Below are 57,671 nucleotides of genomic sequence, written 5' to 3' on the forward strand. Positions count from 1 at the left end.
CAATTTAATGGTGGGCTGCCACCGGCTCAGGCCGAGAAAAAACTTAACGTCGTGTCCGGGATTAGTTGACCACTACATGTTGACCCACGGGAAAGAGGTTAGGAGGGTAAGTTTTTTGCTAGGTGCTCTGGAAGGCTTGTTTGTTATGGCTTTTCAAAGGGTTGGCAAGGTTAGCTTTTTGGTTAGGTCTGGTTATTTACTAACCTTTATTAGTGTTAAATATTCAATAAATTAATCCCTTCAAAAATAGTAACTTATGAGTTACTAACCTTTAACCTAACCTAATCTAACCCCTCAAAGTTAGGTCTCAAGCCCAACAAACACGGGCCTACCAAGTCACATCACCCCCCCTTAAAAAAAACTAACCTTTTTCCCGAGGCACCTCTGAATTCAGCTATCTGTGCGTTCTTCTAAGCGTTGCGAAAAACATACACCTTCGCAGGGTTTCGCAGGTTTTTGCCCCCTCTAAAACGCCAAGCAAACGCCCGGCCTGCGCCGTCGTAAGCGGCCCGCAAGTCCGCGGAAAAAATGACCCATTTAGGCCGCAGGCGAGGTGGGGGGACGACGGCGCGCGCCAGGTGTGAAGCACGCCATTGCCAGCGCATTTCGCCCCATTTCGGTGCGCTTCCTTCGGGCGAAAAAAGCCGCCTCAATGGGCGGCTGGTGCAGGCATCAGTTCACCTACAGTGCACCTGCCAAAGCTGGTCCAGCTTGGTGGTGTAGCTCTGGCTCATCATGTCTCGTCGCATTCCCCAGTCCGGGTTGAGGGGCACACTGGCTGAGCGAAGCGTCCCCCTACCCCATCGACCGTTGACCTGGTCCAACACCGCCATCAGCTTCGTGGCGTCGGCAGGTTGGGAAGTGGCAAATAGATCGTCGGTGTACTCCCCCTGTTGACAGAGATTCATCAATAACACCTCGGCCTTGCTGTACTTGAAACCTGGCCGGAACACTCGGTCGAGCGCGTCCACCGCCGCCTTGGTCAGCAGCCGTACATCATCGGTGGGATACGGGAGGTCAATCAGTACACCATTGGCGTACTTCGCCTCCTCGGGGTTGAACATGCCGGTGCGGATGCTGACGCGGATCTTCTTGCACAGCGACTTCTGTGCCCTGAGCTTTTCCGAGGCGCGCATCATGTAGGTGGCCACCGCCTCCTTGATGGGTGCCAGCTCCGTGAGCCGCTTGCCAAACATCCGGCTACAGCAAATCTCCTGCTTCGGCGGGTCCGGCTCGTCCAGCTCCAGGCACGGCGTACCGCTCAGCTCCCGGGCGGTCTTCTCGATCACCACGCTGAACTTCTTGCGTAGCGTCCATGGGTCGGCCTTCGCCAGGTCCATCGCGGTCTTGATCCCCATGGCGTCCAGGTGAAGTTTCATCTTGCGACCGACGCCCCAGACCTCGGACACGTCGGTGTTGCGCAGAACCCAGTCACGCTTGAACGGGTCGCAGATATCGACCACACCGCCGGTTGCCACCTGAAGCCGTTTGGCGGTGTGATTTGCCAGCTTTGCCAGGGTTTTGGTGTGGGCGATCCCCACCCCAACAGGGATGCCTGTGCAGCGCAGTACCAGGCTGCGGATCTTCCGACCGAGGGCATCCCGGCCGTCGATGCCGGTCAGGTCTGCAAAGGCTTCGTCGATGTAAAGGAAAGATGTCAACCCATGGACATCGGTTTCAATGAATATTTGTAAGGGTTTAGATCAGGTGTCCGATGTCCATAGACCACACGCATTTTTCACAGAAATGGATCACGTGGTGTCCATGGCAAATACGCGAATTTTGTGGCGACGAAAGCTAGCGTGACCAAGATGAGCCCGCTCCAATAGTCCAAAGCTCATCCAACCTGGTTGTATAACTGGGGCTCTTAAGCTCTCTCCTCATACCCCATTCAGGTGATACAGGGACGCTGGCAGTCCGCAATGTACCTCGCCCCCACTTGGCATTTATCTCATCCAAAACATTCATCACTCGCCCGCTTGCCTCTGGCTGTGATGGCGCGAATAGGTCGCCGGTGAATTCGTTAGGCTGCCGCAGATCCATCAGCAGTATCTCCGCCTTGCGTAGTTAAACGGACGCCCAAGTCACCACACCGTCATTCACCTGGCCACCTATTTGCGTTCGACTTGACCAGCCATTTGCATCGGTCATGACCACTTTGCATTGAGCACATTCATGTGCGTTGTCTGTGCAGATCGGATGGTCACGGCCTTTCTACTGGTCATGGTTACGGGGGATGCTGCCGTTTGTGGTGACGTGGGAAGCTGGTGGGCATCGTCGAGTGTTCATCGGTGAGCAGTGCCTGTTCGCAACGGATTCTTTGCTAGGTGCCCGGCGCAAACAGAGGAATTGGGAGAAGCATCTCAGCCTTGACATATGTCAAGGTCGATTTGGGTAGTTCTGCTAATCATTGAGTGTTAGCAGGCGATTGTCATGCCAAAGTCTATAATTTGGGCGAATACGGTTGAACCCAAGCACCGCAATCGGTTGACACATTAGATTTTGATTCGGCCCCCCCACAAAGGCAGCTCGAAATGAAAAATACCAAATTGGCCGTCCTCTTCCTTGCCGCATCGTTAACCCCCATATGGACGTTAGCGGCAGATCAATCTCAAGTGACACAAACGCAGCAACAAACTCCGAATGTTGCCGAGTTCGATAAGCAGATGACTCAGGCGCAAGATACCTTTCAGAAGATGCAGGCACAGATGGAGAAAATTCAGCAGACCCAAGATCCCCAGCAACGGCAGAAGCTCCTTCAGGAGCATTGGAATACGATGCAAAATGGAATGAGCATGATGAACGGTATGTGGGGGCCGGGAATGATGGGATGCTGTGGAGGTGGTGGCATGATGGGAGGCCACATGATGGGAGGTGGCATGATGGGGGGCCGCATGATGGGGTGGCAGGACTACTCGAATTTGACCCCGGAGCAAAAGAGTCAACGCCAGTACATGATGGACAGGTACACGGGAATGCAACAGATGATGATGGATCACATGATGTGGCATCAAAACTATATGCAGGGGCAGCCACCGGCCAAGCCTGGACAGTAGGTATTTGCTCGCTTTTTTGATCGTGGAGTGCGTAGTCGGTTAATTCGGGACGTACTCCTAATCTTTGCCCTTTCACCTATGGCTTGTGGCTGACTCGGTAGGGCCTCTATGGTGCTAATGGCCGTCAGTTGGCACTGGAGGTTGCTCTATCCCAATGTGCCTGGGGCTTTGTTGCGGCTGGATGCCGAGAGGCTGTTGCCGCAGCAGGCCTGAACAAATAATCGCTTTGGCCTACTAGCTGATGGTGTTATCGATAGCACAACCAACCTTCATGACCTCAGACCGCATGGAGCGCTGCGCTTGAGCATCGATAAAACGACCTGATTGATTAATACTCGCAACGAGAAAAAACCAATCGATTACTTAGGGCAGGAGGGACGCTGTTGCTCGGTGAGCGCCCACTATCTGGGGAGCCCGCAGCATTTGGAAAAATCGTACGCTACGTTTCTGAGAGGCTAGCGACGGGCCTTGTCGAAGGCAGCCATGATGTCCTGGTCAGCGACTCCATGACAGACTTGTGCTCTTCAATGTGGCCATCTGGTAGGGGCTTCTCAGAAAGCGGAAAAAGCACGCTAGGTGTAACGGCTCGCGTTTGAAAACGGCCGGGCTCGCAATCGATGCAATTTACAGCTCAGATTAACTGCGGCTGACGAAGCCCTCGGGCTCACATTAGCTGCGAGCGAGCTTGCATTCAGCCGCGCCGGCTTGCATTTAATCTCAATGGGCTCACGCTTTCTGCAACTGAACGCCCCTCGCTCAGACCGTCCAATAAACCAGGGTTTGTTGGACGGCCGTCTCTCAGCAGGCAACCCTCGCGCAAACCCGCATTGCTGACATCCAGCTACAGTCTCCAGCTTTCAATATCCGACTACACTGGACTCTCACTGAATAGTTGGACAAAGCCATGTTGATTGGATACGCCCGTGTCTCGACCGACGACCAACTTCTCGATCTGCAACGCGACGCTCTGGCGAAGGCTGGCTGCGAGCGCGTGTTCGAGGATACAGCCAGCGGAGCCAAGGCCGAGCGGGTTGGTTTGACCGCCTTGCTGTCCACGCTACGCCGTGGCGACACCTTGGTGATCTGGCGCCTGGATCGCCTCGGCCGCTCGCTGAAGGATCTGATCCGACTGGTCGAGCAACTGGACGCCGCCAGCGTCGGCTTGCGCAGCTTGCAAGAAAACATCGATACCGCCTCGATTGGAGGCCGTCTGGTATTTCACCTATTCGGCGCCTTGGCCGAGTTCGAGCGCAACCTGATTCGCGAGCGCACCCAAGCCGGCCTATCCGCTGCGCGGGCCCGTGGCCGCAAGGGTGGGCGCAAGAAACGGCTCGATCCGGCCAAGCAAGAACTCGCCTTGCGTCTCTATCACGAGCGGAAACACACCGTGGCGGAAATCTGCCGTATGATGGGCATTGGCCGCTCGACGCTCTACAACTATCTGACCGAGGCCGAACGCAATGCCCAGCGGGCAGCGTAAGGCCATCCCAACCGATTCGCTGATGCAGTTGCGGCAGCGGCTCGACCGTCTGCCGAAGAAAAGCCCGGAACGGGCCGCCCAGGTGACTGCGATAGCTGAGTTGTATGGCGTGTCCCCGAGCACTGTGTACCGGGCGCTGAACTTCATCCATAAACCCCACGCGGCCCACCGGGCCGATCACGGTAAACCGCGCGTGTTGCAGCAGGCCGAGCTGGAACGCTACTGCGAGCTGATTGCAGCGCTGAAACTGCGCACCACCAACAAGCAAGGGCGGCACCTGTCTACCCGCCGCGCCATCGAGTTGCTGGAAGACTATGGGGTGGAGACCGTGCAAGGGTTGGTCAAGGCGCCTAAGGGTGTACTCAGCCGACCAACCGTCAACCGCTACCTATCCTTGTGGCGACTGGATCAACCGCGGTTGTTGCGGCAGCCGCCCGCGACGCGCTTTCAGGCGGCACACAGCAATGACTGCTGGCAGTTCGACCTGTCGCCCTCTGACCTCAAACACATCGATAAACCGGACTGGATCGACCCGGCCAGAGGTGAGCCAACGCTGATGCTGTTCAGCGTGGTGGATGATCGCAGTGGTGTGGCCTATCAGGAATACCACTGCGTATACGGCGAGGACGCAGAGTCGGCGCTGCGCTTTCTGTTTAACGCCATGGCGCCGAAGGCTGACCCCACCTTTCCGTTCCAAGGCCGCCCCAAGATGATCTACCTGGACAATGGCCCGGTGACCAAGCGCCGCGTCTTCCAGAACGTCATGCAGGCGCTGGGCATCGAGTGGCAGACACACATCCCGGCCGGCAAGGATGGCACCCGTACCACAGCCCGCTCCAAAGGCAAGGTGGAGCGCCCTTTCCGCACGGTGAAGGAAGCCCACGAGACGCTGTATCACTTCCACAAGCCTGAAACCGAAGCGCAGGCCAACGAGTGGTTGATGCGTTATCTGGTGCGCACCTACAACGCACAGGGCCATCGTTCCGAGCCGCATTCGCGGATCGAGGACTGGCTGGCTAACCTGCCCGCCGAGGGCCTGCGCGAAATGTGCACCTGGGAGCAGTTCTGCCGGTTCGCCCGCGAGCCCGAACGACGCAAGGTCGGCGTCGATGCGCGAGTCACCATCGACGGCACGGCCTACGAGGTGGAGCCCGACATGGCCGGTGAGTCCGTAGTGTTGCTTTGGGGCTTGTTCGATGGTGAGCTCTATGCCGAGTTCGAGGGGGAGCGCTTCGGGCCTTATTACCCAGTCTCCGGGCCAATTCCACTGCATCGCTACCGCGCATTCAAACGCGGCAAGGCCGATGAACGATCCGAGCGCATCCGCTCGCTGGCTGACCAGCTTGGTCTACCCATCGCCGCATTGGCCGGCGACGATGTGCGGCTGACACCTCCCGCAGCTCCCATGGCACTGCCGCGCCAACCCTTCGATGCCGAGGCGCATGAATACCGGTTTCCCAGCGTCATCGCAGCCAAGCTCGCCATTGCCGATGATCTGGCGCAGCCGTTGGCTAAGCTCTCACCCGAAGATCAGGCATTCATCCACCAGATGCTGAGCGAAACCCTGACGCGCCGCATCGTGTTGGAGCGCGTTCGGGGCTACTTCCGCCACAAGAAAGCAGGAGAAGAACATGCGGGTTGAAGTGATGCAGCACTACGGACTGACGTTGCCGCTGAACCAGGCCGGCTACTTTGAGACCGCCCACCATCAGCAGTTGATCAAGGACATCAAGGGGGCGATCTTCGAGGGGCGCCTGATCGCACTGTGCGGCGTCATAGGCAGTGGCAAGACCGTGATGCTGCGCCGGCTTCAGCAAGCGATGGAAGAGGAAAAGAAGATCACGGTCTCCAAGTCGCTAGCCATCGAGAAGCACAGCATCAAACTGGCCACCTTCATCGCCGCGCTCTTCTACGACCTCTCCTCCGAAAAGCAGGTACGCATCCCGACCCAGGGCGAAAAACGTGAGCGTGACCTGCGCGAGCTGGTGAGGAAGAATAAGCGCCCGGTGGCCCTGTTCGTCGATGAGGCACATGACCTCAACGGCCATACGCTGACCGGCCTTAAGCGCCTGATGGAACTGGTCGAGGACGGCGACGGCCGATTGTCGGTGGTGCTGGCCGGGCATCCCAAGCTGCGTAACGACCTGCGCCGCCCGACGATGGAGGAAATCGGCTACCGCACAGATATTTTCTCGCTCGACGGCATCGCCGGCAGTCAGCGCGAGTACATCCACTGGCTGCTGGAAACCTGCACTGCGGGGAAGGTCGAACCCGAGTCGATCCTGAGTGAAGACGCCATCGACCTGCTCGCCACCAAGCTGCGCACACCATTGCAAATCCAACTGCACCTCAGCATGGCATTGGAAGCCGGCTACCTGACTGGCGAGAAACCGGTCTCGGCGGAGCTGGTGGAATCAGTGCTGTCGCGTCAACTGGATGATCTGGAACCGACCCTGACGCGCCACGGTTACCGCATCAAGGATCTGGTAGATCAGTTCGACGCCAGACCCAATGAGATCAAGGCGCTGTTTAGCAACGCGCTCGATCCGGCGCGCGCCGCTGAGCTGCGGGACAAGATGCTGGCAGCGGGGTTGCCGATCTGAGTCTGGGGGCTGAGGAGCAACGGAACAGAAAGTGCACTTAAGCCCTGCCATCTCCTCTCAGCGCAATAGTCCAGGTACTCCAACTCTATCCTCTGCTTGATTCCGTACTTAACTACGGAGATAGAGTCGACTCGTGGGTAGAAAACCCGAGAGGAGGCTGTTATGAAATACCTAAGACTGCTGCTGATAGTTGGTTCGACTCTGCTGTCATCCACCATATGGGCCGAGGGCGGGAGCGATCGTTCGATTGAGCGGGCCGCTTCTATGCACGACAAGGCTGAGGCGGCCTTGGTGGTGAAGATTGAGCAACGAGGGGCCACGGCGGCTAGCCGTGTCGAAGAGCAGCCCGCCTGTTCACCTGCAAGGTAGTACATGAGCGACCGCTCCACGCTCCGCTCGACCAGACTCAGCGTGAGTTTGTCCTGATAAGGCGTGAGCGTAAATGTCAGATTACCCATCTGTGGCCTCTGCAAGTGCTCCTTTGGCCATTCAGCGGTGCTCATTGAGCGCCGCTTTTTTTTAAGCTCCAGCCGACAAACAGGGGTGCCTTACGAAACTGCTGATCGTAGGTCAGCGCGGCTCTTTGTTCCTATGCAGCGAAACGATCAGCGGACAGGAGACAGTCCCGTGGCTCGCACAACAGTCGTGAACCAGTTGCTCCAAAACTGACTCGATCCGTCGCAGATCTGCGAGCTTGCCGCGCACGTCCTCGAGCTTCTGCTCGGCGAGCACGCGCGCTTCATCACAGTGAGCGCCGTCATCCAGCCTCAATAGCCCGGCCACTTCTTCGAGGCTAAAGCCCAGCCGTTGCGCGGATTTTACGAATTTCACCCGGGCGACATCCGCCACGCCGTAGCGGCGAATGCTGCCGTAGGGCTTGTCCGGTTCGGGCAACAGCTCCTTGCGTTGATAGAACCGGATGGTTTCCACGTTGACCCCGGCCGCCTTGGCGAAGGCGCCGATGGTCAGGCTTTCCACATTGTTTTTCATACCGCTTGATTCCGTACATGACTACGGGATTAACCTTAAACCATCGATCAAATGCTCGAAAGGAGAAATGCATGTCTGAACCATCAAACGGGCGCGCCCCTCTTGTTGCCGGGGCGCTTGCTGCGATTCTCGCCTCGACTTGCTGTCTTGGGCCGTTGGTACTGATCGCACTGGGATTCAGCGGGGCCTGGATCGGCAACCTGACCGTGCTGGAACCTTACCGCCCGATCTTTATCGGTGGGGCGTTGATCGCGCTGTTTTTTGCCTACCGGCGCATTTTTCGACCGCAACAAGCTTGTAAACCGGGCGAAGCCTGCGCCATCCCTCAGGTACGCACCACCTACAAGCTGCTCTTCTGGGTGGTGACGGCATTGGCGCTGGTCGCGCTCGGCTTCCCCTACATCCTTCCCTTGTTCTACTGATCAGGAGTTCGCCATGAAAAAACTGCTCGCATCCTTCGCCCTTGCCACTCTCGTCGCCACACCTGTCTGGGCGGCCATCCAGACCGTTACCCTGTCGGTGCCCGGCATGACCTGCGCCGCCTGCCCGATTACGGTGAAGAAGGCGTTGACCAAGGTCGATGGCGTGACCAAGGCTGAGGTGAGCTTCGAGAACCGCGAGGCCACCGTCACCTTCGACGATACCAAGACCAATGCCCCGGCGCTGACCAAGGCGACTGAGGACGCCGGCTACCCGTCCAGCGTCAAGCAATAGGCGGGCATTCCAATGGCAAATTCTTTCAATCTGTTCACGCGGATCGGTGACAAAGCCGGTTCTGTTGGCGTGCTGGTTTCCGCCATAGGTTGCGCCTCGTGTTTTCCCGCCCTTGCCAGCCTGGGGGCCGCGATCGGTCTGGGCTTTTTGAGCCAGTGGGAAGGCCTGTTCATCACCACGCTGCTGCCTCTTTTTGCTGGACTGGCTCTGCTCGTTAATGCCCTTGGCTGGCTCAATCATCGGCAGTGGCGACGGACTGCGCTCAGTCTGATCGGCCCTGTTCTGGTGCTGGCAGCGGTGTTTTTGATGCTGGCTCACGGCTGGCGGAGTGGCTGGTTGCTCTACATCGGCCTGGCTCTCATGTTTGGGGTGTCCATCTGGGATCTGGTGTCGCCCGCTCACCGCCGTTGCGTACCGAATGCCTGTCCGACGCCGCCAAAACCGTGATACCGCCACTAACCCCTCCGAGGAAACAAAGAATATGACCACCTTACGAATCCGCGGTATGACCTGCGCCTCCTGTGCCGAGCATGTCAGAGAGGCCTTGGAGCAAATTCCCGGTGTGCACCGGGCGGATGTCTCCTATGCCAGCGGCAAAGCCGAATTGAAGGCCGACGAGGGCGTAAGCCGAGAGCAAATGCAGGCCGCCGTCGAGGCTCTGGGGTATCGAGCGGCGTTCGAAGATTCCACGATACAAGCCCGTCCTGGCCTGCTCGACAAGGCGCGGGGCTGGTTGAGCGGCAGCACTGGCGCCGGGAAAGAAGACGGTAGGCTCCACATTGCGGTCATCGGCAGCGGTGGCGCGGCGATGGCGGCCGCGCTCAAGGCGGTGGAAGGCGGTGCCCGCGTTACCCTCATCGAGCGCGGTCTCATCGGCGGCACCTGCGTCAACGTGGGCTGCGTGCCCTCCAAGATCATGATTCGTGCCGCGCATGTGGCCCATCTGCGCCGCGAGAGTCCGTTCGATACTGGATTGTCCGCCACGACGCCGACGGTCCTGCGCGAGCGACTGCTCGCGCAGCAGCAAGGCCGTGTCGACGAACTGCGCCACGCCAAATACGAAGGTATTCTGGAGAGCACCCCAGCCATCAGCGTGCTGCGTGGCACCGCCCGTTTCCAGGACGGCCACACGCTCAGCGTGGAACTGGCCGAGGGTGGCGAGCGCATCGTAGCCTTCGACCGCTGCCTGGTCGCCACCGGCGCAAGCGCTGCCGTTCCGCCGATTCCAGGGCTGAAAGACACGCCGTACTGGACCTCGGACGAGGCGCTGGCGAGCGATACAATCCCTAAGCGGCTCGCCGTGATCGGCGCCTCCGTAGTGGCGGTGGAACTGGCGCAGGCCTTCGCCCGGCTGGGTAGCGAGGTCACGATCCTGGCACGCAGTGCGATGTTCTTCCGTGAAGACCCGGCCATCGGCGCGGCGGTGACGGAGGTCTTCCGTATGGAGGGCATCGAAGTGCTGGAGCAAACGCAAGCCAGCCAGGTGTCCCACGCCAACGGCGAGTTCGTACTGACCACCAACCATGGTGAGTTACGTGCCGACCAACTGCTCATTGCCACCGGGCGCTTGCCGAACACCCAGGGCATGAATCTGGACGGCGCCGGCGTGAAGCTGGACGAGCGCGGTGGAATCCGGATTGATCAGGGCATGCGCACCAGCGCAGCGGATATCTATGCGGCCGGCGACTGCACCGACCAGCCGCAGTTCGTCTATGTGGCGGCGGCTGCTGGCACCCGCGCGGCAATCAACATGACCGGCGGCGAGGCAAAGCTCAATCTCGACGTCATGCCGGCCGTGGTGTTCACCGATCCGCAAGTGGCCACCGTCGGCTACAGCGAAGCCGAAGCGCACCACGCCGGGATCGAAACCGACAGCCGCACCTTGACCCTGGACAACGTGCCGCGCGCGCTGGCCAACTTCGACACGCGGGGTTTCATCAAGTTGGTCGCCGAAGCGGGCTCCGGCCGGCTGCTGGGTGTGCAGGCGGTGACTCCGGAAGCGGGCGAAATCATCCAGACCGCCGCCATTGCCATCCGCGCCCGGATGACGGTGCAGGAACTGGCCGATCAGTTGTTCCCCTACCTGACGATGGTCGAGGGGCTGAAGCTCGCCGCACAGACCTTTAACAAGGACGTCAAACAATTGTCCTGCTGCGCAGGGTAATGAGAGAGCGAGGTTGAAACATGAGCAACACGGCAGGCGATCTCGGTAGGTGCGACAGCCTACGCAAGACATGGCAGGTGGTCAGCTTCTGGGGGCTGCCTGCCGTCGTGGCGACGATAGCGATTGTTCTGTCAGATCGACGCCCCGCGTTGTTCCTGGTAGCGGGCGCCGCGCTGGCCGTGATGGGCGGCGCCTGCCTGGTCAACGCCACGCGTTGTCGCCGCCTTCACTGCTACATCACGGGGCCTTACTTCCTGTTGCTCGCGGTTGGTGCGCTACTGGCTTATGTGTTTGACCAAAACGGCGAGCATCTCTCCAGGCTGTGGCTGCTACTGGCTCTGGGTGCTGCACCGTTGCTCATCTGGCTACCTGAGCGCCTAGCCGGAAGGAAATATCTGAGCGCCCCAGTTTGCGGTGAAGATCGGGAGTGTCGGCGATGAATGCCTACTCCATATCCAGATTGGCCGAGGACGCGGGCGTTAGTGTCCATATAGTCCGAGATTATGTGCTGCGCGGCTTGCTGCACCCCGCGCGGCGCACGGAAAGCGGTTACGGCATTTTCGATGAGCGGTCCCTGGCGCGGCTGTGCTTCGTGCGTGCCGCCTTCGAGTCCGGTATCGGGCTCGACGAATTGGCGCGGCTCTGTCGAGCGCTCGATGCGCACGATAGTACCGATGTGATCGGGTGTATCGAGCGCTTGCTTCGGCAAATCACGACACGGCAGGCGGCTTTAGCCGCAGTGAAAACGGAGTTGGCCGGGCTGACCCATTGCGCCGTCGAAGGTCACGCCCATGCGTAACACCAACCAATCCGAATCAATCAAGATACCCCGCTGGCGCGCCTACACGTGGGGTGCGCTCGCCGCGCTCACTTGCCCCTGCCATTTGCCGGTGCTGGCATTGCTGCTTTCGGGGACTGCGGCCGGGGCCTTCGTCAGCGAACATTGGAGCCTCGCTGCGCTCGTGCTGGCGGTTCTCTTCATCCTCTTCCTGAGAGCGGCACTGCGGGCCTTTCGGGAGCGGCCGTGATCCGCTCAGACCACTGCGCGGTCTCCGCTGCCGAGTTGCGGCAGAGTTGGGAGCGCCGGGAATTCTTCTGCACTACCGGCCGCAGGTCGATCTGCGCACAGGTTCGATCACGGGTGCGGAAGCGTTACTAGGTTTTCTTGGACGACGGAGGAACCCCATCATGAACGCAAACAACACCCCTACCATCAGCTGCTGCGAATGTTGCAAGGACATTCCCCTTGACGCCGCGCTTACGCCGGAAGGTTCCGAGTACGTCGTGCACTTCTGTGGCCTGGAGTGCTATCAACGCTTTATGTCTCGCGCGGATAAGAGGGCGGCATTCGAGCCTGATAGCCCCTGCACACAAAAGGTCAGTACCCGTCACGACGACTAATTCGCTTTGCCTCTGGAAAGTGGCTCTGGTTAATTGCAGAAAGCGTGAGCCCACGATGATGGAATGCAAGCCGACGCATCTGAATGCAAGCTCACTCGCAGTGAATGTGAGCCCGGCTGCTCCGTCAGTTGCAGTTAATCTGAGCCGGGAATCGCATTGATTGCGAGCGCGGCCGATTTCAAACGCGAGCCGTTACAGCTAGGTCTTGGCTTGTTCAGATGTTTGACTGTTGGCGGCACTTTCCAAATTGCAACTGCAATTGACCAACCCGAGCAAAATGCCGCACGCCTGCACAGGTCGAGCACCCGAACACTGTCCGCGCAGAGCAAGCAAGTTTTGCCTCAGCTGCAACAATGCTTCCACACGCACTTCCACTTGCTGGATATGGTTGTCCAGTAGCACATTGACCTCGCCACAATCCTGCGTCGGATAGTCTCTCAGTCCTAACAATGCCCGAATTTCGCTCAACGTCATGTCGAGCGAACGGCAATGACGGATGAACTGCAAACGCTCGATGTGAGCATCACCGTACAGCCGGAAGTTGCCACCGCTTCGCGCGGGCTTCGGCAGTAGTCCTTCCTTCTCGTAGTAACGGATGGTCACGACCTCGCACCCAGAGCGCTTGGCGAGGTCGCCAATTCTGATTTCCATTTATCAATCCCATTTATCACTTGACTCTATAGTGACTATAGAGATTTTAATGGAGTCTGAATAGATGACTTGCAGGAGTTACCCATGAGCGAATGCGCTTCAAAGGGTTGTGGCTGCTCGGCTGAGCCGATCATCCAACCCACAACACAAGCCCCGCTTCCAACCGAATCGGCTCAAGCGGTGTATCGCATCGAGAACATGGATTGCCCCACGGAGGAGGCACTGATCCGAAGCAAGCTGGCCGGACTGACAGGTGTGGTTGGTCTTGAATTCAACCTGATGCAGCGTACTTTGGTCGTTCGGCACGAACTGCCTTCGCTGGCTCCCGTTGAGCAGGGGCTGACTGCAATCGGCATGCAAGCCGTGCGCATAGATCAGGCATCGACCGAACAAACGACCAAACTATCAATTACCAAGATGGATTGCCCGACCGAAGAAACGTTGATCCGCAACAAACTCGGCACAGTGGCCGGGGTTGCGGATCTCGATTTCAACCTGATGCAGCGCACGCTGTCGGTACGCCATGCGAACCAGGTTCTGCCAGACGTGCTCGCGGCACTGCAAGCGCTCGGATTCGAGGCGCAGGTAGTGGACACGGCAGAATCTGCATCGCCATCTGCTTCCCCTGTGACCACGCCAACCAACTGGTGGCCGCTGGGCATCTCCTTGGTAACGGCATCAGCGGCAGAGGCGGTCTACTGGCTCCACAACGGCAATCATTGGTCGGTCGTCGTTCTGGCGCTCATCGCGGTTTTCACAGGCGGCCTTTCTACCTACAAGAAGGGTTGGATCGCGCTCAAGAACCGTAACCTCAACATGAACGCCCTGATGTCGATTGCCGTTACAGGTGCCATGTTGATCGGTCACTGGCCCGAAGCGGCGATGGTGATGGTGCTCTTCGCTCTGGCCGAAGTGATCGAGGCCAAGTCGCTGGATCGTGCTCGCAATGCCATTCGTGGCCTGCTCGACCTGACCCCGGAACAGGCCACGGTACAACAAGCGGATGGCACATGGCGCGAGGTCGGCGCAAAACTAATCGCCATTGGCAACCGCGTCCGGGTCAAGCCAGGTGAGCGCATCGCCCTTGATGGTGAGGTGCTGGAAGGCCGCTCTACAGTCAACCAAGCACCGATCACGGGCGAAAGCCTCCCGGTCGAGAAGTCCCCTGGTGATCCGGTGTTCGCGGGCACGATCAACGAATCCGGTTCATTCGAGTACCGTGTCACCGCCGTGGCCAGCAACTCCACACTGGCGCGCATCATTCACGCGGTCGAGGCTGCTCAGGGGAGCCGTGCGCCGACCCAGCGTTTTGTCGATCAGTTCGCCCGCTGGTACACCCCCGTAGTGTTCGGTGTTGCCATCGCCATCGCATTGTTACCGCCGCTGTTCATGGGGGCGGCATGGCTCGACTGGATTTACCGAGCATTGGTTCTGCTGGTAGTCGCCTGCCCGTGCGCACTGGTGATTTCTACGCCAGTCAGCATTGTCAGCGGCTTGGCCGCTGCCGCCCGCCACGGCATTCTCATCAAGGGCGGGGTCTATCTGGAAGAGGGCCACAAGCTACGTTGGCTGGCTCTGGATAAGACCGGCACGATCACGCACGGCAAGCCGGCTCAGACCGATTTTGTCACATGGGGCAATGCACTCGCCGTAGACAGCCGCAGCATCGCTGCTAGTTTGGCCGCCCGCTCCGACCATCCTGTATCCAAAGCGGTGGCACAGGCCGCGCAGACTGATGCGATTGTCTTACTCGAAGTGGCCGAGTTCAGCGCGCTGCCTGGTCGGGGTGTGCAAGGCCAAATCAACGGTGAGACCTACCATCTTGGCAACCACCGAATGCTCAAAGAGCTGGGACAGTGCACGCCAGAGCTGGAACAGCACATCGCAGCGCTGGAAACCGTAGGCAAGACCGTCGTGATGTTGGTAGGCGCAAAAGAGGTACATGCCTTATTCGCCGTCGCGGACACCATCAAGGACAGCAGCAGGAACGCCATCGCCGAGTTGCATGCACTGGGCATCAACACCATGATGCTGACTGGCGACAACCCCCATACGGCACAGGCCATTGCGGCACAAGCTGGAATCGACCGTGCCCAAGGCAACCTGCTCCCAGAGGACAAACTGAGCGAAGTTGAGCAATTGGCCAAAATCGGCAAGGTCGGCATGGTCGGTGATGGCATCAACGATGCCCCGGCCTTGGCGCGTGCGGACATCGGCTTTGCCATGGGAGCGGCTGGCACAGATACCGCCATCGAGACCGCCGACGTGGCCCTGATGGATGACAACCTGTGCAAGATTCCGACTTTCGTGCGTCTGTCGCGTGCAACGGCGCAGGTGTTGATGCAAAACATTGTGCTGGCCCTTGGCATCAAGGCAGTATTTTTGACGCTCACCTTCACGGGTCACGCGACCATGTGGATGGCTGTGTTCGCGGACATGGGGGCCAGCTTGCTCGTCGTTGGCAATGGCTTGAGGCTGTTGCGCCAATGAGCTGGAAATTCTTACTTTATGGCTGGGGTGGTCTGAACATCGGTAAGCGTCCACCCAACACACCTTGCGTGGTTAGACGGGCGTCCACTTATGCAGAAGCAACTCCGCAACCTCACTCGCCCACTGTGTCGGCAGACCCGTCAGCACATCCTTCAAATATGCATGTGGATCATGCCCGTTGATCCGCGCCGACTGGATAAAGCTCATGATCGCCGCCGCACGTTTGCCGCTGCGTAGCGAGCCGGCGAACAGCCAGTACGAGCGTCCAAGGGCCCATGGTCGGATCTGGTTGTCGGGTAGTCAGACGCGGTTGCCCGCGTCCAACCCCCTAAGAACCGTGCATGCGAGTTTCCCAGCACACGGCTCAAGCCTCTGCTAAGGCGCCATTGGGCACCCGGTTATACATCGTCGACATTGGCAAATTGCACATCTCGTGGGCAACGCAGGTGGTAAATCTCAAGATTAGCCGCAGCGTCCGTCCCGCCATGACCTAGCTTCACAATATGGCGACTGTGCCACGGTGTGTCTTTGGTCACCGGCTTGAAGCAGGCGCAGCACCTGCCGCCCTGTTGCACCCATACCCGATACAGCTTGGCTCGACCTTTAACGGAAGTGAGCATCTTCTTGCCCCAGCGGGACTCGAAGTACTCATCCCATGCAGGGTCGTGAGGGTTGGCAGCAGCCTTAATCTTGATATGTCGCACAATCGGTGTGTCTGAGGCGTCTACTAGCGTGTACTGACGCTTCCGACCATCGGCGGATTTTTCAGTACACGAGAACACCCAACGGCGCGCCCCTTGTACTTTGAAATACCGATCCTTCACCCATCGGCGTGTCTTGCGAGGGTGGCGACGTACCGCCCATCGCCAGAGCATTTCCCACACTGCGCTGTCCACCTGGTTGAAGACCTTCTTGGCGACGACATGACTGTGATAGTTCGCCCAGCCCCGTAGAACCGGGTTGAGCAAACCTATCAAGTTAGCCTGTCGTATCGTTTTGTTGGTCTTGATCAACTCTCGCAGCTTGGCAAGTAGAGCCCCGATGTTCGCCTTGGACGGCTTGATCAGGAGCTTGCCGTTGTACTTGCGCAGGTTCCATCCGAGGAAGTCGAACCCGTCCCCTATGTGCGTTATCTTGGTTTTTTCCGGAGAGAGGACAAGTCCACGCTCTGCCAGAAATTCAACCACGGCGGGCCTGACTTCATTCTCCAGCCATTCTTTCGAACAACCAGTGATGATGAAATCATCTGCATAACGCACCACGCGCATTTTTCGGGCTGTCCACTTCGCGTTGGGAAATCTCTTCGCCAGCATCGCTTCCAACCCATCCAGCGTCATGTTCGCCAACCCCGGGGATATGATGCCTCCCTGCGGGGTTCCGGCGTGGCTGGGGAATAGCTGCTTTTGGTAGACATAACCAGCCCGGAGCCATTTCTGCAAAATCGCCTTGTCCATGGGAATGTTGGCGATCAACCAGTCATGGCTGATATTGTCGAAACAGCCTTGAATGTCGCCCTCTAACACCCATTCCGCGTTTGCTTTTCGTGACAGCACACCAAAGCACTGTGCGACGGCATCCGCAGTTGAGCGTTCCGGCCTGAACCCATAAGAGTTCGGGTCGCCGGTAGTTTCCGCTATCGGTTCCAGAGCCAGCAGATGAAGCGCCTGCATGGCCCGGCATTTCATCGCGGGAATTCCAAGAGGTCTCGTTTTGCCGTTTTTCTTCGGAATAAGCACTCTCCGAAGCGGGAGCGGCGAGTAACCTCGCCGCGTCAACGACTCTATCGCGCCGAGCTTGGCCCTAGGCGTATTCCAAGTAACCTTGTCCACGCCGGGGGTATTTTTGCCTTTGTTTTCAGACACCCGTTTCACAGCAAATGCCTTGCCACTGAACGAGTGAGTCAGCAGCCATTGCAGGGCTTTCACCTTGTTATGTCTGCCATCTTGTACAGCCTTCACAATACGCGCTTGCAGCCCTCTGACACGACGTTGTACGGCGATCCAATCGATGCTGTCCCACGACGTGCCGGAAGGTGCACACGCCAATGCTGCTGCGTTCATTTGCTCTCCTTCCGTTGAAAGGGTTCTACCTACTCTCGTGTGAAGAGAGACCATGAGGACGTCTGCCCGCTTTCGCGTGAAGTGATGTTTCAACCTCTATCCAACCCATTACAGGACGGCGTTCGCTTTTTCCTCGTTCCTTCGCCCGCACCGCCATGGGCAATTTTTACAAACGGCTTTCCCTGACGGGAGCGATACGGGATTTCCACGTTCCGCTTACTGAAGTGCGTCGGGTTAGGTGCCTGCTATCGACCGGGAGGCATGTGGGTCACGAATGCGTAGTAGAAAGACGCAGTTCCCACCTCCATTACCATTTTGGTTCGAGCGTGTAAGCCATTTCCGCTCGCTTAATTTAACGATCGTTGCGCAGATTCACGTGTGTTCACCATACCAACTATCTAGCACTTGTCCGGCCATGGCTGCCAGAAGGGTACGCCTCTCACGATTGGTACCCCGCACCTTGCGGCGCCTCGTAACATTGTCGAAGGCGCTCTTGATTCAGCCTTCTAGATTCACCCGGTGACACGGGTGGTTCCCACCAAGGGGGAACAACTTCATTAAGCGACTTCGTGTCGCACTTCGCACCAATTATTGTCGACGGGTACAGCACCATCATCAAGATAGCGCGTCAGCGCTATCCAGTGCTTTAAGCGGTAATCAAGCGCCTTGGCGATGGCCGATACCTCAGGCACAAGGTCTCAAACTAAACGACCACCTGATGCGGATGTAGTAGTCAGGGAAAGCTTTCAAAGGATCGACCTGCTAATGCTAGGTCTTTTGTTGCGAATACCAGCCTCATACCGCTGCCCTAAACCACTTCCAATGGATGGCCTTATGAAGCCTGGAAACTGTTGTTCCAGAGGGGTTCAGAAGGTGGCGCGGACTCTACAGGATTTACTAACGATTTCCCCCCCTCAGATCGTTATTGCTTAGAACTACGATGGGAACGCGGGCCAAGTCGGGCCGGAAGACACGCTCGCAGCTTGCATAAAAGCTGTTGTTCCGGGGCTTGCTAAAGGTTAGGAGTTAAGTAGCTTTATAAACAATGATTTAAAAAATAGCTTTAGCAGCAATAGGGATAGGTCAGCGGTTGGGGGTAGGTTGATGGAGCTTGTGTGGGCTACTGAGGATTTGGTGATTGCCGGTCGTCCTTATCCAGGCTTTCCGATCCTGCTTTGGGACACGCTCGACAGTTGCGTCCCCGCCAATGAATTCTTTCGCCACTACCTGTTGCGTGGAGCTATTGGGTCACGGAAGTCATGGCCAAGCACGGGGCGTGCGCTGTACGACTTTTTCAGTTTCCTCCAGGCGCATGACCTTGACTGGCGCGACGTGGACCGTGGCGAGGCCAAGAGTGTCGTAGCGGCCTACCGGGACTACTGCCTGGTGGAGTGCAAGTTGGCCCCATCAACAACCCGTCAACGGCTGCACTATGTGTGCAAGTTCTACGAGTATGCACAGCAGCAGGGATGGGTGAGCAGACTGCCGTTTGGCTATGAGGAACGGACGGTCAAACGCGCTCCCGGCTTCCTTGCCCACGTCGATGCCAGCGGCGGCAAGGCTATGGTGAGCGACATCATGCCGCGCAAGCATCGGGCGCTGCCGAAGTTTCTGAGCATGGATGAGATCAAGGCGCTGCTGGCGACGCAGGAAAATCCGCATCACCGAATGATGATTCGGCTCGGGCTTCAGACTGGACTGCGCCGGGAGGAAATCGCCTCTTTCCCGCTTGCCTACATCTTCGATCCGGATAAAGCCGGTAGGCACGAGCGCAACATCCGGATTCACCTCGATCCACACGATGGCCATGGTATGCGCACCAAGGGCAGCAAGCCGCGCGACATCTACATCAGTCGCCGCTTCCTTGCCGATTTGCATCGCTACGTAGTGCAGGTTCGCGGTGAGCGGGCCTCATTGAGCCGCACCCGTACCAATCACGAGCCGCTGTTCCTGAACCAGTTTGGTGAGCCCTTCGCCGATGATGGCAAGCGCATCGCGCGCATCGTCCGGGAAATCGGCAAGCGGGCCGGTATCAGGGTCCATACCCACATGCTGCGCCACACCTACGCCACCCATACCCTGGTCACGCTCCAGCGCAACCGCGGCAGCGTGGATCCGCTGGTGTTCGTGCAGCGGCAGCTCGGTCATAGCTCCATTCAGACAACGATGGTGTACCTGCACCTGGTCAACGAACTGGCCGACGACGCGGTTCTGGCCTACGACGATGAGTTGAACGAAGGGTTGGGATCGGTCTGATGGGCAAACGTAAGGTATTCAACAGGACCGACCTCAGCGTCCCGCAGGTCGAGCACAACCGCGACTCGGCGGGTCGTGTCGTCGTTCTCCCCGAGGCGATTCCGCCGGCCACGACTACGGTCGCCTTCGGGCGCAATGCCACGCGCTCCCGGGGCTTCGACTTCGCACCCTGGTACGGCACGGGCATCGATTCGATCACCTACGCTTGCCAGCGGCAGATTGAGCGCTTCCTGGCCCGGCAGGACGGCGGGCTCGAGGCCAGTTCCGTAGCGAGCATCTGTAAAGGTGGTTTACGTCACTTCCTCAACTACATAGTGCTGCGCGCAACCGCGCTCAGGCGCGGGCTGACCCTGGACGACATTGATCGCGCCGTAATTGACGGGTTTCTTGGCCACCTCGCCGGACTGGGCATCACCACCCCTAGTCAGAGGAGCCACTACACCAGCACGAAGTCCGTCCTTCACGCGTTGGGCCGGCGTGGGCTGATTTCGTTGGTCACCACGGGGGACGATGCGACTTTCCCACGAAACCCGTTCCCAAACAGAGGCAAGCATAAGGGCGAAACGCCGCTGCCGAAGCGTCAGCGGCAGGCGTTCACCACCGCGCTCAGGCAGGCGGTCATGCCGATCTGGCACGACGACGCCCCGGTAACCGGCGAGTTGTTGGCTTATGCCCTGCTGACCGTAGCGCTGCACACCGGGCGCAATTCCACGCCGCTGCTGGAGATGGAGCGCGATTGCCTGCGCGCCCACCCCAAGGATAACAGCGTATTCCTGGTCCTTTGGAAGCGCCGCGGGCACACCAGCCACAAGGTGGCGCTGCGCGCCGAGAGCGCTGCTGCACACCTGTTGGAGTCCACGCCAACCGTCAAGACCAATGTCGAGCGCCTGATCCGGCGCGTCCTTGCCCACAGCGAACCGCTGCGCGCGGAGGCCCCGGACGACCTCAAGGAGCGTGTGTGGCTGTATCGCGTGCACCGCGGCCCAGGCCTCGGCAGGGTCAATGCACTGACTGACGGGACGTTGAAGCTGGCGATCAAGAAACTCGTGGCCGACCACGGGCTCACCGATATCGACGGCCAGCCGCTGCGCATCAACGTCTCTCGCCTACGCAAAACGTTCGCCAACCGAATTTTCGAGTTGCTAGCGGGCGACCTGGCGACCACGGCATTCGCGCTTGGCAACACGCCGCAGGTGGCCGGGAGAAATTATCTGGCACCTAGCGGTGACGCGAGGCGCAACTGGCAGTTCATGGGCGAGATACTGGTTCAAGAGTTACTGACCCGCAGCATCGGCGCGACCTACCAGACGACCCCAATGGGGCGCTGTGGCGACCCGGTAAACGGCCAGTACGCACCGAAACGTGAAGGGGCAGCGTGTTTCTCGTTCCTCAACTGTCTGCGCTGCAAGCATTACGCGGTGACGGGGGAAGATCTGCACCGCCTATTCAGCTTCTACTTCCGTGTATTCGCGGAGCGCACGCGCATGGACAAGCGGCGTTGGGCGCAGGAATACGCGCACATTCCTCGATTGATTGACGACTACATCGTGGCCGAGGGGCTGCGGCGCGGGACTTTCAAGCCGGCGGCCGTCGAAGCCGCCCGCGAGCGTGCGCGCCGCGAGCCGCACCCGTTCTGGTCGTCCGATGTGGTGGAGAAGCTGGAGATCTTTGCATGAGCGACAACAACGTGGTCACGCTGCCTTGGGCGAACATCGAGTCACAGCCGGGGGAAGTACGCGAGCTACCCGAGAGCGACCGCGACGCACTCATCGTGAGCGCCATCCAGGTCGATGGGCACTGGGTCATCCTCAGCCGCTATGGCGACGACATTTGGCAACTGGACGGCTTTACCAGCAACGTGCCAGACAACTTGCGGCACCAGGACTTCAGCCGCGTGCCCTGTGCGTTTAAGGAGGTGATGAAGGCCCTGCTGTACCGCTACCTGCGGCGCGGCCGCGCGGGGCATAAGCGGCCCAGAGCGAGCACTTTGCGCAATTTTTTTGAGAATGCGCTGCCCTTCCTACGGCATCTAAACGCGCTCAAGCTCGGTCATTTCGGCGCGGTGACCCCCATGGTCTGCGCGAACTACGTTGCCGAGTGTCGGGCGTACCGGCAGACGCGCCGAAGCCAGGGTAAACCGCTGTCTCAGAGCGCCCTTGAGCGTCGCTTCATGGCGGTCGAGGCGCTTCATGAGTTGAGCCAGTACACCCACGACCCAGTCCCTCAGCATCCCTGGCCTGATACCTCGGCGAATGCGATGGCCGGCAGCGGCACAGCTCGCAAGCAGGGCGGCAAAACGCCGCTGATGCCGGATGAGGTGTTCTGCACCCTGTTCGAGAGAGCCTATGAGCAGGTTCAGCACGGCAAGGCCCTGCTCGATCTACGCGATGCCCTCGATGCCGTCGCAGCAGAACGGAGAAGGCAGGTTACCAGAACAGTCATAGAGGCTAAAAACCGCCACCTCGCCGCTTTTGGCTGGGAAGGCGGCCTGGGGGCATTTAATCAGGCGATCCTTGATCTACGAACCGCCTGCTACATCGTGCTGGCCAGCACCTCCGGTTGCCGCAACCACGAACTGGCCAACGTCCAGTCGGGCGCGCACCACCGCACCGAGGACGACGAGGGAACGATCTATCACTGGATGCGTTCCAGGTCGGATAAGACCGACACCGGGGTCCACGACTGGATGATCCCCGAGGTCGCCGTGCGCGTGTTGCGCCTGATGGAGCGCTGGGCCGAGCCGTATCAGGCTATGATCGCCGCCGAGATCGCCGAGCGGCGAAGGGTCAACCCGCGCGACCCAGAAATCGCCAAGGCGCATAAGCATCACCATGCGCTCTTTCTCGGGGTGAGCCCTGCAAAGGGCAATCAGGTTCGCACCCTGTCGGGCATCGCATGGAACAATGCCCTCAAGGCGTTCGCGCAGGGCGGTGGGCTGGACTGGAACCTCGCCAGCCATCAGTTCCGCCGCAAATTCGCCAACTACGCGGCGCACAGCCAGTTCGGCGACCTGCGCTACCTGCGCGAGCACTACGCGCACTGGTCCATGGACATGACGCTGGGCTACGCCATGGACCAGGACTGGGGCCAGCACCTCGACATCGAGTTGTACAACGACATCCAGGCAGAACTCGAAGACATCAAGTTCGGAGTCGTTGACACCTGGATGGGGGACGAACCGTTGGCCGGCGGCTACGGTCGCTCGATCAAACGCTGGCGGCGCGATCCGGCAAACCTCGCCATCTTCAAGAGCCATGCATCGATGGTGACCTCAATTGCCGAGAGCACCGCGATCCGCAGCAATGGCCACGCCTGGTGTACCGCCAGCAACGACGGTTGCGTCGGCAACACATTAGAGCGGACTCGCTGCGGCGACTGTCAAAATGCCGTGATTGGGCGCAGCCACATTGGCATATACCAGCGTCTTTACGACAACCTGAAGGGGTTGCTGGATTGCAACGACATTGGTGACGGTGGCCGCCAGCGAGTCTTGCGCGACCTGGAGCGCTGCCGTGACGTGCTCGGGCAGCTTGGATACACCCCGGAGACGAATGTAGTATGACGACCAAACGCAAGCCCTCGGACGCCCGCGAGCGGGATTTGCAACTCGCGCTCGCCCGCATCCAGCGTGGTCGGGCACATACTGGGGAAACCAAGGTCACTATCGCCGCTGTGGCGCGCGAGGCGGGCGTTTCGACGGCGCTGATCCACAACCACTACCCCATAATCGCCGAGGCGATCCGCGATGCTCAGGGGCGCTCCAGTCGCGCCCAACGCGATGTGAAGCACCAGGATCTCCGCGCGGAGCGTGAGAAGAATCGCGCGCTTCGCCAGGAGATCGAGGAGCTGCGCGCCAAGGTCGCCAGCCTAGCCTCCATCAACGAGGTTTTGATAGCCGAGAACCGAGTTCTAAAGGCAAAGCAGAGCGACTCCAAGGTGGTTGATCTGGCCGCGTGCATATTCTGACGTAATCCCGATAGCAGTCATTCTCTAAACCCGCTACTGATAATGCTCAAATGGCACCGTCAATTATGCGCTGTCCGCCGGCCGGGATCGGCCAGAGGATAGCGGCTCACGTCGCCGGCTCGAAGCTATTACAGACCGCACAGGTGCGCCCATGCTACTGCTCCCCATAGAAATGTTTAACGAACGAGGGACGGAAACTTTGGTGGCAGGCTAGGCAGCTTTGCTGTGTTTTGGCGAAGGCCACGATGACTGCTTGGCCGTCACTCCGCTTAGCAGCTTCACCCATGGCAGTCGCGGCATCATGCACCCTTCCATCAAAGCCTCGAAACTTTCCGGCTTCTGTTCCAAGCCAGGCGAGGATGCGCATCTTTTCCGAAATAGGTGGCTCGGCATGCTTGGCAATTCTTGGTGCCAACTCGGCAACCAATGACCAATCTTCTTTGGAGATCGCGCCCGTGACGGCTTGCATATCATGGTCAAGTCTTTTCATTATGGTCCGAAGCTCCATTGGCTTTGCCGTCTCTACGGACTGCGCACCAAGTGACGTGGCGGAGGTTGCCAAAATCACGGAAAGCGAGACGGCGAAGAACGATCCTAGTTTTAAGGGCTGACTCACGAGTTTCTCCGTTGATGTTGTTGATGAAGACTTTGGGTCTGACGAACGGTTGCTATGTTCGTGCAAGAAGCATTCAGGCTTGGGAAGCTCGATGTCTTCGTACGCAAGGCGCTACGTTGACAACTCGCGCATGGTGGAGAGGCGCGAAATCCTTGAGATGTTCATCGCCCATTCGCTAAACAATCCAGCCAACGCAGCGCTTAGCCATCCTCGAGCACCGTGGCGAGCCAGCTGACTTGCTGCTGCACAGCCATGGACTCGCCCCAGCCACCCCCAAGGGCCTTGTACAGCGCCACCAATTGCACGGCGGCGTTGGTATGCGCCCGCGCGGCTGCGGTTTCGGCCTCGTGCAGGCTGCGCTGGGCTGCCAGCAGTTCGACCAGGGCGATGTCGCCCGCGGCGTAGCGGGCCTTGGCGTGGCCGTAGCTCACGCGCGCGGCATCCAGTGCCATGCCGCGGCGCTCCAGTGTGTCCAGCCCGCCGTGATAGTCGCCCAGCGCGCGCTCGGCATCGCCCAGCGCCGCCAGCACCGCCTGCTCGTAGGCCAGCGCAGCCTGCCGCTCGGCCGCCTCGCGTGCCCGAATTTCGGCTCGCACGCGGCCACCGTCGAACAGGCGCCAGGAAATCAGCGGCAGGATGGAAAAACGCGAGCTGGATGCATCGAACCAATTGCCCGTACTGAGCGCCTGGAACCCGCCGCCGACACCGATGGAGAGTTTGGGGAACAACTCGGCTGTGGCCACGCCGATGTCGGCAGAACTCGCTGCCAGGCGACGTTCCGCAGCCAGCACGTCAGGGCGTCGGCGCAGCATATCTGCGCGCTCGCCCACCGGCAGCGCCCGCAGCGTGCTCGGCGTCAAGGGGCCATCAAGCAGTGCCAGCTCCCGCTCCGGCGGTGTGCCCAACAGCACGCCCAGGCTGAGCACCGCGGCGCGCTGGCGCGCCTGGATATCCGGGATAAGCGCGTTGACTGCTGTCCATTGGGCGTACGCCGCCTCCACGTCGGCGGCCGACGCGTCGCCCAGGGCATGCCGCAGGCGCACCAATTCCAAGGTCTGCTGCAGCGTATCCAGCGTGGCCTGTTGTGTGTGCAACTCGTAGCGGGCGCCGGCGGCGGTGAACCAGGTGCGCGCGACCTCGGCCACGATGCGCATGCGTACGCCCTGTGCCTCGGCTTCGGTCGCCTCCAGGCGGGCGCTGGCGCCTTCCATAGCGCGCCGCTTGGCCCCGAACAAATCGGCTTCCCAGGCCGCGTCGAAGCCCGCATCGTAGATGGTCTGCGTGGCGTCAAGACCGGGAATGGAGCCGATGGGCAAGGGGCCGTTCTCGCTTTGACGGCGCCGGTTGACGCTCGCGCCAGCGCCGACGGTGGGCAATGCCTCGCCGGCCACGCGATCGCGCAGGGCGCGTGCCTCATCGATGCGTGCCGCAGCCTGGCGCAGATCCAGGTTCTGTGCCAGCGCCGTGGCCATCAGGCGGTCGAGGATCGGATCGTCCAGTGCAGACCACCAGTGGCTCAAGTCTGCGGACTGGGATTCGCTTGCCAACGGCAAGGTCCAGCCGCTGCCGACGTCGACCGGCGGCGGCTCGCGATAGTCGGGGCCCACGGTCGCACAGGCAGTCAGCAGCACGCAGGACAGGGCCAGCGCGAGCGGGCGCACGCGCCCAGGGGTCAGGCCGGTGACGGTTGCGCGAAGAAAGGGAGTGCGGGTCTTGGATTTCATTGCAGGCGTCCTCGGACGAATACGGTGGCCATCGTCAGCGTGGCAAGGGCGATGACCGCCAGCGGCCACAGGCTGGCGAGAATGTCACCGGGCGGCATGGCCTTGAGAAAGCTGCCTTCGACGATGATGAGGAAGTGGGTTAGCGGAATGGCCTGGGCCAGCCATTGCAGGACGACAGGCATGTTTTCCACAGGCGTCGCAAAGCCGGACATCAGCACCGCCGGCACGCCGATGGCGAACGCACCCAGGATGGCCTGCTGCTGGGTCATGCTGACCGCGGAAATCATCAGGCCGATGCCGACCACCGACAGGATGAACAGCACCAGGCTGGCGAGCAGAAGTGCAAACGAGCCAGTAAACGGGATGCCGAACAGGAATACGCCTGCGCTGATCATGAACAGGCCCAGCACGGTGCCAATTGCGAGTGCCGGCAGTGATTTGGAAATGATGATTTCCGGCGTCGAAGTGGGCGACACCAGCAATTGGTCGAAGGTGCCGAGTTCACGTTCGCGTGCAATCGACAGCGAGGTGATCAAGAGCGCGCTGAACAGGGCCAGGATGCCGGCGAGCCCGGGCACGATGAACCAGCGGTAGACCAGGTTCGGGTTGAACCAGTGACGCACGACCACGGGCGTTGGTGCTTGGGCGTCGGGCACGACCTCGGCGCCGACCTCGGCGGCGATGGTGGAAAGATAGGCCACGGTGATCTGGCCCGAGTTGCTGCGCCGACCGTCGACCAGCACCTGCGCGCGGCCGCTATCGCCGGCAGCAATCGAGCGCGAGAAATCCACCGGGATGGCGAGCGCGGCGATCACCTCGCCCCGGTCGATCAGCTCGTGCAGGTGCCGTTGACTATCCACGTGCCGCACGCGGGCGATGAATTTTGCGCTGTCCAGACGCTGCACCAGTTCGTGCGACCAGCGCCCCGCATCCTGGTTGTAGACGGCGATATCGACGTTGCGCACTTCCAGCGTCGCGGCAAAGGCGAAGATCAGCAACTGCAGGATGGGCGGCACGAACACGACCATGCGGCTGCGCGGGTCGCGCAGGACGCTGAACACTTCCTTGATGAACTGGGCGCGCAGGCGGGTGAACGAGAATGCGGAAGTCAACATCGTTTCACTCCAGGTTCTTGCGCGTGGCGCGCTTGGCGATCATGAAGAACAGCGCCCCGATTGCCGCCATTGCCGCCAGGTTTGGCAGGAATACCGCCCAGATGTCACCGACCAGGAACACGGTCTTCAGCGAGTCGACGAAGTAGCGGGCCGGAACCAGCAGGGTGATGGCCCGGATCGGTGCGGGCATGGCGTCGATTTCGTACAGGAAGCCCGACAACATGAAGGCCGGCAGGAAGCCCGTGAACAGCGCGATCTGCGCCGCGAGGAACTGGTTGCGCGCCAGCGTCGAGATCAGCAGACCCTGACCCAGAGCCGGCACCATGAACACCGCCGACAGGAGCAGCAGGGCCGGCAAGGAGCCGCGCATCGGGACGCCGAATACGAACACGGCCAGAGCCGCCGCGCCCAGCGTAGATAGCATGCCGAGCACGAAGTACGGCAGCAGCTTGCCGATCAGGATTTCGGCCACCGAGGCGGGCGTGGACAGCACTGCCTCCATGGTGCCGCGCTCCCACTCGCGCGCCACCACCAGCGCGGTGAGCATGGTGCCGATGATGGTCATGACGATAGCGATGGCGCCGGGGATCAACGCGCGGCGGCTCTCAAGCTCGGGGTTGAACCAGTAGCGCGGCTCCAGCACGATGGACTGCGCCGGTGCTGCAACGTCCAGCCCGGCACGCCAGGACTGCACCACGCCGCGGGCGTAATTTTCGACATAATTGGCCGTATTGGGGTAAGAGCCATCGGTGATGATCTGTACCAGCGGCTCGCAGCCACGCTGGGCCAGACGCTGCTCGAAATCCTGCGGAATCACCACGTAGCCGCGCAGGTCGCCGGAGACCAGCTTATCGGCCACTTCGCGCCGGTCATGAACGAAGTGCGTGTTCAGGAAGCGGGTGCCCGAAAACGCTGCGGCCAGCGACTGTGCCGATGCGCCGGGCGACTCCAGGACCACGCCAACACGGACATCCTTCGCATCCAACGACACCGCATAGGCGAACAGCAGCAGCAATACCACCGGCAGCACGAACGCGATCAGCAGCGTCGAGGGGTCGCGCAGCGCCTGGTAGCTTTCCTTGGTGACCAGGGCCATCAGGCGCCGCAGATCAAAACGGCGCAAGTCGGTCTGCTGTGGTCCACTCCCGCCTTTGTGCTTTGTGGCGCCGTTCATGTGGCGGCCTCCATCTCGCGGTCTGCCGACTCCACCAAGTGAATGAAGGCGTCCTCCATGGTCGGGTCGGGCCGTTCGGGGCTGATCGCCAAACGTTTGAGCGCGTCGGGCGTATCCAGCGCTATCAACTGTGCCTGTGAGAGCAGCGCCACGCGGTCGCAGTATTCGGCCTCGTCCATGAAGTGGGTGGTGACCATGATGGTCACGCCCTTGCGGGCCAGGCCGTTGATGTGGGTCCAGAATTCGCGCCGGGTGATGGGATCTACCCCTGAAGTGGGTTCGTCCAGAAACAGCACCGGGGGCCTGTGCATGAGCGAGCAGGCCAATGCCAGGCGCTGCTTGTGCCCCAGCGGCAGGGAATCGGGCGTGGCGGACAGCCAGTCACCCAGATCGAAGGTTTCGATCATCTCGGCGATGCGCTCGCGCCGCGTGCTCCCGTCCAGCTGGTACACCCCGGCCGAGAACTCCAGGTTCTGCTGCACCGACAGCAGTCCATAAAGCGAAAATTTCTGTGCCATGTAGCCGAGCTGGCTCTTGGCTGCGCCGGTGGCGCGGCGCAGATCGTGACCCACCACATGCGCTTCGCCAGCAGTGGGTTTCAGCAGGCCGCACAGCATCTTGAAGGTGGTGGACTTGCCGGCGCCGTTGGGACCGAGCAGACCGAAGATTTCGCCCTTTTGCACCTCGAAGCTGACGTTGTCGGTAGCGGTGAATTCGCCGAAGCGCTTGGTGAGATTGCGGCACGACACGGCAATGTCGGAACCCAGCTCAACCGGCGGCAGACGCTCGGCCAGCGTCGAAGTGCCGCCGGGGCCGCCACCGAGCAGATCGATGAAGGCGTCTTCGAAGCGCGCAGGCACCTGTGCCAGCCGCACTTGTGCCTGATTCGCCAGCGACTGGATCTCCCGGGATTGTGCACCGTCGCGCAGCACCAAGCGCACGCCGGCGCCTTGAATGACGCCATCGCTGACACTGGGCAGATCGAGTGCCTGGGTCAGGACCGCTCGGCGCTCGGCACCAACGTCTTCTAGCCGGAAGCTGCGGCCTTCGAGCTGCGCGGTCAGTGCTTGCGGCGGACCATCGAACAGGAGCTGTCCCTGGTTCAGCAACAGCACGCTCTCGCAACGCTCGGCCTCGTCGAGATAGGCGGTGGACCAGACCACGGCCATACCTTCATCGGTCAGCGCCTGCACCATGCGCCACAAGTCCTGGCGGCTGACCGGGTCGACACCCACGCCGGGCTCGTCCAGCAGCAGCACCTTGGGCCGCGCCATGAGCGCACAGGCAAGGCCCAGCTTCTGCTTCATACCGCCGGAGAGCTTGCCGGCGAGGCGCTTGGTGAAGGGCCCGAGCCGCGTGAAATCGAGCAGTTCGGCAAACAGGTCGGCATTGCGGTCTGCATCCATGCCGCGCAACTGCGCATACAGGCGCATGTTCTCCATCACCGACAAGTCTTCATACAGACCAAAGCGCTGCGGCATGTAGCCGCTGGCGACGTGAATGGCATCGTTGTCCTTGACCACGTCAAAGCCGGCCAGGGTGACGCGGCCGGCGTTAGGCACCAGGAGGCCGGTCAGAATCCGCATCAGCGTCGTCTTGCCGGCCCCGTCGGGGCCGACCAGACCCGTCAGCCGCCCATAGTAGATGCGCGCGCTCAAGCCCCGCAGGGCCTTTACGTCGCCGAAATGCTTGTCCACGTTTTCGATGACGACGGCAGCGTCTTCGCCCGCACCAGCAGGCATGGCGGTGATGGCAGGGCTTGTCTGCATTTCAACGCTCCCCCGGGATATTGGTGCCGGCTTTCGCATCGACCTCGATCGTCACCGGCATACCCTGGCGCAAGGCCCCGTCGCTATCGGCTTCGTCGATGACGATGCGCAGGCGGTACACCAGATCCGTGCGCAAATCCGTCGTCTCGACCGTCTTGGGTGTGAATTCGGCGCGTGGCGAGATGAAGCCAATCTGGCCGCGATAGAGCTTCTCAGATGAATCGCTTTTGACGCGCACCACAGTTCCGGGGGCGATGCGCCCCAAGTCCGACTCGCCCACGTAGGCGCGCACGTAAACCGGCTTGTCCAGGCTCAGGCTGTAGACCGCGCTCTGGCTTCCAACCATGCTGCCGGGCTCACGCACTCGTGCGATGACGGTTCCGCTACTGGGCGCCATCAACTCGGTGTCCGCCAGGGCTGTCGTGGCTTGCGCTGCGGCAGCCTGCGCGGCCGCGAGGCGAGCCTCCGCCGCGGCGATGTCTTCCTTGCGGAAGCCTTCGGCTGCTTGCGACAGGGCCGCCTTGGCTGCTTCGACGCCAGCGGCTGCCTGGTCTCGTGCCGTGCGGGCGGCGTCGACCGTACGCTGGCTGCTGGCGCCCGATGCCAGTAGGCCATTCTGGCGCTGGAAATTACGCTCGGTCTCGGTGGCGAGCGCCTGTGCCTGCCTGAGAGCCCCGCGCGCCTGGGTGATTTCCTGCGGCCGCAGACCACGGCGCAGCTTGGCCAGTTCCGCCTGTGCAACCTGCACCTGGGCTTGCGCCGCCGCAAGGGCTTCCCGATAGGGTTGCGCATCAAGCGCCGCCATGCGTTCGCCGGCGCGTATGGCATCGCCCTCATCGAAAGCCATTTCAGTCACGCGCCCAGGCTGGCGGAAGGCCAGTTGCACCTCGCGGATGTCAACGTTGCCGTACAAGCGCAGCTGACTGTCATCAGTACCTGCGCGCTGCATCCAGAAGAAGCCGGAACCACTTGCAATCGCGACGATGGCGGCAACGACGAGGGTACGTTTGGCTTTGTTGGAAAGGCCGTTGATCTTCATTGCCCGGCCTCCGAGTGGCGGACACCACGGCGGTAGATGGCGAACACCCCAGGCGCGTCACGGCGGATGCGCGCCACATCGCCCGCCAGCAACGACTGCATCACCAGCCCTTGAATTGTGCCGATGAATAAGACGACGGCCGCGTCCACATCCAGTTCTGAATGCAGCTCGCCTCGCGCCTTGCCGGCTTCGAGCAGTCGACGCAACCGCTCGCCATATTGGCGGGTCAATGTCTGTACCATTTTCTTGGGTAGGGACTCTCCCGGTCGCTGCAATTCCCCGAAGAGCATCCTCGGCACACCCGGGTGTTCGGCCACGAAGTCAATGTGCGTCTTGAAGATCGCCTCAAGGGCTGCGAGCGGTGACGTAGCGCCTTCTGCGGCCTTGTCCACCCGAGCCAGCAGGCGTTCCGTGACCCAGGACATCACCGCCTGCAGGATGGCGTCCTTATTCGGGAAGTGACGAAACAGTGCGCCCTGGGTTAGCCCCATGCGCTGCGCGATGGCAGTGGTTGTGATGTCGCTGGGATTCTGTTCGGCAGCCAGGTCGACGACTGCCTCGATGGTGGCCACACGCCGCTCATCGGCTGGTAGATGCTTAGGGTGTCCGCTCATCACTTGCGCTTCCAGAAGTAAGTAATCAATTACTAACTTATCACAACACAGGCACGCCGCAAGAGGAAACGCTCGAAAAGGAGATCACGATGAGCCGCAGAATAACTATCGGGCGGCTGGCAATGGCTGTCGCTATGCACGGTCAGGCCTGGTCTGCTCAGTCTGGCGTCGCGCTCGGCTGAAATCGGCCCGCAGCATGTGGTATGCCGGAATAGAACCGCAGCGCGTTCCTGGCGACACGTGAAGCACCCAAGCAACATTCAGGACGCCGTGAAAAGGGGGGCAGATTAGATTATTCAGTTAATGAATTGGCTGCTTCTGGCCGGTTTCTGCCTGCCGCAGCCGGCAGCTCCGGGTCGATTGCTGTCCGTCATGGCCGGCAGCTTTGCGTCGACTGCTGCCGATGAAGGAAGCAGCATTTCGAGTAGCGCAATGCAGATCCTTGCCATTGGCTGGATTCAGTAGAATACGGACCTCGAAAAATCTATAAATAGTTACAAACAGTAAAGCATTGAATTGTAAGAATAAAATCAATACTAACGGTTAGTAAGGGTCCGGATGAGTTGCAGTCGATCAGGGCGAAAACTGGCTGGGGTTTAGACATGGCTGCGCACGCTGCATGTGATGACGCCCCAAATCACCAGCTCGTCGCCCTCAAGCACGTACCTCGGTGGGTACTTTGGGTTCTCCGAAAGGAGAATCACCTCCCTGCCGCGAATGCAAAGGCGTTTGCATACGGGCTCGTTGTTGAGCAATGCCACGACGATGTGGCCGTGCGCAGGCTCCAGAGCGCGGTCCACCACCGCGAGATCACCTTCAAAAATCCCGGCGCCTTGCATGCTCTCCCCGGCGATTGAGACCAGGTAGACATGCGGGGCGCGAATGTTCAGAACCTCATCCAATGAGATGTGCGCTTCGATGTGGTCCGCCGCCGGAGATGGAAACCCGGCGGGCACTCGAAACGAACACAAGGGCAGCTTCAAGCCACCCTCGGCAATAGGGCCCAAAATCGAAAAGCTCATGACGGATCACTTCCAGAAACCTGTACAGATATACAGTTAACGTTGTACAAGTTTTGCGGTCAATTTCTTGTAAGAATATTCGGACAGATGGCTGAGCAGGCCCACGCTGATACAGGTCACGGTCGTGCGCCGCTCACCTGTGCTTCGTAGACGGATCGCCCGCTGGACTACGCTGACGTTAACCAGAGGGCTGAACATCGCGGACGACTCTCCCAGTACACCGGAAGCCATGAGCTCACCCGCGTGCTGAGCATGCCGAATGCCATGGTCAGTACCGTGGGCGATCAGCCCTTGGGACGCTATAACGGCGCACCCTCGAATCAGTTCGCACTCTTCCATCAGGGGGGTGACGTTCTAAACGCCGATATGGTGCGTTGGGGCTCGAAGCTGCATTGGGCGAAGGATAGAACCCCGGTGAATGCTAGGGTCGAGAAAGTTGCGCACGGTCCTTACTACAAGTCGATCTGGCCGCACCGAGCACTGGCTCCAATCAACAGTTGGTTGGAATGGGTGGATGAAGGCGGGCCAAAAAAGCAGCCGTATTTGATCCGCCGAAAGGACCTAGCGCCGATTTTGTGCGCTGCCATCGGTCAGTACCCGACGGGAGCCTGGGAGCCGCTGGAGCATGACGGCTTCGTGATCATCACCGCTGACAGCCAGGGAGGCATCGTGAAAATCCATGATCGCTGCCCTGTGGCGCTGAATGCGGAACTGGCGCAGGAATGGATCGACCCCGCCACACCCACAGAGCGCCCCAAACAAATTGTGCTGCTGCAGGGCGAACCTAGCGAGGTCTTCGAGTGGTTCGGGGTTGACCAGGCCGTGGGGAATGTTCGCAATCAGGGGGCAGCCCTGATCCAATCGGTTTCCTTATTCGATCCACAGAAATAGTGTTATTTACACTTTTCGTGTAACACCTGCCCTGCGAAACTTATTCCTACACATAGGCTACCGCACCCAATAAAATCGGGCACTTCAACAAAATTATAATTTCGTGGAACAACATAGTACGAAATCTTAAGCGAAAAATAGAGCAGGAGATCTACACGTAAAGTGTTGTTAACAGCTTATGAAACTACACTATTGAATCTCCTCTACCACCGGACATCTTTGCCACTAGGGCTAAAGGCGTATATACCCTCACACCACCGCAGCCGCCCTGCTTTAGGAGGGCTTAAGGTGTATGTCGTCGTCTCATTTAATTATTTCTTAAAACATCCGTTGACGACCGAGCCGATAAACATTTAGTTTATTAACAGCCCTACCCAACGTCCACAAACACCGCGCTTATCAGCGTGGCGAGTTTCTTTGCGAGAAGAAGAAATGAACATAGTTATTTTATTGACGGCGACTGTTGTATTGCTTATCAGGATCTCTGAGCTGCTGGAACGATGGGGCATTGGTTGCCCAGGCTTCTTTTTTTGATTTCAAACCGGGGAGCTGACAGTCTGCTCCCCTAGACTTGAGCGGGTCAGCCCGGGCGATCAGGAAATGAGCCGTTGCTGAGGAGCATCTCCCATCAAAACAACCTTCCTAGTGCTTCCGGTTTCCCAGTTCATTATCACCAGTTCACCGCTGAGCTAGGCCTTGCCGGGCTTTTTTTTCCAGCTGCTGACCGTATTGCCAGCCTTGGACCATCCAGGCGATGGCCGCCGAAGCGGCGACTAAAACGCATGGTAGAAGGCCGGCGACCAACACGCGGTATTGCAGCGGAATCAGGTCGACTAGACGCATAACACCGTCGGCAGGCCTCGACTACAGTTCCGTGCCAAGCAGTACTCAAGCAAGCGGTGACGCCCATTTGTCACCGCGCTAGGACAGCAACTCAGCTTGGGCTCAGGGCGCTGCAAACGATCCGCACAGTCGCGTCGAAATTCTCCGGAGTGAGCACATCGATTGGCGCACGCCTCTTAAGTCGCTCATGAGGCTCACAGACCGCCCGATAAAGCCTCCACGCACCGGTATCCGGAAACCTCGCTAACGCAGCAAGTACCAACTTGTGCCGCAGTGGATCAAGCTGCCAATCCGGAATGCGCTGACCACGATTCCCCAGGCTGAGGGACAGCAGACGCCGAGCCTTAATATCACGATTGATCTGATCTCGGGATTTACCAGCCAATTTAGCGAAAACAATTAACGGTAAATTACTAGCGGCCTCATAGATGGCAAGCATCTCGGCGCGTTCGCGCTGGATGTCAGACACGTGAGATTTATGCGGCATTTCAGTCGGGACCGAAAGAGGTACGACAGGCGACTGGTGCGGCACGATAAGAGCTGGTTCGCCGCTAACCGAAGCCTTGGGCACCGAGACGGTTGTCATTGGAAAGATGCCGTTGAACTGAATGGAGTTTGCGCTCGCGCTTTCCAGCGACGGCAGCGAAGCAGCACCCTCCAACCGGATGGTAAGCGGAGAGCTAGCCGCTTTCAGCTGGCCCTGCCCCCAAAGATCAAGACGGTTCGCCCAGTCCTGCATCATGGTCCGGCGCTGCTCCACGTATCCCGCGTGATTGTAGGCCGCGCTCACCTTGTCCGGATCAGCATGAGAAAGCTGAGCATCCACCCAAACCTTTGGATACCCGATCTCGTTCAGCGCCGTCGAGATCGTCGCCCTCATCCCATGACCGGTGAGTTGATCGGCATACCCCATCCGACGCAACGCGCCATTCAGCGTGTTCTCGCTGATGCGCTTGCTCAGGTCGCTTCGATGCGCAAACAAGTAGCGCTGTGCGGGGACAACCTGGTCCAGCAAGTGACGCACGATCTCCAGCGCCTGAACCGACAGCGGCACTATATAAGGCGGTACATTTTGAGTCTGCTTACCTGGCTTCCGCATCGCTAGCTGGAGTTGTTTCACCACTTCCGCCGGTATGACCCACAAGCGCTTCTCCAGATCGAACTGGTCGGGTGTCGCCAACCGCAATTCGCCCGTGCGGACACCGGTCAGCAACAACAACCGAAGGCCAAGCCGAGTTTGGTTGGCGCCACCGTAGTTTCGAAGAGCAGCCATCAATGCCGGAAGCTCGTCCATTCGGAGAAACGGATTGTGCGTCACTGGAGGCTTGGGAAATGCGACCACATCAAGATCTGAAGCTGGGTTGTGTTCCAGCCCCTCGATCTTCACCAACGCATAGCGGAACAACTGGTTGAACCAGGTCCGGCATTTTTCGGCGGTCGTTAACGCCTTGCGCTGCTCAATCCTGCTCAGCAAATCCAGCAGATCGTGACGATTGATATCGTAAATGGACCGCCCGCCCAGCATGGGCAAGACGTCTTTACTGAAGATTCTCAAGATCTGCGAGAGCGTGCTCTGGCGTCCTTCCTTCAGGCTTAGCCTGCGGAACTCCACCCACTGATTAAACACCGCTTCGAAGGTGTGCTCCTTCGCAGCATGAACAGCTAGTCGCTGTTGTTTACGATGCTCGTAGGGGTTGATGCCCTGGGCAACCAAGGCGCGCGCCTCATCACGTCGGACACGGGCTTCTTTAAGGCTGATTTGCGGATAACTACCGAGAGACATGCGTTTCTGCACGCCCGCCCAGTAATAACGGAAGAGCCAGACTTTTCCGCCTCTGGCCGTCACATTGAGAGTGAGACCATCACTGTCACCGAGGGTGTAGTCATTACCGGTGATTCGGGCATGCCGAACTGCCATTTCTGAGAGTGCCATCGCGAGCTCCTGAACAGAGTCAGGGCCAGATGCTCATCTCGCTACACAATCTGCTCCAGCATTAAACCGATTCAGTGCTCGTCAGAATCCTGGACTCAATTCTGGACTTAAACGCACCGGATAGTGCTGGATTTCAGTGGTTCCCGCTGGAACGAAAAAAGGGCCTAAAGGCCCTGATTTCAATCACTTACAGAATTCAGTGGAACTCTGTAGCGCAATATTTGGAGCGGGAAACGAGACTCGAACTCGCGACCCCGACCTTGGCAAGGTCGTGCTCTACCAACTGAGCTATTCCCGCGTCTTGGTGAGGCGCATTCTATAGAATCCTCAGCACCCGTCAACCCCTTGATTCAAAAAAGTTTTATTTTTTTTCAACAGTGGTGCGCAGATGAGGCCAGGCAGCGCGTAAATACTGGAGCATGGACCACAGCGTCAGGCCGGCAGCGATGAGCAGCAAGGCGTAGCCCAGCAAGACCCAGAAGGAAAAGTCCGACGGGTTGGCCAGCAGGATCACCAACGCGAGCATTTGCGCGGCGGTTTTCCATTTGCCCATGTTCGACACGGCGACGTGGGCGCGGGCGCCGATTTCGGCCATCCATTCGCGCAGGGCCGAAACGACGATCTCGCGGCCGATGATCACCGCAGCCGGCAAGGTCAGCCACAGGTTGCCGTGTTCCTGCACCAGCAGCACCAGGGCCACGGCCACCATCAGTTTGTCGGCCACCGGGTCGAGGAACGCGCCGAACGGCGTGCTCTGTTCCAGGCGCCGGGCCAGGTAGCCGTCGAGCCAATCGGTGGCGGCCGCAACGGCGAACACCGAACTGGAGGCCATGTAGCTCCATTCGTAAGGCAAATAGAACAACAAAATGAAAATCGGAATAAGCAGGACGCGTAGAACGGTGATCAGATTAGGGATATTCATCGGCACAACTGGCTGCGAGGTGAGAAGGCATTCTACTCGCTGTGCAGATTTGCATAAATCAACTCAGCGAGCTTTTTACTGATACCGGGTGCTTTAGCTATTTCGTCAATGCTGGCACGGGAGAGCTCTTGCAAGCCACCAAAATGTTTAAGCAGATCGCGTCGGCGTGTCGGGCCTACTCCGGCCACGCCTTCCAGGGTTGAGGTTCGCCGGGTTTTGCCGCGACGGGCGCGATGGCCGGTAATGGCGAAACGGTGGGCTTCGTCGCGGATCTGTTGGATCAGGTGCAGCGCAGGCGAGTCGCCCTTCAACGTGAACTCATGGGCGGCATCATTCAAGTACAACGTCTCGAAGCCGGCCTTGCGCGTGGCGCCCTTGGCCACGCCGAGCAGGATCAGGTCGGGCACCGCCAGTTCGTTGAGCACGTCGCGAGCCATGGACAACTGGCCCTTGCCGCCGTCCACCAGCAGGATATCGGGGAGCTTGCCCTCCCCCTCCTTCAATTTGCTGAAGCGGCGCGTCAAGGCCTGGTGCATGGCGGCGTAGTCGTCGCCGGCGGTGACGCCTTCGATGTTGTAGCGCCGGTAATCGGACTTGATCGGCCCCTCCGGCCCGAACACCACGCAGGACGCCACCGTGGCTTCGCCGCTGGAGTGACTGATGTCGTAACACTCCAGGCGCTGGGGCGGTTCGTCCAGGTTGAGGACTTCGGCCAGGGCCTCGAAGCGCGCGGCCACGTGCTGTCGATTCGCCAGGCGTGCGCTCAGGGCCTGCTCGGCGTTGGTCACGGCCAGTTGCTGCCAGCGCGCCCGCGTGCCGCGCACGCGGTGGCTGATGTCCAGTTCACGGCCACGCAACGCGTGGATGGCCTCGATCAACGTCGGGAAGTCTTCATGCACCACGTTGACGATCAGTTCCGACGGCAAGTCGCGCTCGGGGCTGCTGACGTAATACTGGCCCAGGAACGCGGCCATGACTTCAGCGACCTCCTCGTCGATCCCGGTCTGCGGGAAGAAGTTCTTGCTGCCCAACACCCGACCGCCACGCACACTGATCAGGTGGACACAGGCGCCACCCGGGTTGACGAACGCAGCGATCACATCGACGTCGCCGGTTCCGCCTTCCATGCTTTGCTGGTCCTGCACACGCCGCAGCAGGGAGATCTGGTCGCGCAACTCGGCGGCTCGCTCGAAATCCAGGGTGCTCGCGGCTTGTTCCATGGCGCCGGAGAGTTCGTCGGTGAGGGCGTTGCTGCGCCCTTCGAGGAACATCACCGAATGGCGCACATCCTCGGCGTACTCCGCCGGTTCAACCAGGCCGACACAGGGCGCCTTGCAACGCTTGATCTGATATTGCAGGCACGGCCGGGTGCGGTTCTTGTAGAAGCTGTCTTCGCACTGTCGCACGAAAAAGGTCTTTTGCAGCAGGCTCAGGCTTTCGCGGATCGCACCGGCGCTGGGGTAAGGTCCGAAGTATTTGCCCTTCTGCTTCTTCGCGCCCCGATGAATACTCAGGCGTGGGAAGTCGCCGTCAGATAAAAACACGTAGGGGTAGGATTTATCGTCACGCAGCAGGATGTTGTAAGGCGGCCGCCATTCCTTGATCAGCGTCTGCTCAAGCAGCAGCGCCTCGGTTTCGTTGGCGGTGATGGTGGTTTCGACCTGGGCGATACGCGCCACCAGGGCCGCGGTTTTCGGCGCGAGGCCGGTCTTGCGGAAGTAGCTTGCCAGGCGGTTTTTCAGGTTCTTGGCTTTGCCCACATACAGCAGGCGCGCCTCGCTGTCGAACATGCGGTACACGCCGGGGCGGCCGCTGCAGGTCGAGAGAAAGGCACTCGGATCAAACGGTGTGGTCATGTCAGGCGCTGGCGTCCACCATGCCGTGGCGCACCGCGAGCAGGGTCAATTCAACATCACTGCTGATGGCGAGCTTCTCGAAAATGCGATAGCGGTAGGTGTTGACGGTCTTGGGGGACAGGCACAGCTTGTCGGAGATGGCCTGCACCTTCTGGCAGCCGACAATCATCAAGGCGATCTGGATTTCACGCTCCGACAGCACGTCAAACGGCGAATCGCTGGTGGGCTGGAAGGACTTGATCGCCAACTGCTGCGCGATCTGCGGGCTGATGTAGCGCTGGCCGGCAAATACCAGGCGAATGGCTTGTACCATCTCCGCCAGGCCTGCGCCCTTGGTCAGGTATCCCGCCGCCCCCGCCTGCAGCAGACGTGTAGGAAACGGGTCTTCTTCGCACACGGTGACCACCACGACTTTGATGTCCGGGTGGCTGCGCAACAATTTGGTAGTGGCGCCAAGACCGCCGATCCCAGGCATCTTGACGTCCATCAACACCACATCGGGTTTCAACTCCCGGGCCTTGATCAGGGACTCTTCACCCGATTCAGCCTGGCCGACTACTTGCAGGCCATCGATGTCAGCCAGCATTCGTGTAATGCCTGTACGAACGAGATCATGGTCATCGACTACTAGCACCCTAATCAAGCAGACACCTCGCGATATGGTCTTATAGGTTGCTGAACACCTTAGCAAAAAACCAAGGCGCAGACCTAGTTGCAAGTGTCATATATATAGCGCTTGAGCGCGAAGAGCGTGCCCGTCGAACGACGAGCAGCGCTGTTTCCTGGGGGAAAGGTCAGGAATCCTGGGCTACAGCTTTAATTTGCCGTTCACTTTCATCGTCAGCGAATGCTCGGCCAGGGTAGAGGTCAACCGCCTGATTGCATCCTGGTCCTCTTTGAACATGGCCCGGTAGTTGCCCAGCACTTTTTCTTCGATCTGACTCAGGTTATCCATTTGAGCTGGCGTAGGAGCCCCCGTTAATACGTAGAGCAAATCCACGCCGCGTTCGGCCACACGCGATAAATAATCGGCCTTCGGCGCCCGCCCGCCGTTTTCGTATTTGCCTTGTGCGTTCGCTTCAACGCCTCCAATTTCACCAAACACTTTTTGCGACAACCCAAGCCGCTCTCTTTCCTGCCTTAGACGCAAACCGATTCCACTCATTTGGATGTATGATCCTAAATTGGCACACCCCAAGAGGTGATACGCTGATCCCTTGGTTACACAAACTTGAACGGTTTTGAACTATGCCCGGAATTCGTACTGCTGCACAAGCCAAGGCTTGGCTTGAACACCAAGGTAAGTCGGTTCAAGCGTTCGCCCGGGAACACGGTGTCGACCCGGCAACCACGTATCAGGTGCTCGCTGGGCGCAAGAAAGGACGGCGGGGAGAGGCCCATAAGGTAGCGGTCCTTCTGGGCATGAAAGAAGGCATCATCCTTGCCGAGAATGAGCCTCTGAGGCAGGAACAAGAAATATTACCCTAGGCTCAGTATGCGCTTATTAAGCCGTTGCGCCTGTTTTGCGCAAATGAGTCACTTATTAGTCTGCGGACATGGGCCGACAATCGCGTTCCATGCACCAGAAGCACGCATCCTCACCCGCAACTTGCAAACCCTTGCGCTGATAAAGCTTTTTTGCCGGATTGGTTTTAAACACGGTCAACCGTAAAAGACCGCGACCTTGAGCGCACGCCTTGAACGCCATTTGCTCCAGTACCCAGCTGCCTGCTCCACGGCCACGGAACGGTTCGAGAATATGCAACTCGCGAATGTACAGCGCCTGGCTGTCGCGACTCAGGCTGATAAAGCCCACCACGGTATCGTCGCTGCAGATCAGCCAATTCTCGCGCCCCGCCCAGGCCACGTCGAAACCATCGTTGGACCACAGCAAACGGTATTGCGCGTAGTAGCCGCGCATGGCTTCGTAGGTCAGCGTCCGGGCAAATGAGCGGTCCTGGTCAGTCGCCGCGCGCAAGTGAAACGTCATGTCATCGCGCCCCTTCAGCCCACAGTGCTACCGCTTGACCGGTCCAGCGCCCGCCATCGCGACGGGCAATGACCAGCGCGTCGCCCACCCCCGGCGCGGCGGCAAGCACCTGCCCATCGGCGCCCCAGATAGCACTGCGTCCCGCGCACGCCCAGCCGCCCGAGGGGCCACCGTGATTGGCCATCAATACCACCAGGCCATGCTCGGCGGCGTAGCCCTGGAGCAACGCGCTGTCCGTTGCGTAGCCGCCTTCACTGATCAGCACACCGGCGGCGTATACAGTGGCGCCCGCTTGCGCAGCCTGACGTGCATGGCTGGCGTGGGAAAAGTCGGCGCAGACCGCCAGCGCGATCCGATCATCCCGCCACTCAAGCATGTCACCGCCCCGCCCCGCGACAAACGCCACCTCTTCGCCGGGATGCAGATGCTGCTTGGTGTAAACCGCAAGCGAACCGTCTGCTCCCAGCACCAACGCGGCGATCGACACGCCCGCCCCTGGCGCCAAGCGGATCGGCATGCCCACCACCGCCGTCAAGCGCAGCTCCCGCGCCATCTCGCGCAGCGGCGTCAACAGCGCGTCCTCGGGGGCGATTGCCAGCTCAACCGCCAAGGACGGCTCATACCCGCTCAACGACAGCTCCGGAAACACCAGCACTTGCACGCCCTGCTCAGCCGCTGCGCGCATGAACGCCAGGTGCCGCAGGATATTGACCGGTACGTCGCCGGCGATGGAAACGGATTGAGCAGCGGCAAGGGTCAAGGCAGTCATGGTCGCGTCCCGGCAAGCATTATTGAGTGGCCACCAGCATATCGGCACTCACCCCATAGTCGTAAGTACCTCCACACAATAGAAATTACCGATTGAATCCACCCGTGCGCCTCTAGTAAGCTGCCACCATCATTTGGAGAGCCACCATGTTGCAACTCACCCACACCCAGGTTTGCCCTGCTGCCAGCGCCTCGCGCTCGGTATCGGCTACCCGTGTGAACGGTTTGAGCGCACTGGTCAGCTTTTATTTTGGGTATTGGTTTAGCCACTGGCGCGCCTGATACCTGAAATCGGCGCCCACTGCTCAAGGGGTCGCCTACCAGAGAAATCTAACCCCCGGTCGGCTCCCCGATCGGGGGTTTTGTTTTTTCAGCCCTGAACACTTTGTTTGATCAAGACCATTTAAAGGAATCACGACATGAACTACGCCACCTATTACCGCTACGACACCAGCACTGCATGGCGATTTAGCAAGCTCCGCTCGGGACAGCCTGCCGCCTCCGATCGGTCACCTATCGGTGGCAAGCCAACACACGTAGCCACTACGGCCAATTGTCGAACACCCCAGTAGGGCAGAGCGTGCGGGAATCGCCCGCCGCTTGCCCAGGAAGCCTTGAAGATGAACTCCTCCGTCGCCGCTCTGCCCGTCTCTACCCTGACCAGCGCCAATGAAGCGCTGACCCTGCGCTTGCCCAGTTCCCTTGAACTCAAGCACCAGTTACCTCTCAGCCCATTCCTCAATGAGCAAATCCACGCCCATCGCCAAGCCGTGCGCGCCATTCTCAATGGCGAAGATTCACGTTTGCTGGTGATCGTCGGTCCGTGTTCGATCCACGACCCGGAATCGGCCATGGAATACGCACGCAACCTGAAGAAACTGGCGTTGGACGTCAGCGACCAGATGCTGCTGGTAATCCGCGCCTACGTCGAAAAACCGCGCACCACCATTGGCTGGAAAGGCCTGGCCTACGACCCGCACCTGGATGGCAGCGATGACATGGCCGCCGGCCTCAGCCTGTCACGCGAACTGATGCGTGAGATGCTGCGCCTGGGCCTGCCGGTCGCCACCGAGTTGCTGCAACCGATGGCCGCCGGCTACTTCGACGACCTGCTCAGTTGGGTCGCCATCGGCGCACGCACCACCGAGTCGCAGATCCACCGCGAAATGGCCAGCGGCCTGGGCATGCCCGTCGGCTTCAAGAACGGCACCGACGGCGGCGTCGCCATTGCCTGCGATGCGATGCACTCGGCGTCCCACCCGCACCGGCACTTCGGCGTCGACAGCCAGGGCCACCCGGCGATCATCCAGACCCCGGGCAACCCCGACACCCACCTGGTGTTGCGCGGCGGTCACCGTGGGCCGAACTACGATGCGCAGAGCGTGGCCCAGGTGAAACAGGACCTGGCCAAGTCCAAGGTGACCGCGCGGATCATGGTCGATTGCAGCCATGCCAACAGTGGCAAAGACCCGCTGCGTCAGCCGGCAGTGTTCAATGAAGTGCTGGAGCAACGCCTGCAGGGCGACACTTCGCTGATCGGCATGATGCTCGAAAGCCACGTGTTCGAAGGCTGCCAACCATTGGGCCCGGCGATGAAATACGGCGTGTCGGTGACCGACGGTTGCCTGGGTTGGGACAGCACCGAGCAGCTGTTGCGCAGCGCAGCTCAACGCTTGCGCGAACACGCCATCGGCTGAGCAATGGACACCGGCTTGCCTGCAAAGCGCGGGCAAGTCGGACGGCCGCCAACCTGGAGAGCAACCTCAAGACCCTGCAACTGACCTTGAGCGCTGCCGACAAGCTGCACCTGACAGCCCCAATGGCATCGCGCCGACGCGGAACTAAACCCCGGCCACCGGCGTGCGCGATAATTCCCGCAGCCAGGGCAATACCCGCAAGCCCGCGGCGGCCTCAGGTGGGTCGATGATGTCCATGAAGTGCTCAAGGTTGATGTTATCCGGTACGCCGGGCAAGCGGACCAGTACCTGCGGTGTCAAGCCTGCGGGTACGCCCAGGTCCAGGTGATCGTAGACCAGCACGTGGCGCACCTGGGCCTGCGGCCCACCGGCGTGGGCCGCCAAGCCTGCATTGACGATCAGCACATCAAAGGGTTCGGCCGGGATCGCCGTGAGGATCTGGACCTCTTCAAAGGTTTGCACCGGCACAATCCGGTGATACCCCAATCGGTTGAGCATTTTTTCGATATACAACCGTTGCAGGTGCTGTTCATCGGCAATCAGGATGGTCAGTGCTTTGTTCGGCATGGCAAACCCCTGGCAGGCTGTGCTCGTTGAATGAGAGCAGCCCATTTTCCAGACATATCCCGCAGACAAAATCAGGCATGTTCCCCCTTCATGTAGGAGTTGTCCCAAATCCACCGAATAACCACCCAACCGCGTCAAGGTTGATTGCAATAAACGCTCAAGCTGTGATGCAAATCATCGATCGCCTGCTCGACGTCCTCAACCGCTGCCCCCAACGCCTGGAGGTCCTGCCGTTCGCACACGGCCTCCAAGGTTTCGCAACAAGCGATCAGCGCGTGCGCCTTGACCATCCGCGCGCCGCCTTTGGCGCGGTGTGCCAGGTCATGCAACTGGGCAAAGTCGGCCTGACGTCGCAATGACGGCAATAGCCGTTGATCGGCTTCCAGACTGTCGAGCAGCGGCATCAACAATTCGTTGAGCGCTGCATGATCGTCCCCCGTCAGCATGATCAGCGCTCCCAGATCGAACGCCGGTTCGGCTTGCGGCTCGCATAGGCTCGCCATGCGCGGCGCCAGGGCCGATCGCAAGTCTTCGAGCCCGGTGGGCTTGAACAGGCACCCGTCCATGCCCGCCTGGCGACAGCGCTCGGCTTCTTCGGGTTGGGCATTGGCGGTAAACCCCAGCAGCAGGCACGGCACCAGGCCTCGCTCGTGCTCTTGAGTACGAATATCCCGCGCCAATGTGTAACCGTCCTTCAGAGGCATATTGCAATCGGTGATCACGCCATCGAAGTGCCCGGCCTGCCACAGCGCGAGCCCCTGTACACCGTCCTCGGCCGTGGTAATGCGATGCCCCAGGAAGCTCAACTGCCGGGCCAGCAGCAAACGGTTGGCCGGGTAGTCATCCACCACCAGGATACTCAACGCGCGTGTCGGTGGGCTGTGCGCAGCAGGCGCCGAAGCCGGCGCCGGCAGCGCGGCCGCCAGGCTCAGCGCCACACTCACGTCCACCCGGGTGCCCTGCCCCAGCACGCTGCTCAGGTGCAACTGACCGCCCATCATTTCGCATAGACTGCGACTGATCACCAACCCCAGGCCGGAACCGCTGCGCGCCGATTGTTCAGCGTTGCTGCCCTGGCTGAACGGGTTGAACAGCCGCTGCTGGTCCTGAGCACTGATGCCCATACCGGTGTCTTGCACCCACAACCTGAGCCGCAGTTGATCCTCGGCGACATCGCCCTGGGCACCCAGTTGCACCTGGCCTTTGCTGGTGAACTTGATGGCATTGCTGAGCAGGTTCGAAACCACCTGCTTGAAGCGCAGCGGGTCGATCAGCACCGGGCGATCGAGCGCCGGATCGAGCGTCACCCGCAGCGCCAGCCCTTTGGCCCGCGCGAGGCCTTCGAAAACCCGCACCACCGAAGCCAGCAGCTCACGCAGGTTGGCGGGCTCCTGGGCCAGGGACAGGTGGCCGGATTCGATCCGGGCGATGTCCAGGATGTCGCCGATCAATTCCAGCATGCCGCGCGAGGCTACCGACGCCACTTCCAGCGCATCGCGATCCGCCCGACCTTGCTCGGCGCTTTTGAGTGCCAGCTCGATCATGCCGATCACCGCGTTCATCGGCGTCCGGATCTCGTGGCTCATGGTGGCCAGGAACGTCGTCTTGGCGCGGTTGGCGGCGTCGGCATCGTCCTTGGCTTCCTGCAACTGGCCCAGCAAGCGGTGGCGCTCACTCACATCCACCCAGCCGGCAATCATACCCACGACCTTCTCGTCGCCGTCGCGGTACGGCAGCATCCAGTGGTAAATCGTGAGGACTTCGCCGCCCGGCACCCTGAGGATCCGGTCATGAATCTGCGGCTCGCCCCGCGCCATCAACTTCAGGTAGTCGTCATGGTACGACTGGGCTTGCGGCGGGTTACCGGTGTCGGTTTCCACCACGGTCTTGCCGATCACGTCTTCGAGCTTGAAACCGAACACGTCGAGGTAGGCATTGTTGCAGGCCATCAACCGCCCCTGGCGATCGCGCACGTAAATCGGGTGAGGCGTGCCGTCGATCAACACGCTCATAAAGCGCATCTGATCGCTCAACGCCCGCTCGGCCTGGGCGCGCTTGCGAATCAGGCTGCGCAGGTAAAAGGCCCAGCACAGGGTGATCAACAACAGCACCGCGGCGAGACTGAAACCCTGGATGATTGCGTTGCGATGGCGCAGCCAGTAGCTGTCTTCAATGATGATCTCGCTGCGCCAGTGATTGGTCAGCTCATCCAGCTCCTCAGGTGTGATGCTCAACAATGCCTTGTCGAGGATCGAATACAGCTCCAGTTGGCTGCGGTTGACGCCAAACGTGATCCGCGCCGGCTCCGTGCCGACGGTGCTGGTCATACGCAAGCGGTCGCGGTAATGACGCGCAATCATGTAGCGCGCACTGATGAGCGAAATAACAGTCGCATCGGCCCCGCCATTGGCCACCAACTCCATGGCGGCTTCGGGGTTTGCGCTGTCGATAAACTCAATACCGGGGTAATCCCGCGTGATTTGCTCACCCAGGCTGTTGCTGCGAATGAACGCCAGGCGCTTTCCGGGCAAGTCTTCCAGGGTAACCAGCCGCTCGTCTTCGGCGCGCACCACCAGCACATACGGGTTGGACAGGTAAGGCCGGGTGAAGCGCAACTTCTCGGCCCGCTCGACGCTGGGGGTAATCACCGCCAGCATGTCTGCCTGGCCAGCATTGACCTCATCGATTTGTCGAGGCAACGAACTGCCCTTCACCACATCGAACTTCAGGCCCGTGCGCAAGCTGATCCGCGCCAGCACCTCCGCGCTAAGCCCTTCGAATTGCCCTTGCTCATTGAAAAACGACAATGGCACGAACTTGTCGAGCACCGCCACTTTCACCCGCGGGTGTTTCTCCAGCCAGCGCTGCTCGCTGTCACTCAGGCGCAGCCGTTCGGCTTCCATGAAACCGCTGCCGCCAGCACTCCAGCGGCGCAGAATATCCATCTGCTGGTTGACCGGCACGATGGCCAACGCGGCGTTGATGATATTGCGCAGGCGAATATTGTCCTTGGTGAACGCAAACCCGAAAGGGTTGACCTCCAGGCCGGAAAAATCCGCCACGCGCACGTTATTGAGGTGGTTCTTGTTGATCAGGTACCGGGTGCTGATGGCATCGCCCAGGTACGCATCGGCCCGGCCGAACGCCACCGCACCGATGGCTTCGAAGGTCGAGGCAAACAGTTGCAACTGCGCGTGGGGGTAGAACTGCTGCACGGCATCGGGCTGCATGTAGTGATACAGCATGGCCACGCGTTTGCCGGCCAAGTCCGCGCTCAGGGCCTGGGTGTCTCCGATGCGGGTGACCAGGGTGGGTTGATCGTTGGCGTAAGAGCGTGACAGCTCCAACTCAGGGTCTGCGGCTTCATAGCCGTTGGCCGAGCCAACGAAATCCACCGCGCCCTGCTTGAGCGCTTCAATCACTTCATCGCGGGTATCGTAGCGTCGCACCTCGATGATGATATTCAACGCCTGCGCCACCAGCGCCGCATAATCGGCGGTAATGCCCTCAAGCTCGTCGTTGTTGTTGCTCAGGTCGAATGGCGCGTAATCCGGCGCCGACACCCCCATCACCAACGTGCGCCGCTCACGTAGCCAGCGCCAGTCGGTTTCATCCAGCGTCAGGCTGGGGTTTTCGAGCTGAGAGTGCCCCAACAGGAACAGTGCATGTGGCTGATCGACGGCCACTGCGATCATGGGCAACAGGCCCATCAACAAGATCGCGGCGAGCCGCTTAAACACAGTGGCAGTCATTTCAGATCAGATGATTGCGCTGGGCGAACTTGGATAAATGCACGACGGAGGACATGCGCAACTTCTCCTTCAGGCGGGTTTTGTACGTGCTGATGGTCTTGTGGCTCAGCAGCATGTCCTCGGCGATTTCCTTGTTGCCCAGGCCCAGGGCCAGCTTCTGCAGCACCGTCAACTCGCGGTCCGAAAGAGCTTCCACCAACTCGTGCTCGGAGGTCTGCAAATCATCGCGGCGCACCGAACTGGTGGGCAGGCTGGGAAAGCAGCTGTAGTTGCACATCACAGCCTTGATTGCTTTTTGCAGCTCGTCCAACTCGCCGGTCTTGGCGACAAACCCCATGGCACCGGCCCGCATGCACCGGGTCGAAAAAAACACCGCCAAGTAGGACGTGAGCACCAGGATCTTGCACGGCAGGCCCAAGGCCTTGATCCGACTGATGACCTCCAGGCCACCCAACTTGGGCATCGCCAGGTCGAGAATCACCAGGTCCGGACGCCCTTCTCTGGCCTTCTGCACGGCATCCGCGCCATTACCCGCTTCATCAATTTCAGTAAAACCTTCCTGTTTCAACAGAAATTTGACAGTGGCACGAATAAACGGGTGGTCATCCACTACTAACGCTTTGCTCATAAAACACCCCTGAGAGGACAAAGTACGCTGACACATCACACGGGACGCAGCCACCTGTGAGAATTGACAGTCCCGACGAACGGTACGGTCCCTCAGAGCGCCAACAGACGGGTGCCTGGTCCCTTCCCTTGAAAATCACCACGAACATATGAAGCCATATCATTGCTGCCGGCCAGCCGCAGCGATCAACCTTAGCAATGGGGTGATGTTTCTTACGAAGGGATAATCCTGACTGCGTGTAGGACTTTTCCTTACAAAAGCATAGCCAATCCTGGGTCTACCTAGGCTTGACCAGGATGGATCAGTCGGTGGTACTTGGGCTCCAGAAAGCCTGCACCACCAGGCTCGACATGGAAATGCGCGTCACCAGGGCGTCCAGTTCATCACCGTCCACGGAAGTGGCCGCCAGGGTCGCCTCGATCTCCACTTCTTCGCTGCCAAACGGGCGCACATCGACATCGCTGGCGGGGTAGTTGCAACGTGCCAGCTCCGCTTCCAGCAACACCATGACCGCCTGTTGCTGGCTACGCCGTGCAATCACATAGAGGATGTTGGTCACCTCCGCCGACACCACATCCAGCGGCTGGCGGTTGATGTTATTGACGATCGGCCGCAGCAGCGTATTGGCCGCCAGTACGAACAACGTGCCCAGCAGCGCTTCGAGGATCAGGTCGGCACCGGCACAGGCGCCCACCGCGGCCGAGGCCCAGAGGGTGGCGGCGGTGTTGAGCCCGCGCACGTTGCCTTCTTCGCGCATGATCACGCCGGCCCCCAGAAAGCCGATGCCCGACACCACATAGGCGACCACCCGCACAGCACCGTCTGCACCGCCCAGGCGGTTGGCCATGTCGACGAAAATCGCCGCGCCCACTGCGACCAGCACGTTGGTGCGCAAGCCCGCCGTGCGCTGGCGGTACTGGCGCTCGAAGCCGATCAAGCCGCCGAGGATAAACGCGGCGGTCAGGCTGACCACGGTATCGATCAGGGAATCGAGGTTGATGTTGTTGATTGCCTGCATAAAAACTCCATGAATGCGGCGGCAGCCCCACTGCCATCGCGGGCAAGCCTGGCTCCCACCGGGCCCAGGGGCGTTCGATACAACTGTTATTGCCAGCCAAACTTACGGATGTAGTAGCCCTTTACCGCCTGGGTCAACGCCATGTACCCCAACAGAATCACGGGCAGGAACACAAAGTACAGCGACGGCAACGCCTGCAGTTTGAAGTAGTGCGCCAACGGCCCCATCGGCAGGAAAATCCCCACGGCCATGATCACCCCCGTCATCACCATCAGCGGCATTGCCGCACGGCTTTGCAGGAACGGGATTTTCGGGGTGCGGATCATGTGTACGATCAGCGTCTGGGTCAGCAACCCCACCACGAACCAACCCGACTGGAACAGGGTCTGGTGGTCCGGGGTGTTGGCATCGAACACATACCACATGAGTGCGAACGTGGTGATGTCAAAGATCGAACTGATCGGCCCGAAAAACAGCATGAAACGGCCCACATCCCCCGGTTGCCAGCGTTGCGGCTTGGCGAGCATGTCTTCATCGACGTTATCGAATGGAATCGCGATCTGCGAAATGTCGTACAGCAGGTTCTGCACCAGCAAATGCATGGGCAGCATCGGCAGGAACGGAATGAACGCACTGGCGACCAGCACCGAAAACACGTTGCCGAAGTTGGAGCTGGCGGTCATCTTGATGTACTTGAGCATGTTGGCGAAGGTGCGCCGGCCTTCGAGCACGCCCTCCTCCAGGATCATCAGGCTCTTTTCCAGCAGGATGATGTCAGCCGCTTCCTTGGCGATGTCCACCGCGCTGTCCACCGAAATACCGATATCGGCCGTGCGCAGCGCCGGTGCGTCGTTGATCCCGTCGCCCATGAAGCCCACCACATGGCCGTTGGCCTTGAGCAGGCGCACGATGCGTTCCTTGTGCGACGGCGTCAGCCTGGCGAATACGTTGGTGGTTTCCACGGCCTTGGCCAGTTCGGCGTCGGTCATGTCCTCGATGTCGTTGCCCATCAGCAGGCCTTGCTGCTCCAGGCCCACTTCGCGGCAGATCTTGGCGGTGACCAGTTCGTTATCGCCCGTCAGCACTTTGACGGCCACGCCGTGGGCCTTGAGGGCCTTGAGAGCAGGCGCGGTGCTTTCCTTGGGCGGATCGAGGAAGGCCACATAACCGATCAACGTCAGGTTTTTTTCATCCGCCAGGTTGTAGGTATCGCGCCCCGCTGACATCGGCTGCGCGGCGACCGCGACCACCCGCAAGCCTTCTTCGTTGAATGCCGCGGTTACTTGGCGGATGCGCGCCAGCAACTCATCGGTCAGCGCTTCGTTGGAGTCACCGTGGCGCACCCGGTTGCACACCGACAGAATCTCTTCCACCGCGCCTTTGCAGATCAACAGGTGCGGCTGGCCTTGCTCGGCCACCACCACCGACATCCGGCGCCGGTTGAAGTCGAACGGGATCTCATCGACCTTCTGGAACGCGGTGGCGACTTTCAGCTCGCGATGCACCTCCACGTGTTCCAGCACCGCCACGTCCAACAGGTTTTTCAGACCGGTCTGGTAGTAACTGTTGAGGTAGGCCATTTCCAGCACGTCGTCGGACTCTTCGCCCCACACGTCCACATGGCGCGCCAGGAAAATCTTGTCCTGGGTCAGCGTGCCGGTTTTGTCCGTACACAGTACGTCCATGGCGCCGAAGTTCTGGATCGCGTCCAGGCGCTTGACGATGACCTTCTTGCGCGACAGAAACACCGCGCCCTTGGCCAACGTCGAGGTGACGATCATCGGCAGCATTTCCGGGGTCAGGCCCACGGCAATCGACAGCGCGAACAGCAGCGCTTCGGTCCAATCGCCCTTGGTGAAACCGTTGATGAACAACACCAGCGGCGCCATCACGAACATGAAGCGAATCAGCAGCCAGCTGACTTTGTTGACGCCCTGCTGGAACGAGGTGGTCGCGCGATCCGTGGCGGTGACGCGCTGGGCCAACGCGCCGAAATAGGTGCTGTTGCCGGTGGTCAGAATCACTGCCGTCGCCGCGCCGGACACCACGTTGGTGCCCATGAACAGGATGTTTTCCAGGTCCAGCGGGTTGCGCGTCTTGGCATCCTTCTGCTGGGCGAACTTCTCCACCGGCATCGATTCGCCGGTCATCGCCGCCTGGCTGACGAACAGGTCCTTGGCATTGAGCACGCGGCAGTCGGCGGGGATCATATCGCCGGCCGACAGCACGATCAGGTCGCCCGGCACCAGTTGCTTGATCGGCAGCTCGATGGGTTTGGCCGCCTCGCGGCGCAACACCGTCGCGGTATTGCTCACCATGTCCTTGAGTGCGTCGGCAGCCTTGTTCGACTTGGCCTCCTGCCAGAAACGCAGCAGGGTCGACAGCACCACCATGGAAAAAATCACCGTGGCGGCCTTCATGTCTTCGGTCAGCCAGGAGATCACCGCCAGCAAGGTCAGCAGCAGGTTGAAGGGGTTCTTGTAGCAATGCCACAGGTGGACCCACCAGGGCAGCGGCTGTTCGTGTTCGACTTCATTGAGGCCGTATTGCTCCCGCAACGCGTCGGCTTCCTGGGCGTCCAAGCCTTCGGCGTGACTGCCCAGGGTGCCCAGCAATTGTTCCGCGCCGCTGTTGGCCGCAGCCACCAGGGTTTGCGCCAGGCTCGGCGGGACTTCGCGGCTGACGCTGGCGTCGGTGACGCTGTCGAGCAGTGCCAGGCGACGGAAATGCCGAGCGATATGCCGGGTCCGCAGGAAGCCGGCAAAGAACTCTTTCAACAGAGTGAAGTTCATGGTGTTACTCCTGCGCGAGGAAACCGTCGTGCAGGTACGGCCAACTGCGCCGCGCCCGATCAAAAAGGCACAGCCAGCCTGGCCCGCCCGCCGCAAAAAAGGCAGGCGCGTCCGTAGCAACCTGAGGTGAATCAGGTGCTGGTCAGCGTCGATGAGAGTGGATCGAGGCAGGCGCCAGGACTGGTCGCTGCCGGGATGCCGCTTCTCGCTGTTTGGCGAGACAACGGCATCGGAAGAATGCGCGTTACCTTGCCAAGTCTGTGCCGGTTACCGAAACCGGCCGACGACTGTCACTTGAACAAGTACCCACTGAGGGTCTCCGCTATTGATGAAAACGCGCGAAGCTTACGCCCCGATTACAGGAGAGTAAACCGTAAGAAAGTACCTGCATGATGAATAAGAGGATTCTTCAGGATGGGTTCAGGAACCCCTATCTTGAAGCCCTCCAAGGCTTAAATGTGGGAGGGAGCTTGCTCCCGATGGCGATGGTGCAGCTAGAGATAAGCTAACTGCCCCACCGCCATCGGGAGCAAGTCGAGTCGTCACACCACCCCTCCCACAGGTTGAATGTGTCTATCCGCAGCTAAGGTGCAACAGGTCGATCTCGCGGCACCCGTATCAGGTAATCATCCACCTGCCCACCCACCAGCGCCTTGACCTGAATCGACACCGTATTCAGCTGTCGCCCCATCCTGACTCCCTCGCGAATACGCACCGGCATATACCCCAGTTTCGGCCAGAAACGCTCGGCCTTGCGATTACCGACCACCACCGTCAGGCGCAGCCACTCGGCCCCCTGCGTGACGGCCCATGCTTCGAGGTCGGCGTGTAACCGCCGCCCTCAATCATCGCGCGTCAGTACTTCCAGCAATTCAATTTCAAAGCGCAAAGGGCTGTTCGGCTTGATATGCGCGCCCATCGAACGTTCGCCATACGCCAGGTGCGCCGGTACGAACAATGTGCGTACACCGCCGACTTGCATGCCCATCAACCCCTGGTCCCAGCCCTTGATCACCCGGCCCGTTCCAATCACACACTGAAACGGCTTGCCCCGTTCCCACGACGAATCGAACACCGTGCCATCTTCCAGGGTGCCGGTGTATTGAGTGGTGATCAACGCGCCCTTGACCACGGCCTTGCCGGTGCCGGGGCGGATGTCGGTGATCTGGAGTTGTTCGTCGCTCATGGGGGGCTCTCGTTGACTGCGCAAAGGCTGGGGTTTTCCCAGAATTGGGTGGGTTTGGCAAGTGTAGGAAGCGTCGGCTCAATGACATTTCTCTTTAACCTGCGGGGCGTTTCCGCCGGCTGGGCGGCACCTCGCGCAGGGGAGTTACTTCGAGATCGCACTCGATGAACATAATCGGAGGGGGGGGCGGTGAATTGGTCGCTGGAGTACATGAAGCCGCGCTCGTACAGAAAGAACCTCCAGCTGTGGAGGGGCGGGTCCCATTATCGGTCGTCCGTCATACACCGCCCCAACTAATTAACTCGCACCTACTGTCTTTCATGAGGCTCGTTCACCTACGAAAGACTGCGAAGCACCCTAATCGAAAATAACACTCTGCTTATTTCCTGCCTCCAATATTCAAGCTCAATCTATAAGACACCAATCAGTACTGAACAAGGAAAACAGAATGACCATAGGATCTGACTTCAACTACCCCGCGGACATAGCGCAACAGCATCAACGAGGCAAGCGATCCGCTACTCATCATTGGAAAGCTAGATTCCCTAACCCGCCAGACTTATGTTTTGACTATCGCACCCTAGTAGAACAAAAAAATGGAGTCGCCATAGCGACTGAAACCAATCATAAAATCTGCATCATAGGTGCTGGCATTACAGGTTTGACGAGTGCACGGGAACTACATAGATGTGGCTTCACAAACATAACCTTACTCGAAAAATCAACGCGCATTGGTGGCAGACACTTCACAGCGCTTGGAAACAATAACATCAACACTATTGGCAGGCCGCCTTTTGAAATGGGTGCAATGAGAATGCCTTTTTTCAACAAATCAAATGAGTCGCCCAAAGATGGGCGTTCACTCATGGCCTATTACGCTAGCGAATTTAATTTAACTCACTCAAATTTTCCAAACCCCGGCAGCCCTACGGTTCGATCAACTGGAATATATCTGCGGGAAGGCAGTATAGATGGAAACAGCCAACCAACAATGCTGATCTGGAAAAATACCGACGGAAAAACGCCGCCGCCTGGCGATACCCTAGGAGCAGTTTTTGCAAAATGGAAAACATTCGCCGAACGTATGACCACGAAAGTCAGCGAGTTCTATGGCACTGAGCACTGGGAAAGTATGTGGTCAGCCATAGTAAAAAAATACGAAGGTGTTTCATTTCGTGACTTAGTTAAAATGCCAACCATAGATAGGTGGTATCAAAGGGACCCTGGTCATTTCGGCGGTATGGGCATGACTGCAGATGAGTCTGCCGTTTTTTACTCCATCGGAATTGGTGATGGCAGTTGGGGAGCATTCTATGACGTTTGCTCGCTTTACCCACTACGCACAGCTATATTTGGATTCAGCAGTCATCTACAGTTGATCCATGGACGGGTAAATGCGGATGGTGTTCCCATAGCCTCACCGTATTTGAACGCAATAGAAACCGTGGATTCGAAAGGACTTAAGTTCAACAAGCCAAATTACATTGGACTTGCTGCCCTGGCTGAATCCCTGCTTTTCATAAAGCCAAATGAGACCCGCGAATCATTATACGAGCATTTGGTAAATCGTGAATTCGGATTAATCACCAACAGCTCAGTAACAAAACTAAAAAAACTTACAAATGGAAAAATACGAGTACATTATGACTGGAACACCTCACAGCCAGAAATAACGGAGAAGCATTTCATCGACTTTGACTCCGTGATAGTGACGCTCCCATCCTGGCTGATAGAAACACAAATCTTACTAGAGGGATTCAATCATGAAATGCTTCCTTTCGAAATAATAGCAGCCTATAAAACTGCTCACTGGGAAACCAGTTGCAAGGTGTACGCCCCACTTAAAAAGACCTTTCTCTCAAACAACAACAGCATTCCTCAAGCCATAGTAACTGACAGCTTCATACATGACATTTACACCTATCGCTACAATGACAATAGCACCTATGACTGCATCCTACTCAGCTACACATGGGAGGACGACGCAACAAAGCTATCGCTATTCAGCGACAACGAACTTGTCGACAAATGCATAGATGAACTCGACAGAATCCTCTTAAAATCAACGAACATAAGGCAAAAGATATCCCCCTATATAGGACGAAAACAGGCAATCGTTCAACGATGGATGAATGACAAAAACTCGCTTGGCTGTGCGAAGCTTTACCGGCCAGGCACCTATTATGACGCTGTCAGCCTAATGAAATACAATAGAGATTTTTCTCACAAGTCTGGGCTTTATCTTTCCGGCGAGTCTTTCTCCGTCGATGCAGGCTGGACCGAACCCTGCTTCAGGGGCGCCATTGATGCGGTGATCAATATATGCAGCAAAACCCACGCAAATTTTAATGGTGGCTTTAGCATGCAAGACTACCCTGAATTTCAAACCGAAAACTAACAAAGCTTGAGAGACGGACTACAACACAACAAGAATCATCCGACTTCCAATTAAACACTTTATCACCTCTTATAAACATTCAACCACCCCGGTTGCATAACAATAAGAGGTCACATCCATGAGCGAACCAACGAGCCCCGCCCGCATCGCTGTCATTCAACTTGATCCCCAGGTCGGCATGGCCAATAGAGCCGATAACCTGCGTCAAAGTCTTGCCCTCGCCACCGAGGCCGCAAACGGCGGTGCCACTCTGATCGTGCTGCCTGAGCTTTCCAATTGCGGATATTTTTTCAGCAGCCGTCAGGATGCCTTTGATCACGCCGAGGCGGTTCCAGACGGTATCAGTGTGCGAGCGTGGATAGACTTTGCATGCAGCCATCAGGTGTATCTGGTTGCCGGTCTGAACGAGATAGACGGTCATCAGTTGTTCAATACTGCCGTACTGCTCGGCCCCGGTGGGTTTATTGGAAAATACCGCAAAGCTCATTTGTGGAATCTAGAAAAGCTTTGGTTCACACCTGGTGATACAGGTTTCCCAGTGTTTGAAACGCCGATCGGACGCATCGGCTTACTGATCTGCTGGGACATTTGGTTCCCAGAAGTGCCGCGCATTCTAAGCCAGCAAGGCGCCGATATCATTTGTAGCCTGAACAACTGGGTTTGGACACCTCCTCCGCTGTTCGATGAGGCGGGTAAATGCATGGCGTCGTACCTGACGATGACCGCCGCCCATGTAAACAACGTGTTCATCGCTGCCGCCAGCCGCATTGGCGAAGAACGGGATGCCCGTTACCTCGGATGTTCGTTAATTGCCGGGACCAATGGCTGGCCAATCGGCGCTGTGGCTTCGGCCAACCGCCAGGAAATCCTGTTTGCCGACATCGATATCACCAGCGCCCGTAGCGCACCGATCTGGAACAGCCTTAACGATCTGCATCGCGACCGACGCAACGATCTCTACGATCAGATGCTCGGATATTCGCAACATCCTGCTCTACCGCGCTAATCGGAGGGCACATCATGGAAACTCTATTTGCCAAGACATCACCTCTGCGTTCCCGCGCGGACATCACAGTTCTGACCCTTGGGTTTATAAGCATATTGCTGGTGGTTTGGGTTGTAATTAGTCATCGCGGATCCTGGCCGGGGTATAGCGAGATGGTTGCGAACCTGCCTAGTTCTACCGCCTGGTTACGCTGGGTGCTGGGGGATATCAGCGAAGTAGCCTTTTATAAACACGAGCTTGCTTCTCTCGGATTGCTGAGCGGTGCATACATTGCCTGGTGGGCGAGCACGCGCGGAAAAGCGTGGCAAGGCTTTTCCATTTCCTACGGTACAGGATTGTGGCCTTGGCTCGTGACCAGTTCATTGTTGGGGCTAGTACTAAGCAACTTGCTCTGGGGGTGGACCGTAACTACCGGGACATGGCAACCAACATTCGCAGCATTCGTTTCACTGCCGGCGGCGATGGTGCTGATGTTCGGCGGCGGTTGGAAGGTAACGCTCAACGGTGCAATACTGGGGGC

At 59.2% G+C, this 57,671-nt stretch carries 50 protein-coding genes, 1 tRNA gene and 5 pseudogenes (1 of these 56 running past the window's edge); 25 read left to right on the forward strand and 31 right to left on the reverse strand.

From position 1 onward, the window contains the following. Positions 1-677 precede the first annotated feature (677 nt). A complete protein-coding gene (locus AC07W0_RS22615; RefSeq protein WP_256580865.1) occupies positions 678-1,661 on the reverse strand; it encodes a DUF4113 domain-containing protein in 984 nt (327 codons plus the stop codon). Positions 1,662-1,797: 136 nt separating this feature from the next. Then, positions 1,798-2,061: pseudogene (locus AC07W0_RS22620) on the reverse strand (DUF4113 domain-containing protein); the annotation flags it as partial. A 473-nt stretch (positions 2,062-2,534) separates the two neighbouring features. On the opposite strand from AC07W0_RS22620, the gene AC07W0_RS22625 reads away from it, so the two are divergent. The 5 genes from AC07W0_RS22625 to AC07W0_RS22645 all read left to right on the forward strand — a co-directional run bounded on the left by AC07W0_RS22625 (position 2,535) and on the right by AC07W0_RS22645 (position 7,508). Further along, positions 2,535-3,056 (forward strand): hypothetical protein, encoded by a 522-nt coding sequence (locus AC07W0_RS22625; RefSeq protein WP_102617789.1) that lies wholly within the window; start codon positions 2,535-2,537, stop codon positions 3,054-3,056. Between the two features lie 904 nt (positions 3,057-3,960). Further along, on the forward strand, positions 3,961-4,536 hold the full coding sequence (locus AC07W0_RS22630) for a recombinase family protein (protein WP_102617790.1): 576 nt from the start codon (positions 3,961-3,963) through the stop codon (positions 4,534-4,536). A 4-nt stretch (positions 4,537-4,540) separates the two neighbouring features. Beyond that, entirely contained in the window at positions 4,541-6,178 is a 1,638-nt protein-coding gene (locus tag AC07W0_RS22635; protein ID WP_207234900.1) for a DDE-type integrase/transposase/recombinase, read from the forward strand. Then, positions 6,168-7,139 (forward strand): ExeA family protein, encoded by a 972-nt coding sequence (locus AC07W0_RS22640; protein WP_099593675.1) that lies wholly within the window; start codon positions 6,168-6,170, stop codon positions 7,137-7,139. The genes AC07W0_RS22635 and AC07W0_RS22640 overlap by 11 nt, the downstream gene beginning before the upstream one ends. Positions 7,140-7,301: 162 nt before the next feature. After that, positions 7,302-7,508: a co-regulatory protein PtrA N-terminal domain-containing protein gene (locus AC07W0_RS22645; protein ID WP_010466038.1), complete on the forward strand. Its 207-nt coding sequence runs from the start codon at positions 7,302-7,304 to the stop codon at positions 7,506-7,508. Between the two features lie 201 nt (positions 7,509-7,709). Here AC07W0_RS22645 and merR read toward each other — a convergent pair whose 3' ends face one another. Further along, complete coding sequence (merR, locus tag AC07W0_RS22650; protein WP_032860807.1) at positions 7,710-8,129, reverse strand: mercury resistance transcriptional regulator MerR; 420 nt, start codon at positions 8,127-8,129, stop codon at positions 7,710-7,712. 71 nt (positions 8,130-8,200) lie between these two features. On the opposite strand from merR, the gene merT reads away from it, so the two are divergent. The 8 genes from merT (at position 8,201) to AC07W0_RS22690 (ending at position 12,408) form a co-directional block, all read left to right on the forward strand. Further along, on the forward strand, positions 8,201-8,551 hold the full coding sequence (gene merT / locus AC07W0_RS22655; protein ID WP_102617792.1) for a mercuric ion transporter MerT: 351 nt from the start codon (positions 8,201-8,203) through the stop codon (positions 8,549-8,551). 13 nt (positions 8,552-8,564) lie between these two features. Beyond that, positions 8,565-8,843: a mercury resistance system periplasmic binding protein MerP gene (gene merP, locus AC07W0_RS22660; RefSeq protein ID WP_019819715.1), complete on the forward strand. Its 279-nt coding sequence runs from the start codon at positions 8,565-8,567 to the stop codon at positions 8,841-8,843. A gap of 12 nt (positions 8,844-8,855) precedes the next feature. Beyond that, positions 8,856-9,290 carry an organomercurial transporter MerC gene (gene merC, locus AC07W0_RS22665; protein ID WP_019819717.1) on the forward strand — a complete coding sequence of 145 codons (435 nt, stop codon included), beginning with the start codon at positions 8,856-8,858 and terminating at the stop codon, positions 9,288-9,290. Between the two features lie 34 nt (positions 9,291-9,324). Next, positions 9,325-11,007, forward strand: a complete 1,683-nt coding sequence (gene merA, locus AC07W0_RS22670; RefSeq protein ID WP_102617793.1) for a mercury(II) reductase — start codon at positions 9,325-9,327, stop codon at positions 11,005-11,007. A gap of 20 nt (positions 11,008-11,027) precedes the next feature. Then, a complete protein-coding gene (locus AC07W0_RS22675; protein ID WP_102617794.1) occupies positions 11,028-11,447 on the forward strand; it encodes a hypothetical protein in 420 nt (139 codons plus the stop codon). After that, entirely contained in the window at positions 11,444-11,806 is a 363-nt protein-coding gene (merD, locus tag AC07W0_RS22680; RefSeq protein WP_102617795.1) for a mercuric resistance transcriptional repressor MerD, read from the forward strand. Before AC07W0_RS22675 ends, merD begins: the two co-directional genes overlap by 4 nt. Next, positions 11,799-12,035, forward strand: coding sequence for a broad-spectrum mercury transporter MerE (gene merE / locus AC07W0_RS22685; RefSeq protein ID WP_019819729.1), 237 nt, complete (start codon positions 11,799-11,801; stop codon positions 12,033-12,035). The genes merD and merE overlap by 8 nt, the downstream gene beginning before the upstream one ends. A gap of 160 nt (positions 12,036-12,195) precedes the next feature. Continuing rightward, entirely contained in the window at positions 12,196-12,408 is a 213-nt protein-coding gene (locus AC07W0_RS22690) for a DUF3330 domain-containing protein (RefSeq protein ID WP_019819731.1), read from the forward strand. A 198-nt stretch (positions 12,409-12,606) separates the two neighbouring features. On the opposite strand, the gene cadR is transcribed toward AC07W0_RS22690, so the two are convergent. Continuing rightward, positions 12,607-13,053, reverse strand: coding sequence for a Cd(II)/Pb(II)-responsive transcriptional regulator (cadR, locus tag AC07W0_RS22695; RefSeq protein WP_482211658.1), 447 nt, complete (start codon positions 13,051-13,053; stop codon positions 12,607-12,609). Positions 13,054-13,143: 90 nt separating this feature from the next. On the opposite strand from cadR, the gene AC07W0_RS22700 reads away from it, so the two are divergent. After that, the gene (locus tag AC07W0_RS22700; protein WP_102617796.1) at positions 13,144-15,549 is read left to right on the forward strand and encodes a cation-translocating P-type ATPase; all 2,406 of its coding nucleotides are present in this window, start codon (positions 13,144-13,146) and stop codon (positions 15,547-15,549) included. Between the two features lie 72 nt (positions 15,550-15,621). Here AC07W0_RS22700 and AC07W0_RS22705 read toward each other — a convergent pair. From AC07W0_RS22705 to AC07W0_RS22720, 4 genes and pseudogenes are all read right to left on the reverse strand, one after another. Continuing rightward, positions 15,622-15,843 (reverse strand): annotated as a pseudogene (locus AC07W0_RS22705) (transposase domain-containing protein); the annotation flags it as partial. 104 nt (positions 15,844-15,947) lie between these two features. Further along, complete coding sequence (gene ltrA, locus AC07W0_RS22710; protein WP_024073359.1) at positions 15,948-17,609, reverse strand: group II intron reverse transcriptase/maturase; 1,662 nt, start codon at positions 17,607-17,609, stop codon at positions 15,948-15,950. A 578-nt stretch (positions 17,610-18,187) separates the two neighbouring features. After that, positions 18,188-18,304: pseudogene (locus AC07W0_RS22715) on the reverse strand (IS66 family transposase); the annotation flags it as partial. Positions 18,305-18,527: 223 nt separating this feature from the next. After that, a pseudogene (locus tag AC07W0_RS22720) lies at positions 18,528-18,608 on the reverse strand (Y-family DNA polymerase); the annotation flags it as partial. A 105-nt stretch (positions 18,609-18,713) separates the two neighbouring features. Between AC07W0_RS22720 and AC07W0_RS22725 the strand changes: the two are divergent. Genes AC07W0_RS22725 through AC07W0_RS22740 form a run of 4 tightly spaced genes read left to right on the forward strand, consistent with a single transcriptional unit; the run spans position 18,714 to position 23,831 of the window. Next, positions 18,714-19,865: a tyrosine-type recombinase/integrase gene (locus tag AC07W0_RS22725; RefSeq protein WP_102617797.1), complete on the forward strand. Its 1,152-nt coding sequence runs from the start codon at positions 18,714-18,716 to the stop codon at positions 19,863-19,865. Continuing rightward, positions 19,865-21,541 (forward strand): site-specific integrase, encoded by a 1,677-nt coding sequence (locus AC07W0_RS22730; protein WP_102617798.1) that lies wholly within the window; start codon positions 19,865-19,867, stop codon positions 21,539-21,541. Before AC07W0_RS22725 ends, AC07W0_RS22730 begins: the two co-directional genes overlap by 1 nt. Beyond that, complete coding sequence (locus AC07W0_RS22735; RefSeq protein ID WP_102617799.1) at positions 21,538-23,427, forward strand: site-specific integrase; 1,890 nt, start codon at positions 21,538-21,540, stop codon at positions 23,425-23,427. Before AC07W0_RS22730 ends, AC07W0_RS22735 begins: the two co-directional genes overlap by 4 nt. Beyond that, complete coding sequence (locus AC07W0_RS22740; RefSeq protein ID WP_102617800.1) at positions 23,424-23,831, forward strand: coiled-coil domain-containing protein; 408 nt, start codon at positions 23,424-23,426, stop codon at positions 23,829-23,831. Before AC07W0_RS22735 ends, AC07W0_RS22740 begins: the two co-directional genes overlap by 4 nt. Positions 23,832-23,985: 154 nt before the next feature. Here AC07W0_RS22740 and AC07W0_RS22745 read toward each other — a convergent pair whose 3' ends face one another. The 8 genes from AC07W0_RS22745 to AC07W0_RS22780 all read right to left on the reverse strand — a co-directional run bounded on the left by AC07W0_RS22745 (position 23,986) and on the right by AC07W0_RS22780 (position 32,904). After that, the gene (locus AC07W0_RS22745) at positions 23,986-24,447 is read right to left on the reverse strand and encodes a cytochrome c (protein ID WP_102617801.1); all 462 of its coding nucleotides are present in this window, start codon (positions 24,445-24,447) and stop codon (positions 23,986-23,988) included. A 200-nt stretch (positions 24,448-24,647) separates the two neighbouring features. Further along, on the reverse strand, positions 24,648-26,171 hold the full coding sequence (locus AC07W0_RS22750) for an efflux transporter outer membrane subunit (protein WP_256072299.1): 1,524 nt from the start codon (positions 26,169-26,171) through the stop codon (positions 24,648-24,650). Continuing rightward, positions 26,168-27,286, reverse strand: coding sequence for an ABC transporter permease (locus tag AC07W0_RS22755; protein WP_102617802.1), 1,119 nt, complete (start codon positions 27,284-27,286; stop codon positions 26,168-26,170). Before AC07W0_RS22755 ends, AC07W0_RS22750 begins: the two co-directional genes overlap by 4 nt. A 4-nt stretch (positions 27,287-27,290) precedes the next feature. Further along, the gene (locus tag AC07W0_RS22760; RefSeq protein WP_102617803.1) at positions 27,291-28,460 is read right to left on the reverse strand and encodes an ABC transporter permease; all 1,170 of its coding nucleotides are present in this window, start codon (positions 28,458-28,460) and stop codon (positions 27,291-27,293) included. After that, complete coding sequence (locus AC07W0_RS22765) at positions 28,457-30,229, reverse strand: ATP-binding cassette domain-containing protein (protein ID WP_102617804.1); 1,773 nt, start codon at positions 30,227-30,229, stop codon at positions 28,457-28,459. Before AC07W0_RS22765 ends, AC07W0_RS22760 begins: the two co-directional genes overlap by 4 nt. A 1-nt stretch (position 30,230) precedes the next feature. Continuing rightward, entirely contained in the window at positions 30,231-31,268 is a 1,038-nt protein-coding gene (hlyD, locus tag AC07W0_RS22770) for a secretion protein HlyD (RefSeq protein ID WP_102617805.1), read from the reverse strand. Then, complete coding sequence (locus tag AC07W0_RS22775; RefSeq protein ID WP_431482078.1) at positions 31,265-31,840, reverse strand: TetR/AcrR family transcriptional regulator; 576 nt, start codon at positions 31,838-31,840, stop codon at positions 31,265-31,267. Before AC07W0_RS22775 ends, hlyD begins: the two co-directional genes overlap by 4 nt. A 638-nt stretch (positions 31,841-32,478) precedes the next feature. Continuing rightward, complete coding sequence (locus AC07W0_RS22780) at positions 32,479-32,904, reverse strand: LexA family protein (RefSeq protein ID WP_014338712.1); 426 nt, start codon at positions 32,902-32,904, stop codon at positions 32,479-32,481. 162 nt (positions 32,905-33,066) lie between these two features. Between AC07W0_RS22780 and AC07W0_RS22785 the strand changes: the two genes are divergently transcribed. Continuing rightward, entirely contained in the window at positions 33,067-33,795 is a 729-nt protein-coding gene (locus tag AC07W0_RS22785) for an SOS response-associated peptidase family protein (protein WP_102617807.1), read from the forward strand. 934 nt (positions 33,796-34,729) lie between these two features. Here AC07W0_RS22785 and AC07W0_RS22790 read toward each other — a convergent pair. From AC07W0_RS22790 to AC07W0_RS22815, 6 genes are all read right to left on the reverse strand, one after another. Then, positions 34,730-36,571, reverse strand: coding sequence for a tyrosine-type recombinase/integrase (locus AC07W0_RS22790; RefSeq protein WP_102617808.1), 1,842 nt, complete (start codon positions 36,569-36,571; stop codon positions 34,730-34,732). A 222-nt stretch (positions 36,572-36,793) separates the two neighbouring features. Continuing rightward, positions 36,794-36,869 (reverse strand) — tRNA-Gly (locus AC07W0_RS22795). 63 nt (positions 36,870-36,932) lie between these two features. Next, entirely contained in the window at positions 36,933-37,493 is a 561-nt protein-coding gene (gene pgsA / locus AC07W0_RS22800; RefSeq protein WP_017847081.1) for a CDP-diacylglycerol--glycerol-3-phosphate 3-phosphatidyltransferase, read from the reverse strand. Positions 37,494-37,525: 32 nt separating this feature from the next. Further along, positions 37,526-39,349, reverse strand: coding sequence for an excinuclease ABC subunit UvrC (gene uvrC, locus AC07W0_RS22805; RefSeq protein WP_017847080.1), 1,824 nt, complete (start codon positions 39,347-39,349; stop codon positions 37,526-37,528). A 1-nt stretch (position 39,350) separates the two neighbouring features. Beyond that, entirely contained in the window at positions 39,351-39,992 is a 642-nt protein-coding gene (gacA, locus tag AC07W0_RS22810; RefSeq protein ID WP_026140040.1) for a response regulator transcription factor GacA, read from the reverse strand. 165 nt (positions 39,993-40,157) lie between these two features. Next, a complete protein-coding gene (locus tag AC07W0_RS22815; RefSeq protein ID WP_046485884.1) occupies positions 40,158-40,514 on the reverse strand; it encodes a helix-turn-helix domain-containing protein in 357 nt (118 codons plus the stop codon). An 83-nt stretch (positions 40,515-40,597) separates the two neighbouring features. On the opposite strand from AC07W0_RS22815, the gene AC07W0_RS22820 reads away from it, so the two are divergent. After that, positions 40,598-40,837, forward strand: a complete 240-nt coding sequence (locus tag AC07W0_RS22820; protein ID WP_046384003.1) for a DNA-binding protein — start codon at positions 40,598-40,600, stop codon at positions 40,835-40,837. 55 nt (positions 40,838-40,892) lie between these two features. Here AC07W0_RS22820 and AC07W0_RS22825 read toward each other — a convergent pair whose 3' ends face one another. After that, a complete protein-coding gene (locus AC07W0_RS22825; protein WP_102617809.1) occupies positions 40,893-41,339 on the reverse strand; it encodes a GNAT family N-acetyltransferase in 447 nt (148 codons plus the stop codon). A 1-nt stretch (position 41,340) separates the two neighbouring features. Further along, positions 41,341-42,108: a carbon-nitrogen hydrolase family protein gene (locus tag AC07W0_RS22830; protein WP_102617810.1), complete on the reverse strand. Its 768-nt coding sequence runs from the start codon at positions 42,106-42,108 to the stop codon at positions 41,341-41,343. Between the two features lie 146 nt (positions 42,109-42,254). Here AC07W0_RS22830 and AC07W0_RS22835 point away from each other — a divergent pair, with 146 nt between their 5' ends. Together AC07W0_RS22835 and AC07W0_RS22840 are read left to right on the forward strand one after the other, a co-directional pair. Next, positions 42,255-42,389, forward strand: coding sequence for a hypothetical protein (locus tag AC07W0_RS22835; RefSeq protein ID WP_256350929.1), 135 nt, complete (start codon positions 42,255-42,257; stop codon positions 42,387-42,389). Between the two features lie 338 nt (positions 42,390-42,727). Continuing rightward, positions 42,728-43,804, forward strand: a complete 1,077-nt coding sequence (locus AC07W0_RS22840; protein ID WP_102617811.1) for a 3-deoxy-7-phosphoheptulonate synthase — start codon at positions 42,728-42,730, stop codon at positions 43,802-43,804. Between the two features lie 144 nt (positions 43,805-43,948). Here the strand turns inward: AC07W0_RS22840 and AC07W0_RS22845 are convergent, their stop codons facing one another. The 7 genes and pseudogenes from AC07W0_RS22845 to AC07W0_RS22875 all read right to left on the reverse strand — a co-directional run bounded on the left by AC07W0_RS22845 (position 43,949) and on the right by AC07W0_RS22875 (position 53,747). Beyond that, on the reverse strand, positions 43,949-44,371 hold the full coding sequence (locus AC07W0_RS22845) for an ANTAR domain-containing protein (protein ID WP_102617812.1): 423 nt from the start codon (positions 44,369-44,371) through the stop codon (positions 43,949-43,951). A 134-nt stretch (positions 44,372-44,505) separates the two neighbouring features. Further along, positions 44,506-48,123, reverse strand: a complete 3,618-nt coding sequence (locus AC07W0_RS22850) for a transporter substrate-binding domain-containing protein (RefSeq protein ID WP_102617813.1) — start codon at positions 48,121-48,123, stop codon at positions 44,506-44,508. 1 nt (position 48,124) lies between these two features. Further along, entirely contained in the window at positions 48,125-48,751 is a 627-nt protein-coding gene (locus tag AC07W0_RS22855; RefSeq protein ID WP_017847071.1) for a response regulator transcription factor, read from the reverse strand. 301 nt (positions 48,752-49,052) lie between these two features. Then, positions 49,053-49,769: an MgtC/SapB family protein gene (locus AC07W0_RS22860; RefSeq protein ID WP_017847070.1), complete on the reverse strand. Its 717-nt coding sequence runs from the start codon at positions 49,767-49,769 to the stop codon at positions 49,053-49,055. Between the two features lie 86 nt (positions 49,770-49,855). Then, on the reverse strand, positions 49,856-52,561 hold the full coding sequence (gene mgtA, locus AC07W0_RS22865) for a magnesium-translocating P-type ATPase (protein WP_102617814.1): 2,706 nt from the start codon (positions 52,559-52,561) through the stop codon (positions 49,856-49,858). Positions 52,562-53,144: 583 nt separating this feature from the next. Next, positions 53,145-53,399: pseudogene (locus AC07W0_RS22870) on the reverse strand (GNAT family N-acetyltransferase); the annotation flags it as partial. Positions 53,400-53,402: 3 nt separating this feature from the next. Next, on the reverse strand, positions 53,403-53,747 hold the full coding sequence (locus AC07W0_RS22875) for an FKBP-type peptidyl-prolyl cis-trans isomerase (RefSeq protein WP_017847066.1): 345 nt from the start codon (positions 53,745-53,747) through the stop codon (positions 53,403-53,405). A 448-nt stretch (positions 53,748-54,195) separates the two neighbouring features. Here AC07W0_RS22875 and AC07W0_RS22880 point away from each other — a divergent pair, with 448 nt between their 5' ends. The 3 genes from AC07W0_RS22880 to AC07W0_RS22890 form a co-directional block, all read left to right on the forward strand. After that, entirely contained in the window at positions 54,196-56,145 is a 1,950-nt protein-coding gene (locus tag AC07W0_RS22880) for a flavin monoamine oxidase family protein (RefSeq protein ID WP_102617815.1), read from the forward strand. A 118-nt stretch (positions 56,146-56,263) separates the two neighbouring features. Further along, positions 56,264-57,151: a nitrilase family protein gene (locus AC07W0_RS22885; protein ID WP_026140038.1), complete on the forward strand. Its 888-nt coding sequence runs from the start codon at positions 56,264-56,266 to the stop codon at positions 57,149-57,151. 14 nt (positions 57,152-57,165) lie between these two features. Beyond that, positions 57,166-57,671, forward strand: the beginning of a protein-coding gene (locus AC07W0_RS22890; protein ID WP_173677814.1) for a hypothetical protein. Its footprint extends 667 nt past the window's final position; 506 of the gene's 1,173 nt are visible here — the first part of the coding sequence; its start codon is at positions 57,166-57,168; its stop codon lies beyond the right edge, outside the window.

This window comes from Pseudomonas sp. GW704-F2 (assembly GCF_059423025.1).

Coding starts and splice junctions, on each gene's coding strand:
- AC07W0_RS22625 (WP_102617789.1), top strand. CDS start 2,535: ATGAAAAATACCAAATTGGCCGTCCTCTTCCTTGCCGCATCGTTAACC.
- AC07W0_RS22630 (WP_102617790.1), top strand. CDS start 3,961: ATGTTGATTGGATACGCCCGTGTCTCGACCGACGACCAACTTCTCGAT.
- AC07W0_RS22640 (WP_099593675.1), top strand. CDS start 6,168: ATGCGGGTTGAAGTGATGCAGCACTACGGACTGACGTTGCCGCTGAAC.
- AC07W0_RS22645 (WP_010466038.1), top strand. CDS start 7,302: ATGAAATACCTAAGACTGCTGCTGATAGTTGGTTCGACTCTGCTGTCA.
- merR (WP_032860807.1), bottom strand. CDS start 8,129: ATGAAAAACAATGTGGAAAGCCTGACCATCGGCGCCTTCGCCAAGGCG.
- merT (WP_102617792.1), top strand. CDS start 8,201: ATGTCTGAACCATCAAACGGGCGCGCCCCTCTTGTTGCCGGGGCGCTT.
- merP (WP_019819715.1), top strand. CDS start 8,565: ATGAAAAAACTGCTCGCATCCTTCGCCCTTGCCACTCTCGTCGCCACA.
- merC (WP_019819717.1), top strand. CDS start 8,856: ATGGCAAATTCTTTCAATCTGTTCACGCGGATCGGTGACAAAGCCGGT.
- merA (WP_102617793.1), top strand. CDS start 9,325: ATGACCACCTTACGAATCCGCGGTATGACCTGCGCCTCCTGTGCCGAG.
- AC07W0_RS22675 (WP_102617794.1), top strand. CDS start 11,028: ATGAGCAACACGGCAGGCGATCTCGGTAGGTGCGACAGCCTACGCAAG.
- merD (WP_102617795.1), top strand. CDS start 11,444: ATGAATGCCTACTCCATATCCAGATTGGCCGAGGACGCGGGCGTTAGT.
- merE (WP_019819729.1), top strand. CDS start 11,799: ATGCGTAACACCAACCAATCCGAATCAATCAAGATACCCCGCTGGCGC.
- AC07W0_RS22690 (WP_019819731.1), top strand. CDS start 12,196: ATGAACGCAAACAACACCCCTACCATCAGCTGCTGCGAATGTTGCAAG.
- AC07W0_RS22700 (WP_102617796.1), top strand. CDS start 13,144: ATGAGCGAATGCGCTTCAAAGGGTTGTGGCTGCTCGGCTGAGCCGATC.
- ltrA (WP_024073359.1), bottom strand. CDS start 17,609: ATGAACGCAGCAGCATTGGCGTGTGCACCTTCCGGCACGTCGTGGGAC.
- AC07W0_RS22725 (WP_102617797.1), top strand. CDS start 18,714: ATGGAGCTTGTGTGGGCTACTGAGGATTTGGTGATTGCCGGTCGTCCT.
- AC07W0_RS22730 (WP_102617798.1), top strand. CDS start 19,865: ATGGGCAAACGTAAGGTATTCAACAGGACCGACCTCAGCGTCCCGCAG.
- AC07W0_RS22735 (WP_102617799.1), top strand. CDS start 21,538: ATGAGCGACAACAACGTGGTCACGCTGCCTTGGGCGAACATCGAGTCA.
- AC07W0_RS22740 (WP_102617800.1), top strand. CDS start 23,424: ATGACGACCAAACGCAAGCCCTCGGACGCCCGCGAGCGGGATTTGCAA.
- AC07W0_RS22750 (WP_256072299.1), bottom strand. CDS start 26,171: ATGAAATCCAAGACCCGCACTCCCTTTCTTCGCGCAACCGTCACCGGC.
- AC07W0_RS22755 (WP_102617802.1), bottom strand. CDS start 27,286: ATGTTGACTTCCGCATTCTCGTTCACCCGCCTGCGCGCCCAGTTCATC.
- AC07W0_RS22760 (WP_102617803.1), bottom strand. CDS start 28,460: ATGAACGGCGCCACAAAGCACAAAGGCGGGAGTGGACCACAGCAGACC.
- AC07W0_RS22765 (WP_102617804.1), bottom strand. CDS start 30,229: ATGCAGACAAGCCCTGCCATCACCGCCATGCCTGCTGGTGCGGGCGAA.
- hlyD (WP_102617805.1), bottom strand. CDS start 31,268: ATGAAGATCAACGGCCTTTCCAACAAAGCCAAACGTACCCTCGTCGTT.
- AC07W0_RS22780 (WP_014338712.1), bottom strand. CDS start 32,904: ATGAGCTTTTCGATTTTGGGCCCTATTGCCGAGGGTGGCTTGAAGCTG.
- AC07W0_RS22790 (WP_102617808.1), bottom strand. CDS start 36,571: ATGGCACTCTCAGAAATGGCAGTTCGGCATGCCCGAATCACCGGTAAT.
- pgsA (WP_017847081.1), bottom strand. CDS start 37,493: ATGAATATCCCTAATCTGATCACCGTTCTACGCGTCCTGCTTATTCCG.
- uvrC (WP_017847080.1), bottom strand. CDS start 39,349: ATGACCACACCGTTTGATCCGAGTGCCTTTCTCTCGACCTGCAGCGGC.
- AC07W0_RS22815 (WP_046485884.1), bottom strand. CDS start 40,514: ATGAGTGGAATCGGTTTGCGTCTAAGGCAGGAAAGAGAGCGGCTTGGG.
- AC07W0_RS22820 (WP_046384003.1), top strand. CDS start 40,598: ATGCCCGGAATTCGTACTGCTGCACAAGCCAAGGCTTGGCTTGAACAC.
- AC07W0_RS22825 (WP_102617809.1), bottom strand. CDS start 41,339: ATGACGTTTCACTTGCGCGCGGCGACTGACCAGGACCGCTCATTTGCC.
- AC07W0_RS22830 (WP_102617810.1), bottom strand. CDS start 42,108: ATGACTGCCTTGACCCTTGCCGCTGCTCAATCCGTTTCCATCGCCGGC.
- AC07W0_RS22835 (WP_256350929.1), top strand. CDS start 42,255: ATGTTGCAACTCACCCACACCCAGGTTTGCCCTGCTGCCAGCGCCTCG.
- AC07W0_RS22840 (WP_102617811.1), top strand. CDS start 42,728: ATGAACTCCTCCGTCGCCGCTCTGCCCGTCTCTACCCTGACCAGCGCC.
- AC07W0_RS22845 (WP_102617812.1), bottom strand. CDS start 44,371: ATGCCGAACAAAGCACTGACCATCCTGATTGCCGATGAACAGCACCTG.
- AC07W0_RS22850 (WP_102617813.1), bottom strand. CDS start 48,123: ATGACTGCCACTGTGTTTAAGCGGCTCGCCGCGATCTTGTTGATGGGC.
- AC07W0_RS22855 (WP_017847071.1), bottom strand. CDS start 48,751: ATGAGCAAAGCGTTAGTAGTGGATGACCACCCGTTTATTCGTGCCACT.
- AC07W0_RS22860 (WP_017847070.1), bottom strand. CDS start 49,769: ATGCAGGCAATCAACAACATCAACCTCGATTCCCTGATCGATACCGTG.
- mgtA (WP_102617814.1), bottom strand. CDS start 52,561: ATGAACTTCACTCTGTTGAAAGAGTTCTTTGCCGGCTTCCTGCGGACC.
- AC07W0_RS22875 (WP_017847066.1), bottom strand. CDS start 53,747: ATGAGCGACGAACAACTCCAGATCACCGACATCCGCCCCGGCACCGGC.
- AC07W0_RS22880 (WP_102617815.1), top strand. CDS start 54,196: ATGACCATAGGATCTGACTTCAACTACCCCGCGGACATAGCGCAACAG.
- AC07W0_RS22885 (WP_026140038.1), top strand. CDS start 56,264: ATGAGCGAACCAACGAGCCCCGCCCGCATCGCTGTCATTCAACTTGAT.